The sequence below is a fragment of the Caldivirga sp. MU80 genome (genome assembly GCF_001663375.1).
In the GTDB taxonomy this organism is placed as follows: domain Archaea; phylum Thermoproteota; class Thermoprotei; order Thermoproteales; family Thermocladiaceae; genus Caldivirga.
Genome location: NZ_LCTF01000018.1, coordinates 1 through 47,035, shown reverse-complemented (window position 1 = coordinate 47,035; position 47,035 = coordinate 1). Strand labels below are relative to the sequence as shown.

47 protein-coding genes and 1 pseudogene are annotated in these 47,035 nt (G+C 49.8%); 27 read left to right on the top strand and 21 right to left on the bottom strand.

Annotation, left to right across the window (positions count from 1 at the left end; translation table 11 throughout):
• Positions 1-284: 284 nt before the first annotated feature.
• Genes AAX04_RS11910 through AAX04_RS06540 form a run of 4 tightly spaced genes read left to right on the top strand, consistent with a single transcriptional unit; the run spans position 285 to position 2,167 of the window.
• Positions 285-449, top strand: a complete 165-nt coding sequence (locus AAX04_RS11910) for a hypothetical protein (RefSeq protein WP_156519733.1) — start codon at positions 285-287, stop codon at positions 447-449.
• Positions 421-1,644, top strand: a complete 1,224-nt coding sequence (locus AAX04_RS06550; RefSeq protein ID WP_066795808.1) for a zinc ribbon domain-containing protein — start codon at positions 421-423, stop codon at positions 1,642-1,644. The genes AAX04_RS11910 and AAX04_RS06550 overlap by 29 nt, the downstream gene beginning before the upstream one ends.
• Before the next feature lie 45 nt (positions 1,645-1,689).
• On the top strand, positions 1,690-2,004 hold the full coding sequence (locus tag AAX04_RS06545; RefSeq protein ID WP_066795805.1) for a DNA-directed RNA polymerase subunit L: 315 nt from the start codon (positions 1,690-1,692) through the stop codon (positions 2,002-2,004).
• Positions 1,979-2,167, top strand: coding sequence for a hypothetical protein (locus AAX04_RS06540; RefSeq protein ID WP_156519732.1), 189 nt, complete (start codon positions 1,979-1,981; stop codon positions 2,165-2,167). The genes AAX04_RS06545 and AAX04_RS06540 overlap by 26 nt, the downstream gene beginning before the upstream one ends.
• Positions 2,168-2,170: 3 nt before the next feature.
• Here the strand turns inward: AAX04_RS06540 and AAX04_RS06535 are convergent, their stop codons facing one another.
• From AAX04_RS06535 to AAX04_RS06525, 3 genes are read right to left on the bottom strand one after another with little or no spacing between them, the layout of a single operon-like run.
• On the bottom strand, positions 2,171-3,367 hold the full coding sequence (locus AAX04_RS06535; protein ID WP_066795799.1) for a glycoside hydrolase family 1 protein: 1,197 nt from the start codon (positions 3,365-3,367) through the stop codon (positions 2,171-2,173).
• A complete protein-coding gene (locus AAX04_RS06530) occupies positions 3,364-3,996 on the bottom strand; it encodes a protein-L-isoaspartate(D-aspartate) O-methyltransferase (protein ID WP_066795835.1) in 633 nt (210 codons plus the stop codon). Before AAX04_RS06530 ends, AAX04_RS06535 begins: the two co-directional genes overlap by 4 nt.
• Positions 3,997-4,042: 46 nt before the next feature.
• Complete coding sequence (locus tag AAX04_RS06525; RefSeq protein WP_066795796.1) at positions 4,043-4,792, bottom strand: cyclase family protein; 750 nt, start codon at positions 4,790-4,792, stop codon at positions 4,043-4,045.
• Positions 4,793-4,924: 132 nt separating this feature from the next.
• On the opposite strand from AAX04_RS06525, the gene AAX04_RS06520 reads away from it, so the two are divergent.
• Together AAX04_RS06520 and AAX04_RS06515 are read left to right on the top strand one after the other, a co-directional pair.
• Positions 4,925-5,248, top strand: coding sequence for a hypothetical protein (locus AAX04_RS06520; RefSeq protein WP_238377822.1), 324 nt, complete (start codon positions 4,925-4,927; stop codon positions 5,246-5,248).
• A 45-nt stretch (positions 5,249-5,293) separates the two neighbouring features.
• Entirely contained in the window at positions 5,294-5,746 is a 453-nt protein-coding gene (locus AAX04_RS06515; RefSeq protein WP_238377821.1) for a PUA domain-containing protein, read from the top strand.
• Positions 5,747-5,814: 68 nt separating this feature from the next.
• Here the strand turns inward: AAX04_RS06515 and AAX04_RS06510 are convergent, their stop codons facing one another.
• The 4 genes from AAX04_RS06510 to AAX04_RS06490 form a co-directional block, all read right to left on the bottom strand.
• On the bottom strand, positions 5,815-7,569 hold the full coding sequence (locus AAX04_RS06510) for a glutamate--tRNA ligase (protein WP_066795788.1): 1,755 nt from the start codon (positions 7,567-7,569) through the stop codon (positions 5,815-5,817).
• Positions 7,570-7,605: 36 nt separating this feature from the next.
• The gene (locus tag AAX04_RS06505) at positions 7,606-8,070 is read right to left on the bottom strand and encodes an NUDIX hydrolase (protein WP_066795785.1); all 465 of its coding nucleotides are present in this window, start codon (positions 8,068-8,070) and stop codon (positions 7,606-7,608) included.
• 604 nt (positions 8,071-8,674) lie between these two features.
• On the bottom strand, positions 8,675-9,922 hold the full coding sequence (locus tag AAX04_RS06495; protein WP_238377820.1) for a translation initiation factor IF-2 subunit gamma: 1,248 nt from the start codon (positions 9,920-9,922) through the stop codon (positions 8,675-8,677).
• Positions 9,923-9,935: 13 nt separating this feature from the next.
• Complete coding sequence (locus AAX04_RS06490) at positions 9,936-10,640, bottom strand: diphthine--ammonia ligase (protein WP_066795780.1); 705 nt, start codon at positions 10,638-10,640, stop codon at positions 9,936-9,938.
• 80 nt (positions 10,641-10,720) lie between these two features.
• Between AAX04_RS06490 and AAX04_RS06485 the strand changes: the two genes are divergently transcribed.
• From AAX04_RS06485 to AAX04_RS06445, 9 genes and pseudogenes are all read left to right on the top strand, one after another.
• Positions 10,721-13,036 carry a TIM-barrel domain-containing protein gene (locus tag AAX04_RS06485; protein WP_066795776.1) on the top strand — a complete coding sequence of 772 codons (2,316 nt, stop codon included), beginning with the start codon at positions 10,721-10,723 and terminating at the stop codon, positions 13,034-13,036.
• Between the two features lie 63 nt (positions 13,037-13,099).
• Positions 13,100-13,486, top strand: a complete 387-nt coding sequence (locus AAX04_RS06480; RefSeq protein WP_066795774.1) for an Sjogren's syndrome/scleroderma autoantigen 1 family protein — start codon at positions 13,100-13,102, stop codon at positions 13,484-13,486.
• Between the two features lie 282 nt (positions 13,487-13,768).
• Positions 13,769-14,680 (top strand): ABC transporter ATP-binding protein, encoded by a 912-nt coding sequence (locus AAX04_RS06475; protein WP_066795772.1) that lies wholly within the window; start codon positions 13,769-13,771, stop codon positions 14,678-14,680.
• Positions 14,677-15,453 (top strand): ABC transporter permease, encoded by a 777-nt coding sequence (locus AAX04_RS06470; RefSeq protein ID WP_084761238.1) that lies wholly within the window; start codon positions 14,677-14,679, stop codon positions 15,451-15,453. The genes AAX04_RS06475 and AAX04_RS06470 overlap by 4 nt, the downstream gene beginning before the upstream one ends.
• Positions 15,410-16,228 (top strand): hypothetical protein, encoded by an 819-nt coding sequence (locus AAX04_RS06465; RefSeq protein ID WP_066795770.1) that lies wholly within the window; start codon positions 15,410-15,412, stop codon positions 16,226-16,228. Before AAX04_RS06470 ends, AAX04_RS06465 begins: the two co-directional genes overlap by 44 nt.
• A 120-nt stretch (positions 16,229-16,348) precedes the next feature.
• Positions 16,349-16,912: an ADP-ribose-binding protein gene (locus AAX04_RS06460; protein WP_066795826.1), complete on the top strand. Its 564-nt coding sequence runs from the start codon at positions 16,349-16,351 to the stop codon at positions 16,910-16,912.
• Between the two features lie 32 nt (positions 16,913-16,944).
• Positions 16,945-17,349, top strand: a pseudogene (locus AAX04_RS06455) (DUF72 domain-containing protein); the annotation flags it as partial.
• 163 nt (positions 17,350-17,512) lie between these two features.
• Positions 17,513-17,824 carry a DUF72 domain-containing protein gene (locus AAX04_RS06450; RefSeq protein ID WP_084761236.1) on the top strand — a complete coding sequence of 104 codons (312 nt, stop codon included), beginning with the start codon at positions 17,513-17,515 and terminating at the stop codon, positions 17,822-17,824.
• A 72-nt stretch (positions 17,825-17,896) separates the two neighbouring features.
• A complete protein-coding gene (locus tag AAX04_RS06445; RefSeq protein ID WP_066795764.1) occupies positions 17,897-19,054 on the top strand; it encodes a hypothetical protein in 1,158 nt (385 codons plus the stop codon).
• Positions 19,055-19,401: 347 nt separating this feature from the next.
• On the opposite strand, the gene AAX04_RS06440 is transcribed toward AAX04_RS06445, so the two are convergent.
• From AAX04_RS06440 to AAX04_RS06410, 7 genes are all read right to left on the bottom strand, one after another.
• Positions 19,402-20,481 (bottom strand): Xaa-Pro peptidase family protein, encoded by a 1,080-nt coding sequence (locus tag AAX04_RS06440; RefSeq protein ID WP_202904424.1) that lies wholly within the window; start codon positions 20,479-20,481, stop codon positions 19,402-19,404.
• A gap of 435 nt (positions 20,482-20,916) precedes the next feature.
• The gene (locus AAX04_RS06435) at positions 20,917-21,789 is read right to left on the bottom strand and encodes a PLP-dependent cysteine synthase family protein (RefSeq protein ID WP_162270120.1); all 873 of its coding nucleotides are present in this window, start codon (positions 21,787-21,789) and stop codon (positions 20,917-20,919) included.
• Between the two features lie 75 nt (positions 21,790-21,864).
• Complete coding sequence (locus AAX04_RS06430) at positions 21,865-23,523, bottom strand: glycosyltransferase family 2 protein (protein ID WP_066795759.1); 1,659 nt, start codon at positions 23,521-23,523, stop codon at positions 21,865-21,867.
• A 70-nt stretch (positions 23,524-23,593) separates the two neighbouring features.
• Positions 23,594-24,658, bottom strand: a complete 1,065-nt coding sequence (locus AAX04_RS06425) for an inositol-3-phosphate synthase (RefSeq protein ID WP_066795757.1) — start codon at positions 24,656-24,658, stop codon at positions 23,594-23,596.
• A 104-nt stretch (positions 24,659-24,762) separates the two neighbouring features.
• Positions 24,763-25,854: a Xaa-Pro peptidase family protein gene (locus AAX04_RS06420; RefSeq protein WP_066795755.1), complete on the bottom strand. Its 1,092-nt coding sequence runs from the start codon at positions 25,852-25,854 to the stop codon at positions 24,763-24,765.
• Positions 25,855-25,972: 118 nt separating this feature from the next.
• A complete protein-coding gene (locus tag AAX04_RS06415) occupies positions 25,973-26,527 on the bottom strand; it encodes a hypothetical protein (protein ID WP_156519731.1) in 555 nt (184 codons plus the stop codon).
• 1 nt (position 26,528) lies between these two features.
• Complete coding sequence (locus tag AAX04_RS06410) at positions 26,529-27,296, bottom strand: hypothetical protein (protein WP_066795750.1); 768 nt, start codon at positions 27,294-27,296, stop codon at positions 26,529-26,531.
• Positions 27,297-27,818: 522 nt separating this feature from the next.
• On the opposite strand from AAX04_RS06410, the gene AAX04_RS06405 reads away from it, so the two are divergent.
• The 4 genes from AAX04_RS06405 to AAX04_RS06390 all read left to right on the top strand — a co-directional run bounded on the left by AAX04_RS06405 (position 27,819) and on the right by AAX04_RS06390 (position 32,350).
• Positions 27,819-30,212 (top strand): YncE family protein, encoded by a 2,394-nt coding sequence (locus tag AAX04_RS06405; RefSeq protein ID WP_066795748.1) that lies wholly within the window; start codon positions 27,819-27,821, stop codon positions 30,210-30,212.
• 265 nt (positions 30,213-30,477) lie between these two features.
• Complete coding sequence (locus AAX04_RS06400) at positions 30,478-30,897, top strand: zinc ribbon domain-containing protein (RefSeq protein WP_162270119.1); 420 nt, start codon at positions 30,478-30,480, stop codon at positions 30,895-30,897.
• Between the two features lie 124 nt (positions 30,898-31,021).
• Complete coding sequence (locus AAX04_RS06395; protein ID WP_066795742.1) at positions 31,022-31,276, top strand: FaeA/PapI family transcriptional regulator; 255 nt, start codon at positions 31,022-31,024, stop codon at positions 31,274-31,276.
• 114 nt (positions 31,277-31,390) lie between these two features.
• Positions 31,391-32,350 carry a prephenate dehydratase domain-containing protein gene (locus AAX04_RS06390; protein ID WP_238377819.1) on the top strand — a complete coding sequence of 320 codons (960 nt, stop codon included), beginning with the start codon at positions 31,391-31,393 and terminating at the stop codon, positions 32,348-32,350.
• 42 nt (positions 32,351-32,392) lie between these two features.
• Here AAX04_RS06390 and AAX04_RS06385 read toward each other — a convergent pair whose 3' ends face one another.
• Together AAX04_RS06385 and AAX04_RS06380 are read right to left on the bottom strand one after the other, a co-directional pair.
• Positions 32,393-33,142: a thioredoxin family protein gene (locus AAX04_RS06385; RefSeq protein ID WP_066795740.1), complete on the bottom strand. Its 750-nt coding sequence runs from the start codon at positions 33,140-33,142 to the stop codon at positions 32,393-32,395.
• A 54-nt stretch (positions 33,143-33,196) separates the two neighbouring features.
• The gene (locus AAX04_RS06380; RefSeq protein ID WP_066795737.1) at positions 33,197-35,542 is read right to left on the bottom strand and encodes a DNA-directed DNA polymerase; all 2,346 of its coding nucleotides are present in this window, start codon (positions 35,540-35,542) and stop codon (positions 33,197-33,199) included.
• Between the two features lie 50 nt (positions 35,543-35,592).
• On the opposite strand from AAX04_RS06380, the gene AAX04_RS06375 reads away from it, so the two are divergent.
• The gene (locus AAX04_RS06375) at positions 35,593-36,309 is read left to right on the top strand and encodes a nucleotidyltransferase family protein (protein ID WP_084761233.1); all 717 of its coding nucleotides are present in this window, start codon (positions 35,593-35,595) and stop codon (positions 36,307-36,309) included.
• Here the strand turns inward: AAX04_RS06375 and AAX04_RS06370 are convergent.
• Positions 36,303-36,548, bottom strand: coding sequence for a hypothetical protein (locus tag AAX04_RS06370; RefSeq protein WP_084761232.1), 246 nt, complete (start codon positions 36,546-36,548; stop codon positions 36,303-36,305). The two genes, AAX04_RS06375 and AAX04_RS06370, sit on opposite strands and share 7 nt — an antisense overlap.
• Before the next feature lie 186 nt (positions 36,549-36,734).
• On the opposite strand from AAX04_RS06370, the gene AAX04_RS06365 reads away from it, so the two are divergent.
• The 4 genes from AAX04_RS06365 (at position 36,735) to AAX04_RS06350 (ending at position 40,109) form a co-directional block, all read left to right on the top strand.
• Complete coding sequence (locus AAX04_RS06365; RefSeq protein WP_066795736.1) at positions 36,735-37,331, top strand: ECF transporter S component; 597 nt, start codon at positions 36,735-36,737, stop codon at positions 37,329-37,331.
• On the top strand, positions 37,315-38,673 hold the full coding sequence (locus tag AAX04_RS06360) for an ATP-binding cassette domain-containing protein (protein ID WP_066795734.1): 1,359 nt from the start codon (positions 37,315-37,317) through the stop codon (positions 38,671-38,673). The genes AAX04_RS06365 and AAX04_RS06360 overlap by 17 nt, the downstream gene beginning before the upstream one ends.
• Positions 38,648-39,361, top strand: coding sequence for a hypothetical protein (locus AAX04_RS06355; protein WP_156519730.1), 714 nt, complete (start codon positions 38,648-38,650; stop codon positions 39,359-39,361). The genes AAX04_RS06360 and AAX04_RS06355 overlap by 26 nt, the downstream gene beginning before the upstream one ends.
• Positions 39,362-39,482: 121 nt before the next feature.
• Positions 39,483-40,109 carry a cysteine hydrolase family protein gene (locus AAX04_RS06350; RefSeq protein WP_066795732.1) on the top strand — a complete coding sequence of 209 codons (627 nt, stop codon included), beginning with the start codon at positions 39,483-39,485 and terminating at the stop codon, positions 40,107-40,109.
• On the opposite strand, the gene AAX04_RS06345 is transcribed toward AAX04_RS06350, so the two are convergent.
• Positions 40,106-40,642, bottom strand: coding sequence for an HD domain-containing protein (locus tag AAX04_RS06345; RefSeq protein ID WP_156519729.1), 537 nt, complete (start codon positions 40,640-40,642; stop codon positions 40,106-40,108). The genes AAX04_RS06350 and AAX04_RS06345 overlap by 4 nt on opposite strands.
• Before the next feature lie 10 nt (positions 40,643-40,652).
• Here AAX04_RS06345 and AAX04_RS06340 point away from each other — a divergent pair, with 10 nt between their 5' ends.
• Positions 40,653-41,486, top strand: coding sequence for an rRNA adenine N-6-methyltransferase family protein (locus AAX04_RS06340; protein ID WP_066795729.1), 834 nt, complete (start codon positions 40,653-40,655; stop codon positions 41,484-41,486).
• Between the two features lie 103 nt (positions 41,487-41,589).
• Positions 41,590-42,141 (top strand): hypothetical protein, encoded by a 552-nt coding sequence (locus AAX04_RS06335; RefSeq protein ID WP_066795727.1) that lies wholly within the window; start codon positions 41,590-41,592, stop codon positions 42,139-42,141.
• A gap of 85 nt (positions 42,142-42,226) precedes the next feature.
• Here AAX04_RS06335 and AAX04_RS06330 read toward each other — a convergent pair whose 3' ends face one another.
• On the bottom strand, positions 42,227-43,756 hold the full coding sequence (locus tag AAX04_RS06330; protein ID WP_066795725.1) for a glycogen/starch/alpha-glucan phosphorylase: 1,530 nt from the start codon (positions 43,754-43,756) through the stop codon (positions 42,227-42,229).
• Positions 43,757-43,831: 75 nt separating this feature from the next.
• Complete coding sequence (locus AAX04_RS06325) at positions 43,832-44,812, bottom strand: MarR family transcriptional regulator (protein WP_066795723.1); 981 nt, start codon at positions 44,810-44,812, stop codon at positions 43,832-43,834.
• A gap of 62 nt (positions 44,813-44,874) precedes the next feature.
• Between AAX04_RS06325 and AAX04_RS06320 the strand changes: the two genes are divergently transcribed.
• A complete protein-coding gene (locus AAX04_RS06320; RefSeq protein ID WP_084761231.1) occupies positions 44,875-45,741 on the top strand; it encodes a GNAT family N-acetyltransferase in 867 nt (288 codons plus the stop codon).
• Here AAX04_RS06320 and AAX04_RS06315 read toward each other — a convergent pair.
• The coding region (locus tag AAX04_RS06315; protein WP_066795720.1) for a zinc ribbon domain-containing protein at positions 45,678-47,035 on the bottom strand (1,358 nt) is incomplete at its 5' end. The two genes, AAX04_RS06320 and AAX04_RS06315, sit on opposite strands and share 64 nt — an antisense overlap.

The window sequence follows — 47,035 nt, the reverse complement described above, 5'->3', positions numbered from 1 at the left end:
CGTAATGATAGACCAGGATGTTTACCTCCTGGAGACTAGTTTCAAGGACATTACCCTAGGCTACTACTATAGGAGTGCCCCGTTCCCCGCATCCCAGTGACCCTAATCACTACTCATCTTTGTCGGGTCTGTGCCCCCATTCTTGGGGCATCATGGTTCAGTTTGCCTCGGGGCTGGCTCCCAGTGGGGCGACAACCCCACTAGGACTGTTTAGCCCTTATTTTATCCGAGTTTTAAGCCTTTCTTTACCGAAAGGTTTATAAAGTTAGTTCGGATGGTTTCCCGTGGATTGCATTCTCTACCTTGAGGGTAGTGTGACGAAGGTGACTGGTAGGGATGTGGGTATATACGTCAATAGGGAGTATCAAACTAAAATCAAAGACCTACAGGGCAGAAGAGTGAAGATACTGGTGATTGTTGATGATTGCGAGGAGGGCGATACTCATTAGGTTGCCTAGGGACAAGTGTGATGTTAATTACATAAGGAGACTAATGGCCCTCACGAACCTAGCTCATCGTGGTTTTGAGGTTTGGGTGCCGGACCTGCCCAAATCCATACAGTATCAAATCTATGGTTTCAAGAGCTACAAAAATAGCTTAATGTTTGGCACAGCGCCAAAGAGGTGGTTTGCCAAGACGTGGGTTCCGCTGAAGACACTGAGGGTTTACGGTGATGGCACCAGAAAGGGTGCAACGGATGCTTTAGTGATTCTTGATTTCAAGAAAAACGTCATCAAGATACACCAAGTATGTAAAAACGAGCCTGGGTACTCCATTGAAGTCCCAATGCCTAGGTGGGTTGTTGAGCGGGTAAACGAGGGCGGTGACATCAAGTATGCAATGATTGGGTTGAAGAATGATAAACCCTACCTGGCTTTGGTTGCTGAGCGTGTGGTTGAGCCTTACGTGCCTAGTGGTTGTAGGCTTGTTGTTGATGTTAACGCTTGGAATAACGGTGTTGCCTACGGCATAATTAATCCAAGCAACAAGATTGCGGAGTACTCCCCATTGAGGCCAAACCTTAGGCTCATTGACACGTGGTACCACAAGGCTGAGAAACTAAGTAAAAAATTGGGTAAGTTAAAGAGACTGGGGTTGGATTCAACCCCAGAAGCCAAAGGATTGAGGAGGGAAATCAAGGCATTGAGGAGGAAGGTCTACGCATACCTAAGGGACTTCGCCCAGAAGAAGGCTCACGAGTTGGTAATGAAGGCTCTTAGGTTAAGAGCTGAAGTGCTAATTGACGACATGATTGAGGAATCAAGGAGGGAATTGCTTGAGATGAAGTTACCAAGGGGCTTGAGGAAGGTTTACTTGGCTGAGACGAGGAGGTTCGTTAAGCTATTCACCACCCAACTACAGTGGTATGGTGTGCCGTATGAGTTCAAGAGGCTACCAAGCACAGTATGCCCAATATGTGGGCATAAACTTATCCAGGAGAGAGGCAGGGTAATGGCTTGCACGAACTGCGGATTCAAAGCACCAAGAGACAAGGTACCAATACACTGGGCATTGAAGGCAATGCCCAAAGCCAAGGTGAGTCCCCTAGATGAAAGCCCCATGCCGTTGGGCTCAACAGCCACCCATGAACCCACACCGATAGCCCATGTGGGCGAGGTGGAAGCCCCTAGGCGCAACACCTAGGGACAAACGGATAGGGATATTAAGGGTGCGTGGGTGGGGTGGTTGATGCCTAGGGTCAGGGTTAAGGGGATTAAGTTGAGCGGCAATTACCTTGAGGTGCTCATTGAGGGTGAGGACTACACCACCATGTCACCCCTGTTAACGTACATACTCCAGGACCCTGAGGTTGAGTTCGCAACCTTCGACATGGATCATCCATTGCTCAGGAATATTACACTTAAGGTTAAGACCAAGGGTAAGGACCCACTCGCAGTCCTAGAGGAGGCTGTGAATAGGATACTGGGTGACATAGACAGCATTGAGAAGGGGTTGATGCAGCAGTTGGGTGGTTCAGGTGCTGAGGCTAAGGAGGGGCAGTAGGCCCAGGGTTTACGTAATCGAGCCAAGCCAAGACTGGTGTGCAGCGGTGCTTAGGGCTGGCGGGGTTGAGTTTGTGGCTAAGAGGATTAGCCCTAATGAGGTGTCTGTGGATAGGTACCTCGGCGAGTCCGTTGAGGCTGAGTTGGTGAAGGTAATAGCTTAACTATTAGTAAGTTAACTCACCACTACTGGCCACGCCACCTAGGAAGTAGGCGCTTGCCCTCGGTCTCCTGGTTAGGGTGGCTGGGTCGCATTCAATTATGCCAAACCTGGCGCTGTAGCCTATCTCCCACTCGTAATTATCTAGTAGGCTCCAGTAGAGGTAACCGATGGTACCCTCCTTAATGGCTATGGTTAAGTGATCCCTAATGTACCTGATCCTGGCCTCATCATCGTCGGTGGCTATACCGTTCTCAGTGATCATTATGGGTTTCCTAACCCTCCTAATCAGCCTAATGGCCCACCTAAGGCCCTTGGGGTCGATAACCCAGCCCCTCTGGTTCTGCTTATTAGCCACTAACTCGCCCATTGTTAAGGGATTGAACTTAACCTTGGCGACTGCATAGTAGTTTAGGCCAATGTAGTCAAGCCTCCCAACCTCCCCACCCCCAAGCCAATCCGGTAGTTTCCCCTTAGCCAACGTATTCGCAATGAACCTATTCAACACGTAGTTCATGCCCATCGCCAACCCCCAGTCTATCAACGAGAACCTTGAGGCTGGCTTGGCTGGTGAAATGTGCACTATTAAGCCTACCTGATTCCCCTCCCTCTTAACCACCTCGTAGGCTGAGTCATTAGCCCTAAGCAGGTTTACTAGAGCCCTCCACATGTACTCCATGTTCATTACGAAGGGTGGAAAGACACCGAGCAGATAGGCCAGTATCACGTACAGGTTCACCTCATTTATGGTTAACCAATACTTAACCCTACCACCCAGTGAGTCTGAGACGTACTTGACGAAGTCCAGGAAGTACTTAACGTTCTCCCCCTTAACCCACCCACCCTTACTAGTGAACCACATGGGGTTGACGAAGTGGTGCAACGTGACTATTGGCTCCATTCCATGCCCCCTTATCTCCTTAACCATATCCACGTACCTGTCCATGGCCTCGTCGTCGAACTTACCCTCGCTGGGCATTACCCTGTCCCAGGCTATGGATATCCTAAGCGCCTTCAACCCCAGTGATGCCGCCAGGGCTATGTCATCCCTGTATCTGTCCCAGAAGTCGCAGGCGGTGCCACTCCTAGGTAACCTCTCACCCTCGTAGTGCCACCAGTCTGCATTAACGTTATTCCCCTCAACCTGGTAAGCTGACGTGGCGGCCCCTATGATGAAGTCGCTCGGTACCCTTAGCCTCCTCATTTCAGGTCCACGAAGGAGACGTAGGTTATAAACCTCCTCCTAACCCCATCCTTACCCTTCTCAATGACGTAGAGCCTCTGGTAGTCACCCTCCTTAAGTGGGATTACCATGACTCCACCCACGGCTAGCTGGTCGATTAGGGGCTGGGGTACTGTTGATGCGGCCGCCGTGACTAGTATTGCGTCGAATGGCGCGTACTTGGGTAGGCCCATTTTCCCATCACCCTGGAAAACCTTAACCATGCCCCAGTAGCCGGCTTGAATAACATTTATAGTTGCGTAGAGGGTTAGGTATGGGTCTATCTCAATGGTGTAGACCTCACCCTCCCCAATGGCCCTTGCGCAGACGCACGCCTGATACCCAGTGCCGGCCCCAACCTCAAGTATCCTCATGCCTCCCCTAGGCTTAATTAACTCGCACATCATGGCGACCATGTGGGGTGCGCTGATGGTCTGGCCCCTCATTATGGCTAGTGGGGTGTCTTGGTAGGCGTAGTGCCTAATATACCTAGGTACGAAGATGTGCCTAGGCACGCTCAACATAGCCTCCTCAACAGCCCTACTGGTCACTATGCCGTCAGCCTTCAATTCATCGATAAGCCTCCTCCTAGCCGCCTCAAATTCATTCAACTCCACGTGCAGCGGGTGCGTGGGGTTAAATAAACATACCCCAGCATCAACGCCTAGCTGGGTTGCATAGGGCGAAGACCCTGGATTGCCCAGCCTCAGAACCGATTACATTGAGGGGTGCCGCTATCAGCAGGGCCTCTGAGTTTAGGCATTCATTAAGCACCCTATCCAGGTTGGTTAAACCCTCTATTATCAATACATTAGATGACAGCAGCTTATAATGGACGTAGACCACGTCATCCCTACTAACCCTAGCCGGGTATGGGTAGTCTGGCTTACCTGAATAGCCAGCTACACTTAAGGCCTCCGTACCCACCAACGATACTCCACGTTCAACCAGGTAATCGGCCCCATCCCTTGATAGGTACTGCCAATTGTACAGGAACTCCTCACTACCCCACTTACTGGAGAACCCGGTGTACAGGAGGATGCCCAATCCACCCCTTATCCTATCCCTAAACGCCTCAAGGTCAACCCTACCGATAGGTTCACCAGGCGCCTTGCCTGACAGGTCCAATGCAACGCTGTAGACTATGAACCTGGATAGCGGGAACTTATCCACAGATGCCCCACCTGGTTGGAAGTGTAGGGGTAGGTCTATGTGGGTGCCTGTGTGCATGCCCATGCATACGCGGGATAGCGTCGCCTCGCCGTAACTTTTACCAAACCTGACGTACTCGTGGTTGAAGGGTGGGTCACCGGGGTATATGGGCATACCATTGCTTAGGCTGTGGCTCAGGTCTATTAGGAGTAGTTCACCCCTGGATACCGCATCGTATATATCCCTAATGTTCATACAAACCCCAGGCGCCTAGGCTTTTAAGCCTTAATCATGGCTAAACCCCTCCATACCCAACCGTTAAGCCTACGCAATGGGCCGTTGAAATTTAAAACTTAGGTTTATTACCCAGGATTATTAATGTTAAATGTGCATAAGCCCCCGCTCCCCGAGCCCATGGATATTAAGGATAGGATTAGGAGGAGGATGAGTACCTGCAGTGGGCCTGGATGCGTGAACTTCGCCATATGGTTCGGTAATGAATTAGCCAAGTACCTCTGGGACGCTTGGAAGGCTGAACTGAAGGCCCAGGGGATCGGGTGGATCGACTTCCTCAGGATGCTTAGTGGGTACAATTCACTGATAGCCTCCTGGGCCATTAAGGGTGAGTTAAGCTGGGGTGACTTGGTTGATAGGCTCTACTCAGCCATTGTTAAAGGTAGTAGGCAAAGCGACTTAACCAGGTTCATGTAGCCACGGCTTAGGTAAGGTTAAAAAGTAACACGCTTAATGGAGCCCGTGGTTAGGACTAGGGATACCTTCCTGGTGAACAGGGCATTAATGATAGTGGCCTACGTGTATGGGTGGGAGGTGGCTAATAGGCTTAGGGAAATGGACATTGAGGTTGAGTACCATGGCGTGCTTAGGAGGATTAAGCACATTTACGTAAACGGTAAAGTTGCCTTCAGCATTAGGGCCAGTGACGGGTTACTCATACCAACCATCCACGGCGCCTCCCTGGTGGACTCGTGGATCAGGGTCAACAGTGAGACTGCACCCTTCGTTAAGCAGGGTAGGAGCGTCCCTGTTAAGAGCGTTGTTGAGGTTAAGAATGCCTCACAGAACATGGACGTCGCCATAGTTGACGAGTCAGGCGGCGTCATAGGCGTGGGTAGGTTAATTATAACGCCTGAGGAGGCTAAGACCGTGGGTAGGGGTTTCATGGCTAAGACTAGGCACCACGTTAAATAGGCCGCAAACTCCCTTCCCGCTTGAGGAATGAACTGGAGTAGTTAATATTCCTTATATTCCTTATAGGGCTAGTCGTGTACGTAAACCAGCTTAACCACGCCTCCCTCAACCCCCGTCAACTTAACGAAACCATACCTGATGAATTGCATAACCGTACCCACCTCAAGCCCAGCCACGGCTGGTTCAGCGAGTCCCCTATCCCTATTAACCTTCCCAACGTCCACTGGCACGGTTACCTCAGCCTCAACGGCGTTGGGTGGTGCCCACTGTATTATCGGTGCCTCAGCTCTCCTGGCCTCCTCAATGTCCTGGCCTAGGAACTCGGCCTCCGCTGATTCACCATTAACCTTGGTTATCTTAATGTTGCCAAGCCCCATCAACCTAATCAACACCCCAACCTTCACGTCGTTGCGTTGGATGTAAACCACGTCCTTAACTTCAATGAACCTGAACCCCCTCTCTGGGTATGATGGGTGCATGGGTAGTTTAGCCTTAATGGGCCCATTAACCCCAATCAGTCTTAACCTAACTGGGTCCCTGACGAACATGTACCTGTTGGCTATGGGCTCTATCACCTGTCTATTGTATGCGTAGAGGTTGCTTAGGGTTATGGTGGCGTCGGTTTCCTTAATCCCCACGAAGAGTATTAACCTCCATATGGCCTCGGGCGTAATGCCCCTACTCCTCAAGCCTGCTAGGGTTGGTAGCGTCACGTCATCCCTGGCTAGGTTAAGCTTCTTCAGTATGCTCTTGCTTAGCTTAAGCCCCTCCACCCTAAGCCTACCGAAGTGTATCGTGTAGGGTTGCTCCCAGCCGAAGGCCTTGAAGACGTAGTACTGCTTAACCGTGTTGACCCTATGCTCCTGCGCCCTCAACACGTGGGTAATACCCATTAGATGGTCATCCACGGCCACGGCGAAGTTGTAGGTTGGCCAAACAATGTACTTATCCCCAACCCTTGGGTGTGGGTACCTGTGAGTATCTATGACCCTGAAGGCGACCCAATCCCTAATGCTTGGGTCTGGGCTGCTTAAGTCAGTCTTAATCGCCACCACGGCCTCCCCCTCATTGAAACGCCCTTCAAGCATCCTATCGAACAACTCCAGGTTGACCGACGCCTCAGCAAGCCTAGTACTGCATGGCTTACCCTCGAGTTTAAGCCTCTTCCAATCCTCAGGCTCGCATCCACTACCCTTAGCCACCACGTAAGCTCCGCCAAGCTCAATAATCCTCCTGGCGTGGTCGTAATATATGTTCATCCTGTCTGATTGAATATACTCCTCATCCCACTTAACCTCAAGCCACCTCAAATCCTCCCTAATCGCATCGTAAGCTTCGGGCATAGGTCTCTTCGTCCTTGGGTCCGTGTCCTCAAACCTAAGAATGAACTTCGCCTCCTTACCCCTGGCAGCGTACTTGAGCTTGTAGGCGTAGTTCACTATAGCTGGCCTGGCGCTGCCCAGGTGCAGGTAGAAGTCTGGGTTTGGGGCAAACCTGAGGGCCAGTTTACTCAACCTATCCGCGTCCGGTAGCTCCGGCAGGGACTCCACGTCACCCCTCCTAGCCTCAGTGGGTCTCTTAACCTCGAGGGCTTCAGGCCACCTCTCCTCAAGTATCCTCCTCTGCTCCTCTAGGGTTAGGGAGTTCACGTAGTCCACCACCTCCCTAACCACCTCAACCACCTGCCTTGCGCTAGCCCTCAACTCTGGCCTATCAGCAAATATCTTGCTGACCACGGCCTTAACGTCAGCCTTCCCATTGAACCTGACGGCGTTGATTAGGGCATGCTTAAGCGCCAATTCCCTAACGTCAACACTGCTCATTAAGCCTCACCGGCGCTGGGAAATTAATAAGCGTATCTAACCCTCAATAATGCTCCTTGAGCCAACGCAAGCCTTAATACCGTTAATCAGCAGATCCTGTATTAGCTCCCTGGCAGTCTCCGTTAAGTTTAGGTTAAGGGCTTCCCTAATATCAACGAACACAGCCTCCTCCGCATCGCTCGATGCCCTTAGTGAACCGCCCTTAACCTCAACCAGGTAGTCTAGGAGTATGAAGTGGTACCTAACGTTGCCATCACCATCCCTCTCAACATACTGGTAAACGCCCAGTAGCAGCCTAGCCTCACCCTTCAACCCAGTCTCCTCCTCAAGCTCCCTCACCACAGCCACCTTAGGATCCTCACTGGCCTCAACCATACCACCAGGTATGCTGAACTTACCCCTCCCAGGCTCATTACCCCTCCTAACCAGGAGAACCTTGCCATTGTTAATGACCACTGCGCCAACCCCAACCAACGGGTATCTAGGGTACTCCCTACCCATGCGGAAGTCGGTTTAATGAACATATTTAACGCTACTGCCCCAAACTAAGCCCGTGAAGCCGCCTTCATGGATTGCGCCCGTCTTGCCGATTTGTACGGTGCCACGTAGCTTATAATTATCCCTAAATTGGCTAATGGTATATTGCGCCCCGGGTTCATCACGATGTATATCCTCACGAACATCGTATACGCCCTTCATGGTGTTGAAAAACGGTCCATTTAAATCCACGGAGATAGGTAGTCCAAGTAAAGGTTGTCGGGAACTAACGGCATGGAGCGGCTTACCATCGTCTTTGCCGTGGTAACGCTCAGTGAAGTGTACCAGGGCATTGGTATTAATAATGTTAATGTCGAATCAACGTTTAAGATAAAACTAACTGAAATAGGTTAAGTTAAACATGTAGTAGGACTCTGAGAAGTTAATTACTTTTGAAGGAGTGTGGACGTATGAACCGGTACGTACTCAGGTTATGTAATAGGTTATATGGTGTTGGTGAAGCACTGAATGGAATTAACAAATGTGATTGGACCTAGTATGACCCCCTCCCCGCCCTGAAGGGCAGGGTTTCACCCTGGGGGTCTCGACAGTATTTGCGGAGTTGGTTCTAGTCTAGGAGTGTTTTACCGCCTTTTAGAACTCCCCAGCCCACTATCCTCCATCTACCCGACACCTGCTTAATGACCACCAGCTTCGATCCCTCCTGGGCGCACACACCCCTCCTTAGGTCTATGGTTACTGCACCACCCCTCAGGCTCCTTACAACTCCCATTACTGAGGCTGAGCCCAGTATTACCATTACCGGCTCCCCAACCTTGATAGCCGAGTCCACGCCCTTCCTGCTTATTGGGTGGTACTCCGCCTCAATACTGCCGTAGACTGGGTATAGCTTACCCGGTTCCCCCACTACACTGCCCACTAGGGCGTCTGCCTTGGTTAGGGCTGGGTCAAGTAGTGTACCTATCCCCACCAAACCCCCTGGCCTGGCCTCCTCCACGGATTGATTGCCTATTGCTATGCTAACCACCTTAGTCCTAATGGGTACGTACCTATCCCCCAGTTTAAGGCCTGGCCTAACCTCAATCTCGTCACCAACCCTTATCCTGCCCTGGAGCAGTGTGCCGCCTAATACGCCACCCATTAGTTTACTTGGTGAGGTGCCTGGCTTATTGACGTTGAAGCTCCTCAGGACGTACATTATTGGTGGTTTGCCTAGGTCTATGACCTTGGGTTTAATCACGTTGTTTATGGTTGAGACCAAGGCGTCTATGTTAACCCTGTGCAGTGCCGAGATTGGTATTATGGGTGAGCCCTCGGCCCAGGTGCCCTTGATGAAGCTCCTTATCTGCATGTAGTTCTCAATGGCCTTATCCCTATTAACCAAGTCAATCTTATTCTGGGCTATTACAAGGCCCTTAATGCCCATTATGGTTAATGCCACGAAGTGCTCCTCGGTCTGGGGTTGGGGGACCCGCGTTGACGCATCCACGACCAGTATGGCGCCGTCGACGAAGGATATCCCACTTATCATGGTTGATAGGAGGACCTCGTGGCCAGGTGCGTCTAGGATGGACACCCTCCTGGTGAACCTTGCCTCAGACCCATCTGGGCACTTGCCGTCTTTAATTAGGCCAATGGGGATTACTGGGTAATCCCCACCGCACTCGTATAGGTCAATGTTGGTGTAACCCAACTTAATCGTCATGGCCCTCTTAACCTCCTCACTATGCCTAGCCACCCACTCACCACTAAGCGCCTGAACCACGGTGGTCTTCCCATGGTCCACGTGTCCAGCCGTTATGATTATTGAATCTGGGTACGTGTATTCCTGCATTACAACTAACGCAACATCCATTGGGCTTAAAAAGTTAACCAGCAACCTCATTGGGCTTGGGTTCAAGCCAAGCCTCATCAATAATGAACCTCCAAGAGTATTCACCAAGTCTTACAATCCTCCCCTTAACCCCAACTCTACTCCTGAAGAGCGGTGCATCAACAACGAAGGTCTCAGCCTCACCACCCTCAAAGGCTGGGTTAAAGCCATGCATAGACGCCAGTTTAACAACCCTCTCCAGGTCATTTCTTCCAAGAACCCTGCCCATTAACCCAGGGTCTAGGCCATAGGCATCTATGGACGTTACCATAAACCTCAACCCTGCATCGTATAGTTCAAGTAGGTATCTTGCTTGGTCCTTACGCCACAGGGGTGAGTAAACCCTTAGTCCAAGTCCCTCGGCAACCATGTTTATGTTCATCCTTTGATAATCCGACAACAAGGCTCCAGTCACGATACCGGAGATTCCGCACTCCTCAATAGCCCTATTAAGTGCCCTCTTTAAGTCAACTAATTCAGCACCCTTAACTCCGCTGGTGTTCTCTAGAATTTGCCTAAACCCCATGGCCTCGGCTTGAAGCCTAGTGTACTCCACGGCTGGTCTATGAAACATCCACGAGTCCTCCCTGGCCGGTATTAGGGTTACTAGGCATTTAACGTCGAAACCATGCATAAATGCCCAGTGCACGGCGTACGTTGAGTCCTTACCCCCAGAGAACAGTGCGCAAACACTCCTCACTCTGCTTAATTGAGCTAGTGGGGTTAATAACCCCTGGGGTGATGCTTAAAAATCTGGATAAGTATACTCACACGAATACTATGGATTGTAAGTCCTTTAGGGCCATTAATGATGAGCTTAAGGCTAGGTCGAGGCAATTGCTAAGCGTAAACGTGTTAATCAGCGGGTTAACCTATAGGCTTAAGGTTCTTCAACTACCAGTGGAGCCTATTGTGATTGGGATTGAGCTTAGGGAGTCTAAGGGGCCTGTTGAGGAGGGTGAGGTTAAGCTGGAGGTGGCTCCAGGGGTAATGCTCACAGTATCCACATCACCACTTAGGCTAACCGTCACTAGGAATGGCTCAGTGGTCTTCACTAACAACTTACTCACCCCGCAGCATTACGGTAGGGGCTACTTCCACCTGCTCGACGATGGCCTCCACATGCCCATTCTAATAAACCCGGGGGAGGGGGTTTATGGGGTTGGTGAGTGGTTTGGAAGGGTTAACAGGGTTGGGCAGAGACTTGAGGTCTATGTGGTTGACCCTGCCGGTTTACCCAACGATAAAACCTACGTGGCCTACCCATTCTACTGGTCAACCGCCGGCTATGGGCTTTTGATCGACACCTACTGCAGGGTGGTCATGGACTTTGGGTCTAGGTACCTGGGTGTTGGTGAAATTGTGATGCCCAGGGAGGTTGACCTTTACCTAATACTATTCAACAGGCCCAATGAGGCCATTAAGGCTTTGTGGGAGTTGACGGGCTACCCCGAAATCCCCCCACTCTGGTCCTTCGGCGTGTGGTATAGCCTATGGAGGGATGCGGGTTACGTCTACTCAACATATAGGACACAAGACGACGTGGTTAAGTTCGCTGAGGAGGTTAGGAGGAGGGGCTTACCCGGCGATGTGATACACATAGACCCAATATACACAAGGAGGCCCTTCAGGGAGTCCCTGAGACTATTCCTGCTGAGACTTGGGTTGAGCGAGAGCGAGGTTAAGGAGCTGGTTAGGTATCATGAGGAGAACGGCAGGTGGAGCTTTAGACCGGTCCTCGACTACATTAAGTCCAAGTGGCCGGATAAGTTTGAGGTTATATTCAGGGAGTACCCTATGACTGGGCAAGGATGCACCTTCGAGTGGCATGGGGGCTTCCCGAGGCCAAGTGAAATGACGGCTAGGCTCCATGAATTGGGCTTTAAGGTTAGCCTATGGGTTAATCCATATGCACCCGTGGGTAGCCGATGGTTCAGTGAATTGAACGAGAAGGGGTTGCTCGTTAAGGTCAAGGGTAAGCCCATGGTTGAGATGCCGGCTTGGATAAATGGGTCGCTGGTGGACTACCGCTACCTCATCACTGACTTCGGGGCAGTTGACTTCACCAATGATGAGGCTTGCAGGATGTATGCAGATAAGATTAAGGAGCTACTTAACCTAGGTATCGATGCCATTAAAACCGACTACGGTGAGGGTGTCCCCGAGCAGGGGGAGTATTACATTGGCGCTGACCCATGCATTCACAACCTCTACCCAGTCATATACAATAAGGTCGTCTACGAGACTATTAAGGAGACTAGGGGTGAGACCATTGTGTGGGGCAGGTCCGGTGGGCTTGGCATACACAGGTATCCGATTAGGTGGACCGGCGACCCTGATTCAACACCCAGGGGGATGGCTGCATCGCTTAGGGGCGTCTTATCAATGGCCACCTCCGGCATAATGTATGCCAGCGTTGATATAGGCGGCTACAGTGGCACACCAACACCTGAGCTTTACGTTAGGTGGGCTCAAATGGGTTTATTATTATCCCACAGCAGGTTCCATGGAACCACGGAGAGGGAACCGTGGAGCTACGGCGACGAGACTTATAGGATAGTCTCAGGCTTCATTAGGCTCAGGTACTCGTTAATACCCTACATCTACTCGCAGGTAATTAAGGGCTTGAGGACTGGGATGCCGCTGGTTAGGCCGCTTGTCATGGACTACCCCGATGATGAATCAGTCAGGGACATTGATGATGAGTACATGTTTGGCGAGGCCATGCTAGTAGCCCCATTGTTCACAGGAGATGAGAGAACAGTTTACCTACCTGAGGGTGTGTGGTACGATTACTGGAGTGGTGAGGTTATCAGGGGCCCAACTACGGTTAGGATTAAGGCACCCCTGAACAGGATACCCATCTACGTTAAGGACGGAGCTGCAATACCCTACACAAGGGTTAAGGCGCTTTACCTAACCCCGGAGGTGTTTCATGACCTTTCCGTTGAGGTCTACGGTGACGTTGAAACCTTCTCAGCCGACTTCGGTGGGTATGGTAGGCTGGAGGGGGTTAGGGTGAATTACGGTAAGGTACAGGTGATAGGTGACTTCAAGGTATCCTTCACCAAGGCCCCTCACCATGAGCCACCTTGATAAGCGGCCTTGGTTAACCAGTCTGCTTTTTAAAGGGTTGCCTAAACCTAACTTTGACTCATTATGACCAGTGAGGATTACGTAGCCAAGAAGATGGCTCAATTAATTAGGCAAGGAGCCACCTTAACCCAGTACACGTGCCCAGTCTGCGGTACACCACTCCTTAGGCTTAGAAGTGGCAAGTACTACTGCGCCAAGTGCGATAGGGAGGTTGTGGTTGTTAGGAGTGATGAGGAGGAGAGAGAGGTGACGATTAGGTATGGCCTAATTAACGTTAGGGATGTGGTATTCTCCAAGATAATGGAGTTATCCAGGGAGTTGGGTAAGGTCAACGACATAGATGATGTGAACAGGTACGCTGTAACGTTAACAAACCTACTCAACGCCCTAGGCATGATAAATAAGCTTATTGGTGAACAAGGCAAGTCAACCACGGGTCCCCAAACCTAATGGGGCAGTTTTGGTTTTCATGATTATTTGTAGGGTTTGTTACCATTGGTGATGAAGCGATGGGTTTATTAACCCATCCCCAACACCATTAACCGGTTACCCCGGGTTTCCGAGACCCGTAGTGGCAAGGAACCCCTGGCGACAGGGAGGGAGCCACTGCGGTGAGGGGGGCTTGGGGCGACCGTCGAGAAGGAGACGGCGGGTTTTAGCGGTTTTCCCGCCGTCTCCGGAGAGACGGCTAGGCTTACGTTTAAATAACAAGCTTAACCTAGTTAAACCTAAATGAACGCTGTTGAGGCTGTTGAGCTTAGGAAGAGGTTCATAAGCTACGAGAGGATTGGCTTAATTAGGAGGAGGAAGACCATTGCGAACGCCTTGAATGGAGTTTCCCTGAACGTTAAGTGGGGTGAGGTCTATGGGTTACTGGGCCCTAACGGGGCAGGTAAGACAACCACGGTTAAGATACTATCCACACTCCTAATACCTGACTCCGGGTTTGCCAGGATTAACGGCTTTGACGTGGTTAAGGAGGCTAAGAAGGTTAGGGGAATTATTGGGCTTGTCCTTTACCCGGATAAGGGCTTCTACTCAAGGTTAAGCGGCTTCGAGAACCTCGTCTACTTCGGTAGGCTTTACGGGTTGAGTAGGGGTAAGGCCGAGGAGAGAGCTAGGGAGCTGCTTAGGTTGGTTAACCTAGATTGGGCGGCTAATAGGCCATATGAGGAGTATAGCCTAGGCATGAGGGCTAGGTTATCCATAGCCAGGGCCCTCATACATGACCCACCTGTGGTTTTCCTAGATGAACCAACCATAGGTCTTGATCCAGTTTCCTCAAGGTCCATTAGGGACCTCATTAAGGGGCTTAAGAGGGAGGGTAGGGCCGTGCTACTGACTAGTCATAATCTCTGGGAGGTTGAGGAGGTTTGCGATAGGGTTGGCATAATAGGCTCAGGTAAAGTGCTCATGGAGGGTTCGCCGAGGGATATTAAGGATAGGCTTGGCTTAAGGTACGTCATAGAGATTGAGATTGAGGGGGATTCTAAGGGCAAGGTTATTAGGGTTGAGACCACTGACCCAGTTGCAGAGCTTAAGAGGATTATGAATGAGATTGAGGGCAATGGGCTTAGGATAAGTAGGATGAGGGTTAATGAACCATCATTAGAAGAAGCCTACATAAGGGTGGTTTCCGGGTGAGGCTGAGGGATTGGTTAAGTCTGTTCTGGGCCATAATGCTCAACGAGTTAAGAATAATCGCCAGGGAGCCAGGTGGGTTAGTCATACTGCTACTAATGCCCTATTTAGTGGCGGGTGGAATGGCCTTCATGGCCTCCTTCTTCACCAGGGTTAGTGGAATCGACTTCATAAGGGAATTCATAGGCTTTGAGGTGGTGATGGTATCCATGATAATGGTTCAAACGGGGGCTAGGTTCATAAGCGAGGAGAGGAGTGGGGGTAGGCTTGAACACCTCATAGCAACTCCAGTAAGCATGTATATAATACTCTTCGCTACGTCGATTGTAATGGTAATTGTTAACATAAGCGCCTACCTGGTGGCCTCCCTACCCGTGATTTACGGGGTCTTCGGTGTAATTGGCCTTTTGAGGCTGATTCCAACCCTAGTAATCATGTTCATCGGGTTAATGCCCCTATACGGCATAGGCCTAGCCCTAGCGGGCGTTGTGGTTAGGCTTAGGGACGTGGACGCACTAATGAACGTCGTAACTGCACTACTCAGCGTGCTCTCTGGGGCCACTTACCCAATCTACATCCTACCCAGGTGGGTTGATGCAGTGGTGGTGGCGTTACCCATGTATCAAATGTACCAAACCGCATTGGGTATAGTTATGGGTAGTGGCGTCACGGGTCTAATCTACGGCCTAGCCGCATCCACGGTGGCCTACCTGGCCCTAGGGGTGTTCACCTATGGTAGGGTTGAGAGAGGCATGCTTAAGGGTGGTGTTAAGTAGGATTGCCCTCGAGTTTCAGAGGGGGGTTAGGCTACTCTTCTCCAAGCCCGCTGAAAACATAGCCTTCGTAATCTCTGCACCACTCTGGCTGGCCTTCTTCATACTGACGCTTAGGGGCTATGGCGTGGTTAGGCTTAGTCAAACGGACCTCCAATTATTCCTATGGGTGGCCTACGCCTTCACGCTATACTCAACCTGGCTATGGGGGTTTGGGCACGGCATAATGGATGAGGGTTACGACGGGGTCCTTGAGTATGTGTTAGCCGGTGGGGAGGGTTTGCTAACCCACTTCACGGGCTGGGGCCTAGCCCTAATAACGTACGAACTAATGGACCTTGCCGTAATAGCCGCCAGCTTCACCGTGCTCTTCAACACGCCGGTGATGTTCATTAATCCAATACTCTTCGCAACATCAATACTCCTGGTCACCCTGGAGTTACTCTTCACCTCCATCATTTACTCCATGCTTGTGATTAGGCTTAGGTCAAATTGGGTTGTAACCAACATAGTCCAATTCATACTCCCAACCCTAGGCGGTTTAATACCGGGGGAGGTTAACGGCTACGTTAGGTTAATCAACAGGTACTCGCCATTGGCCTACCCAGTGGTCCTCATGAGGGAGTCGGCGCTGGGCATTAACGAAATAAACATACCCCTACCAATGCAACTGCTGTACTCAGTCATTATAATAGTAGCCCTAGCCTTACTAGCCTGGCTCACCGTTACGTTGACTACGATTAGGCTTAGGTCAAGTGGACAACTGGGCCTATACTAAACCTACTGGGCCATCAGCTGATGGCCCAGGCTTGATTAAGAGGTGCTAAGAACATTAATTTTCACGCAGTGCGTGTATCGAGCGCTAATACTTTTAATATTTAAACTAATGGTTAGGGTTATGGTTAAGTTTAGGTTTAGCAATGGCGTGACTGTGGAGTTGATTAAAGGCGACATAACTGAGGTTGAGGTTGATGCAATAGTTAACGCAGCAAACCAGTACCTTGAGCATGGGGGTGGTGTGGCTGGGGCCATAGTGAGGAAGGGGGGTTACGTTATACAGGAGGAGTCTAGGGAATGGGTTAGGAGGTATGGCCCAGTCCCGGTGGGTGGGGTTGCTGTTACTGGGGCCGGTAGACTTAAGGCCAAGTACGTGATACATGCCGTCGGCCCAAGGTGGAGTGTAGATGACCCAAACCTACTGCATGATGCCGTAGTTAACTCGCTTAGGAAGGCTGAGGAACTGAACCTAGCCAGCATAGCCCTACCCGCAATATCAACGGGGATCTTTGGGTTCCCCTACGATAAGGCGGCTGAGCTAATGGCTGACGCCATCAAGTCCATGGCCAATTCACTTAGGGCTGTTAGGAGGATTATAGTGTGCCTCTACGGTGATGAGGCCTATGAAACCTTCACCGAGGTCTTCAATAAGGTACTTGGCCCTGTATCTCAGGTGAGCCAGTGAGAGTTAAATAAAAGGCGAGGCCCATTTAAACAGTGGAGTTCTTCGTGGGTACATCAGGCTGGCTCTACGACTGGAATGAGGACTCATCACTGGACTGGTACGTAAGGTACTCAGGGCTTAACGCCATTGAGTTGAATGCCTCATTCTACAGGTTCCCCTTCAGGAATCAGGTACTGTCCTGGGTTCGTAAGGGGTCAAGCCTACGCTGGTCCATTAAGGTGCATAGGTATATAACCCACGTTAAGAGGTTAAGGGAGGATGCCTTAGATGCTTGGCGCAGGTTTAAGGAACTGTTCACACCACTTGACAAGTACATTGACTTCTACCTATTTCAACTGCCGCCAAATTTCACCTATAGTGGCGAGAATGCTGAGAGGATTATACTCTTCGCCAGGGAGAGCGGCCTTGGGTGGAGGTTTGCCGTGGAGTTTAGGAACAAATGACCCCCTCCCCGCCCTTAAGGGTGGGGTTTCACCTTGGGGGTCTCGATGGTTACCCCGCCTATTTGCGGGGTTACTAAACATCCTAGTAAAGCAGGGATTAATAAACCTATCGCCTAGACCTACATAGTTAGGCAACCCCCGCCCTAAAGGGTGAAGCTTGACCATTTTGTCATGGTTTAACGATGAGGCATTAAGTACCATTAAGGATGTGGGTGTAACCGTGGTATCTGTTGATGAACCTGGGGCGACTTGGATAACCTCCACCAACGGCATCATCTACCTCAGGCTTCATGGTAGGTTAAACTGGTACTGGTATGACTACAGTCATGAGGAGCTTAGGGAATTGATAAGTAGGGTTATGGTATTGAACCCAGGCAAAGTGTACGTATTCTTTAACAATGATCACTGGATGCTTGAAAACGCCAGGGCAACCCTCAGAATACTTAATGAGATATTGAAAAACCATTGAAGTTCACGGCGCATAGTGGTGTGGTGGCACTATGGTAATAATGTTAATATACCTCTGTGGTGTTCATTTAACATGGCTGTTAATAGGGGTAGGAGGCTAGCCCTAAAGCTCATAGCATCTATGGCGGTGGTTGGGGTCGGCTATTACGTCATCTCCAGGCTAATCCCTGTGAGGCTAAATTTAAGTAAAGTCAGCTCCGGATCTAGTTCAACATTAAGCTCAATGCTTAGGCAGGTTAGCTCAATGGAGCTCATGGATAGTTTAAAGGGGTTCAGCATTTCGGCTAATGGCGGTGTAGTGCTTAGTGAGAAGTCCTTCATAATGCAGATATTACCCGGTACAAGTGGGGACTACGCATTACTGTTTAATAATGGAAACGTGTACATACTACTACCCTCCAACTATGGCAACGTGGGGCCTAACCCAACCCTACCCAGTAACATTGACCTGAGTAACGTGACCGGGACCACGAGGATTAGTGAATTCACCGTGTTCGGTGGTGGTGTGGTTTGTTACGGTGAAGACTCAATACCTCCACCCTGGTCTCCATGCGCATGCCCCTGCTCACCCTACGTAGGCATATACAATAATTCAACAGATGAACTTAACGTAATGGCCATACCAGGTGGTAGCTGCGATAATGCGAACTTCACCTTCGCTGTGAATGGCAACAACAATGACCTACTCCTCTTCGGTGGCGACAATTACCCACCTCGATCCTGCGAGTGCGGTACATGGTGTGTTACGCATAGGAGCTGCGTAACCTCAGTTAGCATCAGCGGTGAACCAATGGCCGTGGGTTTTACAACAATTGACGTAGAGGATGATGACGGTAATGAACTTTGGATGTACAGGATGTCTGGGGTTAGGTACGGCTCAAGCGTGTTGCTGCTGGCCCAGGGGGCTAACTCAAGTAGGCTACTGCTTGAGAACATTAACCTAAGTGAACTATACAGCAACATGAATAACAAACACACAACCCTATGCACAGGTGAACCGTATGTTAAACCCAACTTACAGTCAGTACTAGCCGATGACTTTAACTGTGATGCCATCCTATTCACCTGGATTAACGACGATCAAGTCTACGTGGCCTACCATAGCGTTGATAGTTACGTTAACGTGGTTTCAAACGGCGGCTTTAGGCTTAGCCTAACTAAAGTACCCTCAACACCATTCATAAAGTTCATTGATGGCGAACTCTACGTAGCGTATAATAATGACGGCTAATTCACCTTCACCATTAAGGCACTAAACCCATACGGTAGCAATCTGCTCGGTGAAGTTACGGTTAATGGACAAGGTTTCATTGATGTTAATGGTTACGCAGTGGTGCTTGAGGGTTTAACACCAGGTAGCTTAATAAGGGTGTTTAAACTGGGCACTGATAACGAGGTAAGTCTCGTTCTTTAGGGTGTGGTTGTTTTTCTATGTGGTCTTTAGGTGGTGGGTTTGTGTTTTGCGTAGGTGTTTGGTGCTTGGGCTGGTGCCTTTGGGAGGGGTTTTCCTTGCCTTAGATGAGCCGTAGGGCAATACCCCACCCTTTTCACCACCCCACTAAGACGGGAAGGGGATCATTAATATGGCCAATACATATCCAAGACGTTAACCTCACCGTTAAGCCCTATTGCAACATCACTCTCAAGCCTAACCCCAAATCTACCGGGTAGGTAAATACCCGGTTCTATGGTGAACACGGAGCCCCTTGGCAATGGCTTATCGTAGCCGCCGCTTATGTAAGGTTCCTCATGGACCTCAAGCCCTAACCCATGCCCAGTCCTGTGTATGAAATAACCCCCGTAACCATTCCTTTCAATCACACCCCTGGCCACTGAGTCTATGAATGCCCCGGTTAACCCAGGCTTAACCGCCTTAATGGCCTCGTCATGAGCCTCCCTAACCAATTCATAAATCCTGTTGAACTCAGTCGTCGGCTCACCAAGCATAAATGTCCTCGTTAAGTCGCCGTAGTAGTCATTGTGAGTCGCCGTCACGTCAACGACTATCACATCACCTTGTTGAATACTTCTATTTCCAGGTAGCCAGTGTGGTATTGCTGAGTTTGGTCCTGATTGAACAAGCACATCCCTGGGCTCAGCCCCAGCCTCGGCTATTGCATTACTAATCACCCTGGCTAGCCAAGCCTCACTTACCCCAGCCCTAATGGCCTCCCTGGCAGCCCTAATCCCCTCCTCAATAGCCCTAACCGCAGCCTTTATGCTGCCTAACTCATCATCATCCTTAACAATCCTCATGCCTGCTAGAACTGGGTCGATGTCCTCATCCCTGAACCCACCCAACACACCCCTAAGCACCCAAAGGTTCCTAATCGGTGCATTACCCTCAAACCCAACAACCCTAGCCCCACTACACCCTGAAGTAGCCCTCCTAACGGCTTCCAAGGGCCCCTCCTGGTCAAGGTAGGTTATGTAGGGTAACCCTGTGGTTATTGCCTTACCCTCGTCGAGCTTAGGCACTATTAACGTTACTTCACCAGTCCCCACGCATAGGAGCAATGCACCAAACCTCTCAAAGGTCTCCAACCTAACGCCCGTCAAGTACCTTAAGTTGACTGGCGTAGAGACTAGGGCCAGGTCAACGCCCTTTTCCCCAAGCTCCCTTAGGAGTAGCCTAACCCTATCAATGGGCCTAACCACTACAGCGTATTGAGTGCCGTTATTTAAACATGCCCTTGACCAATGAGCATCAGCCAGTACATTACGGATTTACTGCAACTTGAACCAGCAGTATAGATAGGGTAAGTGATGCGTTTAATGGGATAATGAGTATTTAAATGCGCAGGATACTGAGAGAGCTAGCTGTTCCCTGCCCTTGAGGGCGTTCTACGCCCACTGAGGCTTCCTATCGCTGGTCTGGAGCCACCCATGGGCGCGGCATCACCGTTCAGTGCCTATCGCCAGCATCGGGTGGTGTACGGCTAACCCCTGAGACCCCGGGGAAACCCCGCCCATCAAGGGGTCAGAAGGCTTACCCATTGTTAATTGGTATGGAAAGTTGCCCATTACCAATACTGGTGAAGAATAAGCGGGATATTATTAGTGGCTTTTTAACCAAGCTGTCTTGGTTTATGCCTATTCCTCATTCATTAGGGCTAACTCTAATTCATCAATGTACTTCCACGCATCATCGGGGAACACTAGGACTGCATCATCAACGTTAAGCCTTAATGCAGCGTACGCCACGGCTCCTGAACTTAAACCAATCAGTAATCCATCACTCCTAGCCACCCATCTAACCCCCATTAAAGCTTCCTCCCTGGACACGTCAACAACATCATCAACCCTAAGCAACTTGGCGAATGGGTTACCGTTGTTGAGCCTCTTTATGCCTGGTATCGTTGAGTTAGCACTAGGTTGAACTGCTATCACCTTAACCTCATCCCCATACCTCTCCTTGAAGTACATGGATATGCCTGTCATGTGCCCTGCCGTCCCAACGGAACCAATCACGTACCTCGGTTTAAACCCGGCGAGCCTGCACTGTTCATCAATCTCCCTTGCCGTGAACCTGTAGTGCATCATGTAGTTGGCTGGGTTTGAGAATTGATTTGGGTGTATGTACCCAAGCCTATTAGCCTCATTAATAACCTCAGGTAGTATGGTGGATGTGTTGCCCTCACGCTCAACCACCTTAACACCCATTAACCTCAACATGACTTTAAATGGCCTTGGGGAGGCCTTGGGTATGTAGGCCACGTAGTCCATACCCCTTGATTTTACTATTGACGCCAGGGCAACCGCCAGGTTACCTGATGAAACCTCAACAACCCCCTCACCACCGTTTATTGACTCCACGAGGGCTAGCGCCGTCCTATCCTTGATGCTATGTGTTATTGGGTTCATGAACTCGAGCTTAGCCCAGACATTATGGGGTTCAAAGGACCTAAGCCTTAACAGGGGCGTTGGCCAGGCGCCCCTTATGAGTTCTTCCACACTTCTGAACACGTTACCACGTGCAAATACCGGTCCCAGCCATAGCTGCCATTGTTGATGCAGCCTATTTAAGCGTTTTGTTTAACCTTAAGGAATGAGAGCTCTAACGTTAACCTTACCCATGGGCTTAATGGTACCGATCCTGTAGCCGGCTATTATTAGTGCTGAGTTCAGCAGTATGTAAACCGCCAGTATTACATGGCCAAGGATTAGCAGAACAGCGCCTGAGGTTATTAGGGTTAACGCCACTGCGTTTTCAATGAAAAGCCTCTGCCTTAGCAAAGCCTTTGATGCCTTCGGCGTGTAGAACCAGGGTAAGTCCCCTATTAGGGCCCTGAGTAGGTACACCATTAATGGGAACCCAAGCGCATACATCGTTAAGCCACCCACTATCAGAGACTTGAATAGGTCCCAGTTACCGTAATTCATGGCCTTACCCACCGCTATGATAAACGCCAGTAGGGCTACGCCGACAGCATCCGCCAGTATTGATAGGACCAGTATTGGGAGTGGGGGTATTATTATGTAGAATATCTGCATAACGATCATTGTTATGATTGATATTAAGCCCAGGTAGGCGACAGGGTATTTAAGAAGCCACAGTACGGCATCCAACTTATCCAACATCCCCCTCCTAGACCTGATTATATTAATTAAGTACCTTCTCAGGGCCCACATGTCGTTGGTAGCCCACCTAATGGTCTGAGACCTGAAGGCATTGTATGTGCTGGGTATCTCGGTCAATACCCTCTCATCAAGTACCCCGATCCTACCACCCATTAACCAGATCCTTAGAGCCAGGTCCATGTCATCAGCCTTACACCTGCACAGTCCATTAATCCTGTTGAAAAACTCCCTCCTCATGACTATGTTGTTGCCAATGGTCATGTAGAACCCCCTTCTTAGCCTTGAAAGCGCCCTACCGACTATCTGTATCTCACTCATCACGTTGAACAGTATCATTAATGACTTGCTGAAGCCATTGGGCACCCTTGGTATGCTTAGGAAAGGCGCACTAACTACGTCATAACCCTCATTGAGGTAGCTTAAGGCGACCTTAAGGTAATTCCTAGGCAGTACAGTGTCCACATCTAATATCAGCAGTACCTCACCTGAAGCCAATTTAGCGGCCTCATTAACGGCCCCACCCTTATAGCCGGTGGGCCTGCTCCTCCAGTTAACCAGAACCCTTAAGCCATAGGTCCTACTAACCCTATCCGCCAACCCCCTAATTAAGCCAGCCATATGCTCATCATCATCGGTGGCTATTATAACCTCAAGCCTATCCCTAGGGTAGTCTAGGCCAACAATCCTCTTGACAGCATCCTCAACAGCGTCAAGCCCCTCACCCTTAACAGGTATTATAACGGAGACCATCGGCAGCCAACCTGGGTTGAAGTCCCGTATGGTTGACCTTACCCTGCCCGTGGCCCTCAACCTAACGTAAGCCGCGTGTATCATGATCCCCAGCTGCACGAGCACTATAGCCATGAACACAGCGTACACCACGTAAACCACCAGTATGAGTGGTATGTAGCCCTTGGGCACAGGCTTAGCCGTCACACCGACCGTTGAATTCATCTGCGTGGTGTAGTACGTCGAATTGCTTAGTATAACATGTATTGCGCTTACGTACTGGTCAAACTTCAACTCCATGTTTGTGATTATTTGCGTAGCATTAAACTCTATAATCTTAGTTATATTATTGAGCAGTATTTGGCTTTGCGTAGTAGTATTAGTTATCATTACTGGGTTTTACATTTAGGACCTTAATAAAGATTTCCTCATTGATCTAGAGGGCTAATTCACCATTACCCTAATTACTCCTCTTACCGTTAATGAATTCTATGACCCATTGGTAAGCCTCATCAGGTGGTGCATGTATTGGCGGGTTCTTGAAAGCCCATGCGGCGACACTGTAGACTGGGCCAGCTACACCCCTATCCAACGCAACCTTCATTAACCTAAGTACGTCAACCATGATTCCAGCGTTGTTCCATGGGTCATGAACCTCCAGGCTGACTTCAATCCTAACAGGAACCCCGGCAAACCCCTGTGCCTCAATAAACATGTGTGCCCTCTTCCTACCACCCAGGAAGCCCACGTGGGCTACGGGGGTTATGTATGTATCGAATTCCTGCCCCTCAACCATCCTCTTTATGGCAGTGGTCTTAGTCTTCTCCTTCTGGCCCTTCCTGTAGTTCAAGTTTAGGAAGTCTGGTGTGCCACCTACGTTGAGTTGGTAAGTCCCAATCACCTTAAGGCCTCTTAATGATAGGAGGTGCATTATAGTCTTGTGAAGTACAGTTGCCCCAAGTTGATTCTGAACATCATCGCCGAGCAGCGGTAAGCCAGCCTTAGTGAACATAGCTTGCCACTGCTCAGAGGTGGCTATCTGGGCTGGCATGGCGTTTACGAAACCCACCCCAGCCCTCAATGCAGCCTCTGCGTAAGCCTCCGAAGCCCTTTGTGCCCCTGTGGGTAGGTAGTTGATTAGTATGTCTGTGTTCGCTGACTCCAACTCCCTAACGACATCATCAACCTTAGCCTCAACCACAGGTATGTGCTTACCCACGAGCTCAGGGGCTATGCCGTCGAGTAGTGGGCCTGGTTTAACAACCACGTTAAGCCTATCTACGTCAATTACCTTAATGGCGTTGTTAGGGGGTGTGAATATGGCCTCCGACAGGTCCTTGCCAACCTTCCTAGCATCCACGTCGAAGGCGGCCACGAATTTTATGTCATCTATTGTGTAGCCGTTAACCTCCTTAAAGGCCACCCCAGTTGCATCACCAGTGGCCTTGTAGTACTGGACCCCTTGGACTAGGGCTGAGGCGCAGTTGCCGACACCAGCTATTGAAACCCTTATGTTACTCTTCATCACTTCGGTATATTAACGGCTGTTAATAAACTTTGCCATTTTAACAGGACAGCTGCTACACCCAAGGCCCATCATGACTATTTCAATTGCTAAACTACCTTAGGTCAAACGTATGCGTACTTATCCCTAGTAAGAACCTCGGCGCCGCCCTCAGTCACGAGCACCATGTTCTCAACCCTAATGCCACCCACACCCTTGATGTAAATCCCAGGCTCAATGGTAATGACGTTACCGGCTCTCAACACATCGCTGCTGCCTGGGCCCAGTAAAGGCTTCTCATGAACCTCCACTCCAACCCCATGGCCAAGGCTGTGTATGAAGCCCCATGGAAATCCATACTCGTTAATCACCCTCCTAGCCTCTGCATCGACATCGCTGGCCTTAACGCCCGGTTTAATGGCCCTTATGGCGCTCCTAGAGGCCTCAACCACAGCCTCATAAGCATCCTTAAGCTTACCCTCAATGCCCCCTGTGGTTAGGGTTCTTGTTACGTCGGCGCAGTACAACCTGTAGCGGGCGCCTATGTCTATGACTACTGTTTCACCCTCACCAATGATCCTGTCGCTGTGGGTGTGGTGGGGCTTGGCGCCGTTTGGACCTGAGCCCACTATTGGGTTGAAGGCTAACTCATCACCACCATGCCTAATCAACCCCTGGTATATGTAGGCCGCCACGTCCCTCTCCCTAATACCCACCAGCCTCATACCATACAGTTCATCCAGGACCTTGAGCGTTATGTCTATAGCCCCCTTAATTAGTTCAAACTCCTCAGGCAACTTAACGGACCTAATGCCCTGTATGTCGCCTGACGCGTTAATGGGCTTGGCATTAGCCGCGTTAAGCACCTTACCCACCAGTTGGTTATTGGGGTCATCAATCACTACGCCTGATCCCTGCCTAACCCAGGAGGAGACTAGCCTAGTTAACTCATCACTGCCGAATATGAAGTTACCCTCCACCGGCAGCTTATAGCCTGAGTAGGCTAGGACCTCGGCATCACCTCCAATCAACTCCATTGCCCTATCGTAATCCAGTAGGGGAACGACGACTTTAACCGTTGAGTCGTCTAGGTAGGCCAATATGCCATCCTCGTAACCCAGCAGGTAACCCATGTTCCTTGGGTTTGTTAGGATTAAAGCCGAGGCCTCCTTATCCCTAATTAAGCCCCTTAAGGCGTTTAACTTACCTCTAAGCATTACGCAGTGGTATGCTTAGTGTTTTAATTTGTTTTTCACAGCCCAGGTAGAGGAGGCCTTCGCCCTTTAGGGTGGGGAGCCGTAGGCCTAAACCTCCAAGTGGGTTTATTGCCCTGGTTCACTGGCCTTTTAGTAGTAGTGAGTAGGCTTGGAGCGCCTTCGCCAGTAGGTCTAAGTCCCTCTTGAGCCTTGCGTAGGTTTCCTCGCTTATCTGCCCATTGGCCTTAGCCTCCTCCAGGTTTTTGGTTAGTTTCTCAACGGCCTCCTGGGATATGGCTGATACGTCTATGGACCTGATCCAGTGGTTCATTAGTCCATTCTCCAATTCACCCAGCAGCGACTTGGCTTGGTCATACATTTTACTTAACTCCTCTATTGCGGTATTCAGTTCATTAACCAGTTTGCCATAGGACTCATCGTCCATTAGGCCTATCTCCCTCTTAACCTCAGCCTCCTCAACCTGCCTCCTCAAACCCTCTATACCTGCCTTAAGTTGGTTAACCCTGGATTCTATGAGCGGGTAGTCGCTGTCCCACTCCCTCTTAAGCTCATTAACAGCGTTCCTGTAGCCAACCCAAGCCTCATCAAGTCTCTTAACCCCCTCCCTGTAGTGGTTAAGCCTCTCCTCAAGGGCCTTCATCAACTCCTTGTAAACGTTTATGTACTCCTCCACGTTAACCACCCATCATGGTTAACTGCGCCTTAATCCTCTCATAAACCTCCTTACTAACCCTCCCAGTCCTGTAAAGCTCCTCAAGCTTAGCTAGGGATAGCTTGACCTTAGCCGCCTCAGTCCCCTCGGAGAGGACCCTCCTGTAGTGGGTTAGTATAGACTCCTGGATCCTGCCATAGGCCTCCCTCATCTCGTTAAGCTGCTGCGTTATGCTACTCAGCCTCTTCTCCACGTACTCCCTTGCCTTACCGTAGGAGGACTCGTCAATCATCCCAGCCTCCCTCCTGTACTCAAGCTCCTTAATGGACTCCTCCAGATTAGCCTTAATCCCCTCAAGGGATAGGAGGTACTGGTTCACCAAGTGTTCATTCTTATCCAACTCACCCTTAGCCGCCGTGGCCTTACCCTCATAACTCCTCCAAGCCTCATCAAGGTCCTTAACCCTACCCTGCATGGACTCCAGGATACCCCTCAACCTGTTTATGACCTCATCCTCAGGTTCACTTACGCTAACGCTAGCTGCCGCAGTGGCCGCCTGCTGGGTAACTGTAACGAGGGGCTTAACCTCAGTGGTGGCCGCTTGAGTCTGCTGAGCCTGAGGCACACCCTGCGTAACCTGACCCCTCTGCCTTCTAATGTAGTTTATGTAGAGGGGGCACGATGGGTAATCCATGAAGCAGTACCAAGCCTCAGGGTTAACACTACGGTCAACGGCACCACACACGTAACCTCCCTCAACCTTTTTGAGTAATGGACAAACAGCCCTCATTACACTTAAACAGACACCTTACGCTTATAAAAATTATGCTTAGAATTAATGACAAAAGAGCGACAAGCCCTACCTCTTCTAGGGGCCGGGTTTAGAATGAAGCATTTCCTCAACTCTTCAACTCATTGCATTAATAACCCCTGTTGCAGATGGGAGTGAAACCAACCCTTAAAGGGTAAGAGAGACTGACCTCCTCCCCACCCTAAAGGGCGAGACTTGCCACTCGTTTTGCCAGTTGCCGGCTGCGCAAATACTTGCCAATTTTTGGGCCGTTAAAGTAGTGGTAATCCTAATGCTGGGGTTACGCATGATATCGGTTGCTCATGGCACCTACTTGATTACTAGCCGTGGCTTAAAGTACCGAGTGACTGCCCTATCTTAGAGAGGTAGGGACACGTTAGGTTTAATGTTGGCTTCCCAGTGGGCGCTAATGAACAATTAAGGCTCTGAGGCGAATCCATGAGACCAGCCAAGGTATTCCAAAGAGTAATGCTTAAATATTCTAATTATACTCTAAGTGTAATGATTAGGGTATTATTGGTGGCCTTGGTGGCATGCGTGTGGTTACTCCCGATGGTAGCCATGGGTTTAACGGTGGAGTCGTTTACGCCTGTTAATGAAACTGCCCTAGGCTTAACCCAATACCTTGGGGTTAATTCAATTGTACTTGGGGTATACTCGAACCCTGTCATGAATTACCTCTACGTAACCTACCTCAGAGTTAACGCTACGGGTGGCCTATTGGTGCTTAGTAATGGTGAGGTGGTGGGTAATGTTAACCTGCCTAACTGCACCCTCCCATACATGGTCTCAGTGGATTACAGTGACAACATTGCCTACGTTTCATGCCCCCAGTCCAACCTCATCTACATTGTTAACGGTGAGTCCGCCTCAATAACCGGTGAGGTTGAGGTCTTCCTTAGCCCAATGTGGCTGTATTACGATAATTACACTGGGTTGCTGTATGCCATAGCCTCAGGTTCAGGTAAGTTCATGCAGTATAACCCGTTGAATGGGTCGCTCAGGTACTTCGAGGTGGCCTCAACCATAGGCAACCTGTGGCCGCCGGTCATAGTGATACCTAATGGAGCCCTCAACCTACTTTACGTAGTGTATAAGACCGGCTACGTCCTATACCTCAACTACACGACGCTTCAATTGTCTAGGGATTACTGCCTTAACTGCATTGTGGTTAACCTAAATTCAACACCACTATACGCCTACTACGACAGTGTCCGCAACATATTGTTCGTGTCAACTGAAGGCGGACTGTACGCCCTTGATGGGGTGACTGGGCGCATACTCTACAGTATTAATGGCTCATTCACGTGGCTAACGGCTAATGTAAACGAGGGCTTGCTCTACGCCCTAAGCGGTGACACAGTCTACGTCTACGTCTACACGAGGCATGAGCCATTTGAGGTTGGGTTAATTCACCTACCTGTCTCGGGCTCAACAATGGCGGTGATTGGTGACGTACTCTACGTCACGTTACCCATGCTGAACACTATTGATGAAATCACGTTCTACAAGTCCTCAAGTGGATTGTACCCACTTTACGTTTATGTTAACTCAACAGGCTACAACCTAACGTTAAGCGGCCCCCTGAGCATTAAGTTAAGTAGCCTCAGAGGTAATGTAACCCTAATGTTGCCGAACGGCATATATAACCTAACCGTGACACTACCCAAGGGTTACTATGCCCAGCCAAGTAGTGTGCAGTTTGCAATACACGATTCAACTGTTAAAGTGTACGTACCAGTTTACTCATCCTTCAAGTTAATCTTCATTGAGAACGGCCTAGCCCTAAACGATACATGGAGCGTGTGGGTCTATGGTTTAACCAGCTACGGCGGCCTATTCAACAGTTCAACAACAGCCCCAGCGGGGGAGCCTATAGTCTTTTACCTTGAACCTGGGTCATATAGGTTCGTGGTTAACCCAGTCTTCGGCTACTCCCCAACCCCAGTTACTGGGGTGGTTACGGTGTCATCTGCAGGTGAGTTAACCATACCCGTCAACTTCACGTTGGTAAACTACCCCGTCAACATAAACATTATCAACATGCCCAGTGGCTCAACGGTACAAGCCGTCTTAAGTGGGTTGACAATAGCTGGTGGTAAGGTTTACGAACAGTTGACCATAGTTACCTCACGCTACACGCTAATGCTCCCCGATGGTTCATATAACTTAACCGTTAAGGACGTTAACTACGGCTCATACGTCGGTGTCGCTGCACCAGTGAACAATAACTTAAGGTTTGCCGTGTGGGGTAGGGAGGAGAACGTCAGCCTAGCCCTAAGCATAAGCAATTACCCACTTAGGGTTAGTGAGACAGGGCTCCCAAGTGGGGTTAGGTGGGGCATCTACGTCAGCGGGACAATGTTCAATGGGACACAGTACATGTACTCAATACCATTAACGACTCCAAACGGCTCAGTGGTAATAATGGTCCCAGACGGCTCATACACCGTATCCCCAATGGCAACATACTTCAACGGCTACAACAACCCCTACGTAGGCTCAGCTAGGCGGGTTACGGTAAATGGAGCTGGCGTTAACGTGACACTGCCCTTCAATCCATCAACATACACACTCATAATTAGGGTTAACATGGTCCTTGGTTTAGGAAAGTACACCATTAAGGTAGTCGGCTATCAATTCAATGGCCAGCCATACACCTACACGCTAAGTACGAGCCAGGCACTGGCAGCGGTATCACTCGTGGACGGGTATTACCTGGTAACTGTAAGTGGCCCATACTACATAACCTCATACTCAACCAAGATAATGATCAATGGGGTAACGCCCGCACCCTTAAGCATCAGACTGATAGGCATACTACTAATCATAATAATCATAATTGCCGTTGGTGTCGCAGCAGTGTTTATGCTTAGGAGATACGGGTACCTGTGAGCTAGCCTACCCAAGGCTTAGCCTTAAAACAAATAAAGGTGCACACGGGAAGGCACACAACCCCTGGGCAGTGTGCATAGGTTATGATGAGAGACAACGTTCAAGTCTCGCCTTTTAGGGTGGTGTTTGTTGTTTCTTAGAGTTTGTTTGAAGTTTTGGTCTATTGGTCAGTATGTTTGCTTCTGGTTATGTTTTAATTCACCCTTTGCCTAGCTTTTCCTGGTGCCTGGGTTTGGTGCTTTTGGGAGGGGTTTTTCTTGCATTGGTGAGTTGGTGGGTTGATTACCTACCTTTTTCACTAACTCAGGCACGTTTTTGGTTCAGCAAGATCATTAATTGGCTTGGTGATGTGCTTGAGGAGTATGGCATTAAACTCAATGCAGTGAATGAATACGGTACTAGTAGGCAATGCTCAATATGCAGCATGAAGCATGAAAACGGTAGGGTCAAGAGGGGACTCTACGTATGCCAGGCAACTGGAATCAAAATCAATGCTGACTTAAACGCAGCAAGAAACATAGCAAAGAAAGCAAGCTACAACACTCCAATACCGAGTGAAGATACTCAGCTACACAGTAACAAGCAATGGCGTAAAACCATTAACCCCCAAAGAGGGGGCAACAACCAAAACCCCAACAGCGAAAAACCACCCAAAAGAACGGGAAGGGGGTCATACCAGGTCTGATTACCGGTGAGGAACATGCCTAGGCTGATTAGTTGCGCTAGTAATAGTAATATGTAAGTATTCCCAGTTATTATGCGTCCTTAGACAAGTTAAATTTTAAAATAACTCACGGGGATGTTAGATTATGCCTAGGAAGCAGACAAGCAAGATCCTTGAAAGGAAGGGTGACGTGTTGAAGTTGATAAGGGAGAGGGGGGAGGTGTCGACAAATGACCTAGTGAAGATGACTGGGCTGAGCCATAGCCAAGTCTTCTACATATTAAGGCTGCTGCAGAGGGATGGGGCCATAAGGGAGATTAAGAGGGGTAAGGTTGCCTACTGGAGACTTGTGAATCCAGAAGCTGAGACTGGTGAATCAAAGGGTGTTGACATGGTTTAATGTTAAATGGTAACATTACCACTAACTAGGGTTCACAATTAAACACCATGTTAATGCTTATTAACACCAGCCACAGGCCCAAACCGTGGATAAGTCGGAATTCTAAACAGGGTCATGGAACTGGCTAAGCAGGGTGAAAGGGTAATAGGTGAACTTAGGGAAACCCTAAGCCAAATGCCCCCAGACGTGGACCTACTGGACATTATAGGCAATGTAAGGGAACCAGCGGTGCTAAGCGTAATTAAGGAGTACGTCGGCAGGGGATTTAGGGTCGCCTACCTAGGCCCTGAGGGTACATTTAGCCACGAGGTTGCTCAACTACTCCTAAGCGGTGAAATGAAACCGGTTAGGAAAATCGAGGATATTGTTAAGGGTGTTTACAACGGCCAATTTGACTACGGTGTAATACCCATTGAGAATAACCTAGCCGGCATAGTTGGCGACTCCGTTGAGGCTCTGGTTAAGTGGGATGTCGGTATTAAGGCCTGCGTGGAGTATAGGGTGCCACTGTGCCTCGTGGTTAACAGTGACGTTGAGACACTCAGCGAGGTTAAGGAGGTTTACTCCCACCCCCACGCCCTAGAGGAGGCTAGGGGGTTCCTGGAGGGGCTTGGGGTGGTTATTAGGGAGACCTCATCAACGGCCGAAGCCCTAAACATGATCATTGGCCATAGGGATAGGGCGGCAGTGGCGTCTGAGCTTGGGGCCAGGTTAAGGGGTTTGAAGGCCATCACCTGCGGTATTGAGGATAAGCCAAACTTCACAAAGTTCCTCATAATCCAAAGGGGGCTGGGCAGCAGTGGCGATAGGACAATGGTGATTTTCTCAGTCCCCAATAAGCCAGGCTCACTGTACGCAGCCTTAGCACCCTTCGCCGAGGGTGGGCTTAACCTAACCATGATATACTCGAGGCCCAATAGGAGTGGGCCTTGGGAGTACGACTTCATACTTGAAGTTGAGTGCAGCCTTAACGATGAGAGGTGCATTGGGGCCGTTAGTAGGCTTAGGGTGAATGCAACGTACGTCAAGGTGCTGGGTAGCTACAGATACATTATGATTAGGGACAATGGCTGATGAACCTTAGCTTAGAAGTTATCTTTAACCTACCACTTACCCTCATTGGGCAGGTGGGTTAAAACCACTGTATGATAGTATCTTCTTGAGTAGGTCAGCCTCAGGTGGCACGCCAACGAACTCCACATCGCCCTGAGTCCCCTCATTCCTAATAACCACGGTTGGCACGGCGGTTACACCATACATGTCGGCTATGTCAGGCTCCTCATAGGCCTCCACAACAATGGACCTAACCTTACCCTTACTCTCAAAGGCGAACATGTTGGCCAGCAGCACTGCGTAGGGGCAGTATGGGCATGATGGGGTTACCACGGTCACAACCTCAACTGGCTTAACGTCGGAGTTAGCCATTGAGGATAGGGTCCCCCTAGTCCTAGCCCTTAGGCCAGTCTTACCTGTGGATATCCTCGTTATGGTCTCTATGAAAGCCCTAACCTCCTCACCAAGGGGTGCACCAAGGTACCTTATTATCCCACCATTTATGTGGATTATAGGCACCCTATTCTCCTCAACATCAGGGTTCGGGTTATTGCCCCCATTCTGGTCGAGCCTATGCTTATTAACTATCAACTTACCCTCAGGGGCTAGGCCGGCTAGCAGGTCTATGAGCTCCTCTGTTGGTATGCACCAGTTCGTGTCCCTACCTGCACAGTTACTGGTTGTGAATAGGTCGAATACCACTGGGTTAACCATCTGGGATAGCATGTCCCTTATTATGCCCTTAGTCTCCTCATCAACCTCTATATGAACCTCCTCAGGGCCTGTTGGCGGCGTTAAAGGAGTTGCTGACATTGCACTCAACGTGACACTGCACTTTTAAAAACCTTTCGCGTAAAAGTCCACCGATTAACCGAAGTAGTCAAGTATGCTCCTCCCAGTCTTACCGAGTAGTGTCGCCTCATTAACACCGAAGACCTCAAGTATCCTTAAGGCTGCCGGTACGACCTGCTTCTCAATGTAATAGTCCACGTCAATTTTCTTAACATCATCCACGAATATGTATGGGTAGGCCTTCTGGGTTAACTTATCGCCCCCATCCTTAACTATCACGAAGCCCACGGTATCCCCCTTACCAATCATGTACCCCTTCTCTATGAGTCTCTTAGCCACTATTACATGTGGCTGGAGTGCCTTATACTCATCCACGTCCTTATCAAGGGTTTTCCATATTATCACGTCGTCCAGGGTGAACCTGTAGTTCCTTAAGTCATCAATCACTGACCTAACGTACTTAACTGCCTCGTCAACGCTACTCCTAAGCACTAGTTCAGCCACCCTCTCCTGGACAGACCTAGCCAGTTCACTCCAATCACCCCTCACCGCCTCGAAGCCCACTATGTCGATGTCCCCATCAACCGTTAACCCAATGTACCTCTTCTTGGACTCGGTGAATATTAACTTGCTGTATATTTTATCTATCTTAACCTCGAAGCCCATCTTATTAATCTCACCCACAAGCTCATCGACCTTATCCTTATTGTAGGTTACGAATAGGCTATCCGTGTCACCGTATATTACGCTCAACCCCCTCTCCTTAGCCATGTTTATGGCTGTCTTAAGCAGGTGCCTACCCCAGGCAGTCACTGACTCAGCAACCTCCTTAATGTACCACCTAGCCCCAAGCCAACCGCAGTAGCCGTACATGGCGTTAGCCATTACCTTAAGCGCCCTCTGCCTCTCGTTAAGCAGAACCCACTCAGGCGAACCCTCAGGGTACTTACCCATCTCACTCTTAGCCTCCCTCCTGGCCTCAATCAACTCCTGGAGCAGCACCGTATAGAGGCCCCTAGGACTCTTCCTGAACCTGAACCCAACCTCAGGGGCTGTATAGTAGTCACCCTCAGCTCCATTGGTGATTAAAGTGTCAGGTGAGATATTGTACCTAAGCATTATGTTGGGATACATTGAGGAGAAGTCTATGACAGCAATGTTCCTGTGCACACCCGGCTTAGGCTCAAGGACAATAGCCCCCTTGTAGGTTTCATATGGCCTCTCAACCCTGTTGGGGGCTAATTCACCCATCTTATAGGCCTCGTGCATTATCATCCACTCGACCCTAGCCCCCACGCTGGCTGGGCCAACCTGATCCAGCGGTAAGCCGGACACCGAGGCGAGTTGCATGGCGTAGGGCAATAGCCTCCTACCTAACTCAAGGGTGCTCACCACATCATCCCTTGCGTACTTGACTAGTAAATCACGCTTACCCTCATCATCCCAGTACTGGTATATCCTATGGCCAGGTATGTTAACCCTCTCACTCCTCTTCATTATCCCAAAGTACTCGGCCACGTAGTCGAGGCTCTTCCTCTTTACATCAGTCATGTCCTCCACGAAGTTGTAGAGGTCAATGTGGGCCCTGCCTATTATTGACCAATGCCCGTAGACGCTCTGCTCCGGGGGTGTGCCGTACTTGGATAACTGAAGCTTGGTGTTAATGGCATTGGCCCTATTAACCAGGTAAGGCATGTCGAACTTGTTGGAATTGTAGCCGAATATTACATCAGGGTCCCATTCATCAACAATGGCGTTGAACTCGTTGAACATATCCCTCTCACCCCTGTACTTATCAAGGATCAGTAGCTTAACGTCACCCTTATGGCTGGCTAAGGCGATTACTATGACTGGGTCCCTCCTGGGGTCAGGTGTCCCCCTTGGGTTATACACCTCTATGTCAAGGGCCATGTAGCTTAACTTAGGCATCACCTCAATACTAAGCGACTTCGGGGGTTCCTCAGTGACGTAAACGCTGCTAACCCCACCCATTTTAACATCAGCAGGCTTAAGGTTGCTGAACATTAGCCAACCAGGCCTAACATCATTATCAATCATGTACCTTATGTAGAACCTAATGTCAGCCTCCAACACATCCTTAACGTGCTGGATAGACTTAACCCTATCCCTCAACTCCCTAACCTTATCAGGCACCGTCACAGTCACCTTAACGGCCTTAATGGGTTTACCAAACATCCTCCTATCCACCACCTCAGTCTTAACCACACCCTGCATCCTCCCAGCGACCTTAGCCACCTGCTCCTCAAACCCCTCCTCTGGGATTACATAGAAGTATGGCCTAAACCCCCTATCCAGGACCACCACCTTCCCCCCATCCTCATCAACCCCAAACATCCTAATCTCCGGTGAATTGCCAACTAACCCGTACGTAATGTCAACTAGGTAAATCCTCTTATCCACGCTACTTAAACACCGAGCCTCTTAATAACCCTTATCTAGGTGGGGTTCCAGTGGCTGTGCTCGGCGTAGTCTTGGCTGCCGGGAAAGGGGAGAGGTTGAGACCCCTAACCCTCTACGTGCCCAAGCCTCTAATGCCAATACCAGGCGGTAGATTAGCTATCCAAGACGCCATAGATAGGCTGCTCCCATTAAGGCCCACTAGGATTTACGTAGTGGCCCACTACATGGCCCATTTAATAAAGGACTCCGTTAACCACTTGAATAGGGCCTACGGTGGCTTACTTGAAACGGTAATCCACGATAGACTGCTTGGGACTGCGGGGCACTTGTACTTCCTCAACGGCATTGTTAACGATGATGACTTGGTGGTGGTGGAGAACGGTGATGTCATAGCTAAGGTTAACATGGCCGACGCTGTTAGTAGGCATGTGTCCAGGGGGCTTGACGTAACTGTGATAGGCTATAGGGCTGGGGTTCAGTTGAGGTATGGCGTACTTAACGTTAATGATGAGGGCTTGGTGAAGTCCTGGGTTGAGAAACCAACCATAAACGTCACCATATCCACAGGCAACTACATAATTAGGGGTAGGTTCATCAGGTTGCTTAAGGGTGAGTTCATGGACATGAACGATTACATTAACCTAATCATAAGGAGTGGGGGTAGGGTTGGGGTTTACCTGGCGGACAGTTTCATAGACATTGGCACCGTGGATGATTACCTAAGCCTCTGGTGCCGCAGTGGTGGTGCGGTGGCTGGGTCTCAGTGAGTTTTAATGTCCCTGCCGTTATTGACGGCTAGGGCACTCCTCTCATCCTCAAGGTACCACTCCAGTAAGTAATTGAACCTGTCCGCAAGGGTCCTGGCAGTCTCATAGGCGCTACGCCACCTCCTACTCACCATAATTATTCTCCAACCCACGTGGACGAGCTCAAGGTCGCTTAACCTACCCGTTACCAGTATCCTAGCCTCCCATGGGTTCATTAATACATAATAGTGCTTGCTCACAATACTCAAGTATTCTAAACCTTTTTAAACACTAACCTTAATAGTGTTCCTGAGTAGACTAAAAGTTTAAGTGACCTCCCCCTACACTGGACGTGGTTTTTACCTGAAACCTTAATAAACCACTAAACCTAAAGTTTGTCAGCATTAACGTAAGGTTTATAAGCCTATAAACCCCGGGTTTAACCAATGTCACTGCAGGTTACGTTGAGGAGGGCTGAGTCCATTAGGCTATCACTAACCTCCGTGATGTCTGCCCTATCAATAGCGTTATCGTTCATCCAGATACCATTCCCCCTGGCACCATTCCTCAAATACGACCTAGCGGGTATACCATTAATACTAACGGCGCTGCTTATAGGGCCCAAGTACGCCCTAATCGCCGACACAGTGTTGGCACTGGCGCTAATGCGTGGTGGTGACCCAATTGGCGCAGCCATGAAGTGGATTGCCGAGGCCTCAACACTCATACCAATGTACTACGCCTATAAGCTACTCAGGGGTAATGGCAACCTAAGACTGGCCTTCACAGCGTCGGCGGCAGTGGGTATTGCAGCTAGGGTTGGGTTAATGGTCCTAGCCAACTACCTAGTGGACCCCTGGTGGTTCCTAATAGCCCACTGGGTTAACACCTACAGTAAGGCACTGGCCTTAACCATGTACCTCCTACCATTCATAGCCCTCTTCAACCTAACCATAGCCCTAATCTACACCTCAATAACCTACCCAGCCTACTTAACAATAGCCAGGAGGTTTAGGTGGCTTGTGGATGCTGACGGTGAGTGACCTATGGGCCAGGTACAGCAGTGGGGGTTGGGTGCTCAGGGGCATCTCGCTAAGCCTTAAGAGCGGGGAGGTTGGGTTAATCATAGGGGATACTGGGTCGGGTAAAACAACCCTGGTTAGGGCGTTAAGTGGCGTACTAGGCCTAATGGGTGGCTCCAGTAGGGGCAGTATTAAGGTTGGGGGTATTGAGGTCAGTGGATTAAGCCCGAGGGATAGGGGCAGGTTGATTGGAGTCCTTTACCAGGACCCGGCAATACACTTCACATACCCCAGGGTTGACGAGGACCTTGAACTAACGGCTGCTAAACATGGATTAAGTGTGAGGGATCTCCTTAAGATGGCTGGCCTAAACCTAGACTTAAGGGGTAGGTTAGTGACCGAGTTATCAATGGGCCAACTCCAGAGGCTGGCAATAGCCAAGATAATGGCAGGCGGAGCCAGGGTCATTGTAATGGATGAACCACTAGCCCACCTGGACGTTGAGACAGTGGAGAGGTTAATGGATGTGGTTAGGGTGTTTAAGGGGAGCGGCGGCTCTGTTCTAATGCTTGAGCACAGGTACGAGCAAGTATTGGGCTTAGTGGATAGGGTATTCCAGTTAAGTGATGGCAAGCTAATTGAGGTGGATAAGGCTCAGTTAACCAGGTTAAACAATCACGGCTTAACCCTGAGCACCGTTAATTATAACGCTAATGCCCAGGGTTGGCTTAGGCTGAGCGATGTTTGGTTTAAGTATGATGATGAGTACGTGCTTAGGGGTATTAACTTAACGGCATCGTCAAACAGGGTCATCATCATGGGGCCTAACGGTGGAGGCAAGTCAACGCTACTAAGGCTAATACTGGGGGTGGTTAAACCCAGTAGGGGCAGGGTTCACGTAGACGACCCACGCCCGGCCCTTTACATACCCCAGGACGTAAACACGGTGGCCTCCATGTCCGACACCGTGGGTGGTCTTTACATGGAGTTGGCTGAGGCTGCAGGTAAGGTAGCTAACCTTGAGCTGCTTAGGCGTGAATTGAAGAGCCTTGAGTTAAACATTAACGTTGATGATGACCCAATGCACCTATCCGAGGGTCAGAAGAGGCTACTGCTGCTAGCCATAGCCAGGTTGGTTAGGCCAAGGCTACTGGTTATGGATGAACCCACCTCCGGCCTTTCAGCTAGGTATAGGGTTGAGTTGGCTAGGTTCATTAATGAGGCAAACCTAAGGGTGATTATGGCTACCCAGGACCTCCACTTCGCAGCCCTCATCAACAACCCTGAGGCCTATTACCTGAGGGGTTGGGATGGGTACGTGGCTGAGGTGGGGATAAGTGGGGGTAACCTACAGGTGGGTTAAACCCGTGGTTAAGGGGGCTAGGGGCCCTCTAAGTCATATGTCCATTGTCGGTAAGGTGATGGTGGCTGCCTCACTAGCACCATACCTAGCATCCTACTGGTTCATGAACCTGGGTGAACTAGTGATGGTTACGTTGATAGGGCTGGCCCTATCCCTAGCCTACCTAGCCTCGATAGGCGACTTAACCAGTAGGTTAAGACCACTGTCCCTGGTGTGGGTTTTATCGGAGGCCACGGGGTTGCTGGTGATGCTGTTGAGCGGCATCAACCTCACCACGGCCTTAGTCAAGGCCACAATCTTATCAACACTAGTCCTAATTTTCATGTCCGGCGTTGTGGCTTCCTTAGCCCTCCTTAGGCTTAGCGAGTTAAGGTACGTAATGCGCCTAATGGGCCTAGGGGCCCTTGGTGACTCAATCGTGTTAGCCCTAAGGTACCTACTGAACGCCTCAATGGCCCTCGACGAGGCTTTAACCGTGCTTAGGTCGCTGGGTAGGGTTAAGCCAAGGCCCCTGGTCAACTCACTGGTGGTGAGTGGGGTGGGTTACTCCATAAACCTAGCCCAGTACATAGAGTACTACGGCATCCCCGACGCTAAGCCCAGGTTAAGGTTAAGCCGGCTTGATGCATTACCACTGGTACCGCTGCTCATCTACGTCGTAATCCTACTTGCAGCCACCCACCCCTAAGCCAAACCCTCGATGCCGTGTGGGTGCAGTTTTTGCACGCCAGTTAAGGTGGAGGCGTGTTCAGGGCCATGCAGGTGGATGCTGCAGAGGTTTTATGAAGGGGGCTTGCCTCCCCTAACCCATGAGGATTAAGGAGGTTGTGGAAACCCCGGAGATTGAGGTTAAGGAGAGGGTTACCTTGGATCCATCCAGGACGGCTGTGGTTGTCGTGGATATGCAGAACGACTTCGTTAGGAGGAATGGCAGGCTTTACGTACCCGACGCCGAGAAGACCATTGAACCAATACTTAGGCTTCTAAAGAAGGCTAGGGAGGCTGGGGCTAGGGTTATCTACACCCAGGACTGGCACTTCAAGGATGACCCAGAGTTCAGGATTTGGGGTGAGCACTGCGTGGCTGATACTTGGGGCGCGGAGGTTGTTGAGGAGCTTAAGCCCCAGCCTAATGATGTTGTGGTTAGGAAGAGGAGGTACGACGCCTTCTTCGGCACAGACCTTGATTACGTGCTTAGGCACGTCGTTAAGGCTGATATCTTAGTCATAACGGGCACCGTGGCTAACATATGCGTGCTCCACACTGCCGGTAGCGCTGCGTTGAACTGGTACAGGGTCATCGTCCCCATTGACGCCGTATCAGCCCTGAACAGGTTTGACTACCTGGCGGCTTTAAGGCAGGTAAGCTTCCTCTACCGCGGCGACTTAACCACCGTGGAGGGCATTACCTTTGAGGGTGTTAAGACCGTTTCCTAGTAATCCCCGCAGTCGGCCAGGTACCCCTCAATCAAGCCACTCAACTCGCTATTCCCCAACCTACCCAGTAACTCCTTAACCTCGTTTAAGTAATTCTTAACTAAATCAGCCGCGTCATACCCCTGCTTGGCGTACTGGCATGCTCTGATTAACGTAGCCAACTTGTCGCTTACGGCCACCACTAGGGCTTCCCGGCTGCTTAACCCTGCGTATTCGCTGAACTCCTCCCCAAACCCAAGCTCGCTGAGTACACTCATCTCAAGCACCCTCCAGTTGCCTAACCCAACCCTATCCCTAACAGCCCTCGACGCATTACCAAGGGCTGACTCGGCTGCATCGTGTATTAGGGCCAGTAGGGCTGCCTTACCTGCATCAAGCCCCATTTCCTTAGCCAACGAGGCCGCTATGTAGGATACCAGCAATGTGTGCTCAGCAACGGTTTCAGGGTCCCTAACCCCAGCGTTAACCCAACCTATCCTAGGTATTCCCATTAACGAATCCACCAGCTTTAAAAGCCTCCATGGATTAGTCACAATAGGCTCTGTGCTGGGTGTTAATGACCTTTACGCCGCTGATAAGTGGACGCTAATTAGGCTGGCTAAGGCAGCCGGGAGACTTGGGGTTAGGGTTGGGGGTGACGTGCACTTCATGGTTGACCCAGCTTACCTCAACCAAGTGGCCAGTTTAACCAGCGGCGATGATGTGTTTGAGGTGGGCTTTGGGTTATGCTACCTAACCAATTACTTAACCAGGTACGCCAGGAGGGTCTCCGCATGCGACGTGAACCCCACCATGGTTAAGGTCGTCAGGACCCTTGGGTTAATGCCCATTTATGCTGACCTATTCATATGCGATGCCTTAACATACACCCCACCCCCAGGCTTAACAGTGGTTTCAAACATCCCATACAGCATCACATCACCACTACTACTGAGGATGCTCACCAGCTACGGCGCCAGAAGGATAATAGTAACCCTCCAGAGGGAGGTTGCCAAGAGGCTTACAGCTAAGCCTAGTTCGAGGGATTACGGTAGGCTCTCCGTTATTGCACAATGCCTAAGTTCAATAAGGGTTATTAGGGATATTCCACCCTGGGCCTTCTGGCCCAGGCCAAGGGTCTACTCAACCATAGTTGAATTAACCCCACTACTCAAACCCTGTGGTGATGTTAAGGTACTTGAATCATTAACCGGTAAAATATTTACTCAACCTAATAGGAGGGTAGTCAAGGTTCTTAGGCACTTCTACGGGTTAAGTGAATCCAATGTGCCGAGGCACCTGCTTAATAAGAGGGTTAGGGACCTGGCAGCTGGGGATGTTATAGAGTTGGCTAAAATCCTGGTTGATATGGGTGTAATCGGTAATAACACATCCTAGATTATATATGGTATGTAGGTACTACGGTTAACCTACATATTTAACATGTGCTTTTTCTGCATCCCCCACACATCTTTAATTCCCCTTGTGAAATACACTACCTATGGAAAAATCAGTTAACATAATACTTATGAGTGATAGGGAACTTGATGAAATTTTAGCCGACCTAGCCTACATTAACAGGGCTATTAAGGGGGATAAGACACCTCCAGTCTACCGCAGGTTGAGGAAGCTCAAGAAGATGGGTATATTAACCGTGGATAAGGGCAGCATCAGGTTAACCACCAACCCGCTGCTAGCCGCCTCATTTGAGGTTAAGGACTGCACGATATCGATTAAGGACTTCGCCCTACTGCATCAAAATGGGGAACTCTACGTGGTATCGTCAATATGCGGCTCAATATGTGAAAGATGCCCCAGGCTTCAGGTCTGTTCGCAAACATTGAGAAACGTATTCAGTGAATTGGGTATATGCGTGGCGAGGGGGTTAACGCCTGTCGAGGTGGTTAGGTTCACCATTAATGAGTGTCTAAGTGGGTCAAGGCTAATTAAGCTAACCGTGAACTTAAGGTACCATAACCATAAACAGAGCGATAAGGGGAAGTACATCATAGTGAATAATGGTAAAAACAAGAATAACCATAAGGCACCCTAACAGGTATAATGCATTCTAACCCAAGGCCATGCAGGGCTCCAGCAGCTGGAGTCAATGGAATTAAAGGACACTTAATGAGGGGCCTTTAGAATTTGTAATACTGTTTGAGTACTCCCACTATATCGGCTTTATTCATGAACGTGTTCACTGCGTTTACTGCAACTTTCCAATACTCATCACGGTTATTGTAATACAGTTGAATTATCTGGTTGAGTTTGTACGAGAACTCGGCGTACTCCTTTTCATTAATATCATTGGCCCTTGGGTCACTACCAATGTCGATGAGGCACCTCTCGTCAATTCCAAACAACCAACCGTTCACGCCATCCATGATTAGCTCGGGTACGGCTCCATCCCTTGACGATAATGTCGGTGCGCCGTTCATGGATGTCTTCATGAATGATGTGCCGCTGGCCTCCCAACCTGGGAATGGTGTGAACAGCATTAACCTAATCCTAGGCAGTACGAACTTGGCCACGCCCACATCGTAGTCAGGTATGTAAACGACATTACTGTACCTATTGGCTAACTCCCTGAACCTCCTCATCATAGCCAACCCCCACTCATCGTATGGATGTGTCTTACCCCCAAGCACGAAGACAATGCCATCCCTCTGGGGGTTCTCCTCAATGAACCTCGCCACGAAGTCCGGTCTCTTATACCTGGTCAGCCTCCTGATCCAGGCGATGGTTATTGAGTCCCCTATCCTCAAGCCAGGCTTGTACCTTGATAGGTATGATTCAAGCTCCTTAGCCATCTCCTGCTTAATGCTGGCCAAACCCTCAACGGTTAGTTTACCCTCGTTGAAGGCCTTAAGCACCCTACCATCAACCCACCTGGCTGAGTCAACCCCGTTCGTTATTGCCCTAACCTTATGCATGTGGTGTGGGATGACCCTTGAAACCACGTCCCTCATCTTCCTTGATACCACAATAACCTCACCGCTCATGGACAGGCCCAGCTCGGTCAGTATCACTGGGTCCTCGAAGAACCTGTATCCGAACTCCCTCCTGAATAATTCAGCTGGGAATGATGGATGGCCCCATGGGCCAGGTGTGTGTATTATCATCCTGTATTTCTGAGGTGGTAGTGGGAGGACTAGGGGTAACATTGCGGTGTAGGCCTCCTGAAGGTCAATGACGTCTACATTCCTCAAACCAACCCTAGCCCTAATGTACTCGGCAGCCCCCTTAGCAAGTAGTACGTACTTGTAGAATTTACTCTCAAGGTCATTCTCAATGTACAGCCTATCCACCAGTTCATAGGCCCACCTAGGCGACTGGGGGCTTAGGAAAACAACCCTGGCGTTGTTGAGTCTGTACTCAAGAATCTTAACGTAAACCTCAGTATCCTTCATGACCACCCTTAGATACCCCGATGGAGTCAACTTACTCATGAACGACCTAGGCTGCCTCTGCGGCATTGGGACAGGGTTATTATCATTACTGAACACGTAGTCAACGTAGCCATTATTGTAGAGTAGCGTTATGACCACGTAGGGCTTATTTAACCTAGCCATGGCGTAGAACTTATCAGCCTCAAGCACACCTAACCCACCGGCGTAAGTGTATCCATCATCCAACCCTATCTCCGGGGTTACACTTACTATGACCACACCTACGCCAAGGGGTGTGGTTATTAAGTCTTTTTCTTAACGCACCCTGCAGTTTTAACTGATGATACAAGTATATTATTTTATGTCTAACTTTGTGCCACTGCTAATGGCGTAGACAACAAGCCTACTACTACCCCTCGGCACCACTAGCCTATTAACCAAACCCCTCTTAACCAGTAGCCTAAGTGACGCCCTAACTGTCCTTTGCGGTATCAGCGTCTTCTCAATAATCTCCTTAGGCGTTAACGGACCCTCATACTCAAGAACCTTGAGTATGAGCTTAGCGCTTGGGGGTAGGTCACTAACTAGGGATTCTATAATCCTCCTGTAACGGTCCAGTGCAGTTGCTAACGATAACCTAACCAGTTTGATATCAGGCCCCTTAACCACAGTCACCTTACTGGAGCCTACCCCCCTCCTTACTAGGCCGTCGGCGATAATCTCTATCCTACTCCTCGACAGTAAATCATTTATGACTATCCTTGACTCATCTGGAACGACCAAGGGGACCCTGGCTATGTTTGTTGAGTTAATGGGAACAACCTCAAATGCCCTCAAACCAGCATACACCAGCACACCACCAGCGCTTAGGGCGTAGGCTGTTGAACCCATGGGTGTGGCTATTATCAAGCCGTCGGCGCTGTCCCTCCAGACAAACTCATTGTTAATCATGAGGGTGTACTCCATCAAAGTGGCACTCCTTACTGGGGCAATGACAATGTCATTGACGGCTATGAAGCCTTGACCCGTGGTTAAGGTTGGTATGGACTCAAGCATATAATTACCCCTCCTTAGGCCAGTTATTAACTCACTGAAGCTCGCGACGTCAACTGTGTTAAGGTAACCGGCACCGTAACCAATGGTCACTATGGGTTTGTCTAAACCAGCCAACTTATGTAGAGCGCTTAGGATGAACCTATCAGTGCCGAGGACGCCGATAAAGTCGTAGCCCGACGCCGTAAACCCATTAGCTGTTATTGGGTAAACATCGACACCACTGAACCTACCCAGCTCCCTGGGCAATGCACCATCCTTAGTGAATATGGCAATCTTCATGACGACTCGGGCTATAGGTGAAAGCTGCTTTTTATTAAGCTTTAAATATAAGAATATGGCTAATGCACAGAGGTACTCACCACCCATTAATGATGATTAATGGTGAATTGACCGTGGTGCTGCGTACCCACAGCAACCTAGACATGGACTTGATTAGATTGATTAAGAGACACTACATAGCTAACCCACTCACTTACGTTTACCTATTCTACGACTTAATGTACTACCCTGAGGTAACGGAATTCTACCTAAACATAAACGGCAGTGACATTACAGGCTTCGTGCTAATTTGGCACGCCGCATGGGGACCGAGGCGTGGGTGCTCGTCAGTGCACATATACGGCTCGGTGGATGGAGTCGAGGGATTGATACCCACTGATGAATGCCTGGAGGTGCATATGGTGGCTAGCAGTGAGATTACGGGTGCTGTGATCAAAAGGCTGGGTGAAATGGGTCCGGTTAAGCATAGGCGCTTCTTAACGATGGCCTGTTGGGGCTCTGTGTTCAGGGATTACAGGAACCCGCTGATAGGGGTGAGGAGACTCAGCATTGATGACGCCGTTGACCTGGCTAGGGTTAAGGCCGAGCAGGGTACACCACTGAACCCAGGTGAGGTCATACTAAGGCTCGCATCACCCCACTGGCACTACTACGGCGCCTTTGTAAACGGTGAATTAGCCTCCATAGCCACCACGTACTTGAAGCTACCTGAGGTTTGGGTTATCGGGGACGTTTACACTAGGGCTAGGTATAGGGGCATTGGTGCAGGTAAGGCAGTTACCGCCGCCGTGACTAGGGACGCCTTAACCAGCGGTGCAATGGCCATGTTACACGTGGATGAGGATAATGAACCGGCCGTGAGGGTTTACAGGAGGATTGGGTACAGGGTTGTGCGGGTTGAGGACTGGCTGGCCTCCTCCCCGTTCTGAGGGGTGGTTGTTGCCTTGGGGTGGGGTGGTGTCCTCGCCCAGTCTTCATTGGCTCCTCTGGCTGGGTTCATGGGAGTGCCCCGGGTCAGCATTGCGGGGCTTCTCTCTAGGCTGGCCCTTGTGTTCCTCATGATGCGTTGTAGGAGGATTACGATTCCGTATGGAACAAGCGGATTGTGTCTGTCCTCATACTCTCCCCAATCCATCCTTTTCCTCAAACCCCACCACACGCCTTTTGTCCATGCTTCTAGCGTTGTTTTCCACATCATATTCATCACGGATGCATAATCCCTATCTACGTAATGCCCGAGTGGGCATTTTAGGATGTGCCAGTCATCTGTTCCCTCAAGCCTCGTAAAATGAATTGGACACACTCTACTGTTCCTGTACGCCGATACGTGGAATATCCTCGAACCCCTCTCCAATGCCTTGTCTTCGATAGCCTCCTCAATACTCTTGAACGGCGTTTGCTTTATGCGATGCCTCACCTCGTCCTTCCCAATCCCATTAATCATCGATTCCTGCGGATTATCTCCCAACTCCTCTGTTATAATTATCGTCGGTGTTTTTGTTAGTTCGTTAGCCACATGCCTAACCCTACCAACCTTCCTATCCTTCTCCCTAAGTCTCCTCACTTGCTTCCTAAACTCCCTAGTGCTTGTCACACCCACATACTTGCCATTCGGTAATGCGTACAGTGGCTTGAGCCTCTCGGTAATTGCATTCCTAATCGCCTCATACCTCCTGGCTAGCTTGCCGAAATCAGTCCTAATCATGTAGAGTTCAGGCGTTACGTATTGCCTATTCCAATCAGTCACCTTGCTCACAGTGGTTTTAATGTCGATCTTGCCCACTGCAACAGTGTTCTCATTAATATCGAATGCAACGACTGATTGTGGTTTTTCCTCCCTGGGCTTAAGCTCGAAGATGAATACGGCATACCACCTATTCAACCTACGCTTAACAATCAACGTCCTAGCAAGCTCAGCCTCTCCTCTCAGTACCCTCCACCAGTAAAGCCAGAAACGCTTATGTGGCTTTATCCAAACCTCCCTCCTCCCACCAAGTAGAGATAGCTCAACCCTAACCGGGACTATGGAGCGGATAAATTGCTCATAACTCCATGCCTTCTCCGTAAACCTAATCGAGACGCTCCTAACCTCAGGGTAGGGCTTGCTCACCAAGCTCCTCATTCCCCTTTTAACGAATGATTCCGCAACCTCAGAGGCTTGCCTAATCGCCTGGATTACTAAGTGAGCATGCAAGCCCGGATACTCCTGCCTATACTTACGGT

What these genes read in the sequence shown, in the direction of transcription:
- AAX04_RS06445 (WP_066795764.1), top strand. Translation starts at nt 17,897, where the DNA reads ATGGCTGTTAATAGGGGTAGGAGGCTAGCCCTAAAGCTCATAGCATCT.
- AAX04_RS06335 (WP_066795727.1), top strand. Translation starts at nt 41,590, where the DNA reads ATGGAAAAATCAGTTAACATAATACTTATGAGTGATAGGGAACTTGAT.
- AAX04_RS06510 (WP_066795788.1), bottom strand. Translation starts at nt 7,569, where the DNA reads ATGAGCAGTGTTGACGTTAGGGAATTGGCGCTTAAGCATGCCCTAATC.
- AAX04_RS06550 (WP_066795808.1), top strand. Translation starts at nt 421, where the DNA reads ATGATTGCGAGGAGGGCGATACTCATTAGGTTGCCTAGGGACAAGTGT.
- AAX04_RS06460 (WP_066795826.1), top strand. Translation starts at nt 16,349, where the DNA reads ATGGTTAAGTTTAGGTTTAGCAATGGCGTGACTGTGGAGTTGATTAAA.
- AAX04_RS06350 (WP_066795732.1), top strand. Translation starts at nt 39,483, where the DNA reads ATGAGGATTAAGGAGGTTGTGGAAACCCCGGAGATTGAGGTTAAGGAG.
- AAX04_RS06480 (WP_066795774.1), top strand. Translation starts at nt 13,100, where the DNA reads ATGACCAGTGAGGATTACGTAGCCAAGAAGATGGCTCAATTAATTAGG.
- AAX04_RS06535 (WP_066795799.1), bottom strand. Translation starts at nt 3,367, where the DNA reads ATGAGGAGGCTAAGGGTACCGAGCGACTTCATCATAGGGGCCGCCACG.
- AAX04_RS06475 (WP_066795772.1), top strand. Translation starts at nt 13,769, where the DNA reads ATGAACGCTGTTGAGGCTGTTGAGCTTAGGAAGAGGTTCATAAGCTAC.
- AAX04_RS06320 (WP_084761231.1), top strand. Translation starts at nt 44,875, where the DNA reads ATGCACAGAGGTACTCACCACCCATTAATGATGATTAATGGTGAATTG.
- AAX04_RS06545 (WP_066795805.1), top strand. Translation starts at nt 1,690, where the DNA reads ATGCCTAGGGTCAGGGTTAAGGGGATTAAGTTGAGCGGCAATTACCTT.
- AAX04_RS06485 (WP_066795776.1), top strand. Translation starts at nt 10,721, where the DNA reads ATGGATTGTAAGTCCTTTAGGGCCATTAATGATGAGCTTAAGGCTAGG.
- AAX04_RS06395 (WP_066795742.1), top strand. Translation starts at nt 31,022, where the DNA reads ATGCCTAGGAAGCAGACAAGCAAGATCCTTGAAAGGAAGGGTGACGTG.
- AAX04_RS06430 (WP_066795759.1), bottom strand. Translation starts at nt 23,523, where the DNA reads ATGATAACTAATACTACTACGCAAAGCCAAATACTGCTCAATAATATA.
- AAX04_RS06495 (WP_238377820.1), bottom strand. Translation starts at nt 9,922, where the DNA reads ATGGATGTTGCGTTAGTTGTAATGCAGGAATACACGTACCCAGATTCA.
- AAX04_RS06360 (WP_066795734.1), top strand. Translation starts at nt 37,315, where the DNA reads ATGCTGACGGTGAGTGACCTATGGGCCAGGTACAGCAGTGGGGGTTGG.
- AAX04_RS06325 (WP_066795723.1), bottom strand. Translation starts at nt 44,812, where the DNA reads ATGAAGATTGCCATATTCACTAAGGATGGTGCATTGCCCAGGGAGCTG.
- AAX04_RS06390 (WP_238377819.1), top strand. Translation starts at nt 31,391, where the DNA reads ATGGAACTGGCTAAGCAGGGTGAAAGGGTAATAGGTGAACTTAGGGAA.
- AAX04_RS06365 (WP_066795736.1), top strand. Translation starts at nt 36,735, where the DNA reads ATGTCACTGCAGGTTACGTTGAGGAGGGCTGAGTCCATTAGGCTATCA.
- AAX04_RS06405 (WP_066795748.1), top strand. Translation starts at nt 27,819, where the DNA reads ATGATTAGGGTATTATTGGTGGCCTTGGTGGCATGCGTGTGGTTACTC.
- AAX04_RS06385 (WP_066795740.1), bottom strand. Translation starts at nt 33,142, where the DNA reads ATGTCAGCAACTCCTTTAACGCCGCCAACAGGCCCTGAGGAGGTTCAT.
- AAX04_RS06525 (WP_066795796.1), bottom strand. Translation starts at nt 4,792, where the DNA reads ATGAACATTAGGGATATATACGATGCGGTATCCAGGGGTGAACTACTC.
- AAX04_RS06465 (WP_066795770.1), top strand. Translation starts at nt 15,410, where the DNA reads ATGGTAGGGTTGAGAGAGGCATGCTTAAGGGTGGTGTTAAGTAGGATT.
- AAX04_RS06505 (WP_066795785.1), bottom strand. Translation starts at nt 8,070, where the DNA reads ATGGGTAGGGAGTACCCTAGATACCCGTTGGTTGGGGTTGGCGCAGTG.
- AAX04_RS06410 (WP_066795750.1), bottom strand. Translation starts at nt 27,296, where the DNA reads ATGAGGGCTGTTTGTCCATTACTCAAAAAGGTTGAGGGAGGTTACGTG.
- AAX04_RS06420 (WP_066795755.1), bottom strand. Translation starts at nt 25,854, where the DNA reads ATGCTTAGAGGTAAGTTAAACGCCTTAAGGGGCTTAATTAGGGATAAG.
- AAX04_RS06425 (WP_066795757.1), bottom strand. Translation starts at nt 24,658, where the DNA reads ATGAAGAGTAACATAAGGGTTTCAATAGCTGGTGTCGGCAACTGCGCC.